The 52,635-nt window shown below is 67.0% G+C and carries 66 protein-coding genes and 1 tRNA gene (2 of these 67 only partly in view); 24 read left to right on the forward strand and 43 right to left on the reverse strand.

Annotation, left to right across the window (positions count from 1 at the left end; all coding sequences use genetic code 11):
• The 18 genes in view from EO081_RS07420 to EO081_RS07500 are tightly spaced (at most 56 nt apart) and all read right to left on the reverse strand, a layout consistent with a single transcriptional unit that may run on beyond the window.
• A protein-coding gene (locus EO081_RS07420) for a hypothetical protein (protein ID WP_129341207.1) crosses the window boundary here: on the reverse strand, positions 1 to 162 show its 5' portion. Its footprint begins 483 nt before the window's first position; only the first 162 of its 645 coding nucleotides appear in the window; it begins with the start codon at positions 160 to 162; the stop codon falls past the left edge of the window.
• Positions 159 to 761, reverse strand: a complete 603-nt coding sequence (locus EO081_RS07425; protein ID WP_129341208.1) for a hypothetical protein — start codon at positions 759 to 761, stop codon at positions 159 to 161. The genes EO081_RS07420 and EO081_RS07425 overlap by 4 nt, the downstream gene beginning before the upstream one ends.
• On the reverse strand, positions 761 to 3,988 hold the full coding sequence (locus EO081_RS07430) for a coiled-coil domain-containing protein (RefSeq protein ID WP_129341209.1): 3,228 nt from the start codon (positions 3,986 to 3,988) through the stop codon (positions 761 to 763). The genes EO081_RS07425 and EO081_RS07430 overlap by 1 nt, the downstream gene beginning before the upstream one ends.
• A gap of 9 nt (positions 3,989 to 3,997) precedes the next feature.
• Complete coding sequence (locus tag EO081_RS16800) at positions 3,998 to 4,144, reverse strand: DUF7697 family protein (RefSeq protein ID WP_165284534.1); 147 nt, start codon at positions 4,142 to 4,144, stop codon at positions 3,998 to 4,000.
• Positions 4,145 to 4,179: 35 nt separating this feature from the next.
• The gene (locus EO081_RS07435; protein WP_129341210.1) at positions 4,180 to 4,746 is read right to left on the reverse strand and encodes a hypothetical protein; all 567 of its coding nucleotides are present in this window, start codon (positions 4,744 to 4,746) and stop codon (positions 4,180 to 4,182) included.
• A complete protein-coding gene (locus EO081_RS07440) occupies positions 4,746 to 5,024 on the reverse strand; it encodes a hypothetical protein (RefSeq protein ID WP_129341211.1) in 279 nt (92 codons plus the stop codon). Before EO081_RS07440 ends, EO081_RS07435 begins: the two co-directional genes overlap by 1 nt.
• Before the next feature lie 20 nt (positions 5,025 to 5,044).
• A complete protein-coding gene (locus EO081_RS07445; RefSeq protein ID WP_129341212.1) occupies positions 5,045 to 6,001 on the reverse strand; it encodes a phage tail tube protein in 957 nt (318 codons plus the stop codon).
• A gap of 17 nt (positions 6,002 to 6,018) precedes the next feature.
• Positions 6,019 to 6,459, reverse strand: coding sequence for a hypothetical protein (locus tag EO081_RS07450; protein ID WP_206364353.1), 441 nt, complete (start codon positions 6,457 to 6,459; stop codon positions 6,019 to 6,021).
• Positions 6,456 to 7,106: a DUF6441 family protein gene (locus EO081_RS07455; RefSeq protein WP_129341214.1), complete on the reverse strand. Its 651-nt coding sequence runs from the start codon at positions 7,104 to 7,106 to the stop codon at positions 6,456 to 6,458. The genes EO081_RS07450 and EO081_RS07455 overlap by 4 nt, the downstream gene beginning before the upstream one ends.
• Positions 7,103 to 7,441, reverse strand: a complete 339-nt coding sequence (locus EO081_RS07460; RefSeq protein ID WP_129341215.1) for a head-tail joining protein — start codon at positions 7,439 to 7,441, stop codon at positions 7,103 to 7,105. Before EO081_RS07460 ends, EO081_RS07455 begins: the two co-directional genes overlap by 4 nt.
• A gap of 3 nt (positions 7,442 to 7,444) precedes the next feature.
• Positions 7,445 to 7,774, reverse strand: coding sequence for a DUF2190 family protein (locus EO081_RS07465; protein ID WP_129341216.1), 330 nt, complete (start codon positions 7,772 to 7,774; stop codon positions 7,445 to 7,447).
• A gap of 12 nt (positions 7,775 to 7,786) precedes the next feature.
• Positions 7,787 to 8,089, reverse strand: coding sequence for a hypothetical protein (locus EO081_RS07470; RefSeq protein ID WP_129341217.1), 303 nt, complete (start codon positions 8,087 to 8,089; stop codon positions 7,787 to 7,789).
• 56 nt (positions 8,090 to 8,145) lie between these two features.
• Positions 8,146 to 10,353, reverse strand: a complete 2,208-nt coding sequence (locus EO081_RS07475) for a prohead protease/major capsid protein fusion protein (RefSeq protein WP_165284536.1) — start codon at positions 10,351 to 10,353, stop codon at positions 8,146 to 8,148.
• Between the two features lie 10 nt (positions 10,354 to 10,363).
• Positions 10,364 to 11,812 (reverse strand): phage portal protein, encoded by a 1,449-nt coding sequence (locus tag EO081_RS07480; RefSeq protein ID WP_129341219.1) that lies wholly within the window; start codon positions 11,810 to 11,812, stop codon positions 10,364 to 10,366.
• Positions 11,809 to 12,015 (reverse strand): phage head-tail joining protein, encoded by a 207-nt coding sequence (locus EO081_RS07485; RefSeq protein ID WP_129341220.1) that lies wholly within the window; start codon positions 12,013 to 12,015, stop codon positions 11,809 to 11,811. The genes EO081_RS07480 and EO081_RS07485 overlap by 4 nt, the downstream gene beginning before the upstream one ends.
• Positions 12,015 to 12,197 carry a hypothetical protein gene (locus EO081_RS07490; RefSeq protein WP_129341221.1) on the reverse strand — a complete coding sequence of 61 codons (183 nt, stop codon included), beginning with the start codon at positions 12,195 to 12,197 and terminating at the stop codon, positions 12,015 to 12,017. Before EO081_RS07490 ends, EO081_RS07485 begins: the two co-directional genes overlap by 1 nt.
• Positions 12,197 to 14,179, reverse strand: a complete 1,983-nt coding sequence (locus tag EO081_RS07495) for a phage terminase large subunit family protein (protein WP_129341222.1) — start codon at positions 14,177 to 14,179, stop codon at positions 12,197 to 12,199. Before EO081_RS07495 ends, EO081_RS07490 begins: the two co-directional genes overlap by 1 nt.
• Positions 14,151 to 14,636, reverse strand: coding sequence for a terminase (locus EO081_RS07500; protein WP_129341223.1), 486 nt, complete (start codon positions 14,634 to 14,636; stop codon positions 14,151 to 14,153). Before EO081_RS07500 ends, EO081_RS07495 begins: the two co-directional genes overlap by 29 nt.
• Positions 14,637 to 14,973: 337 nt before the next feature.
• Here EO081_RS07500 and EO081_RS07505 point away from each other — a divergent pair, with 337 nt between their 5' ends.
• Complete coding sequence (locus EO081_RS07505; RefSeq protein ID WP_129341224.1) at positions 14,974 to 15,642, forward strand: DUF4145 domain-containing protein; 669 nt, start codon at positions 14,974 to 14,976, stop codon at positions 15,640 to 15,642.
• Positions 15,643 to 15,954: 312 nt separating this feature from the next.
• Here EO081_RS07505 and nusG read toward each other — a convergent pair whose 3' ends face one another.
• The 10 genes from nusG to EO081_RS07555 all read right to left on the reverse strand — a co-directional run bounded on the left by nusG (position 15,955) and on the right by EO081_RS07555 (position 22,035).
• Entirely contained in the window at positions 15,955 to 16,569 is a 615-nt protein-coding gene (gene nusG, locus EO081_RS07510) for a transcription termination/antitermination protein NusG (RefSeq protein ID WP_129341225.1), read from the reverse strand.
• Positions 16,570 to 16,580: 11 nt separating this feature from the next.
• Complete coding sequence (locus EO081_RS07515; RefSeq protein WP_129341226.1) at positions 16,581 to 17,132, reverse strand: hypothetical protein; 552 nt, start codon at positions 17,130 to 17,132, stop codon at positions 16,581 to 16,583.
• Positions 17,125 to 17,901 (reverse strand): hypothetical protein, encoded by a 777-nt coding sequence (locus EO081_RS07520; RefSeq protein ID WP_129341227.1) that lies wholly within the window; start codon positions 17,899 to 17,901, stop codon positions 17,125 to 17,127. The genes EO081_RS07515 and EO081_RS07520 overlap by 8 nt, the downstream gene beginning before the upstream one ends.
• Positions 17,898 to 18,248 (reverse strand): DUF1064 domain-containing protein, encoded by a 351-nt coding sequence (locus EO081_RS07525; RefSeq protein ID WP_240697573.1) that lies wholly within the window; start codon positions 18,246 to 18,248, stop codon positions 17,898 to 17,900. Before EO081_RS07525 ends, EO081_RS07520 begins: the two co-directional genes overlap by 4 nt.
• Before the next feature lie 175 nt (positions 18,249 to 18,423).
• Positions 18,424 to 19,383 carry a DUF2303 family protein gene (locus tag EO081_RS07530; RefSeq protein WP_129341229.1) on the reverse strand — a complete coding sequence of 320 codons (960 nt, stop codon included), beginning with the start codon at positions 19,381 to 19,383 and terminating at the stop codon, positions 18,424 to 18,426.
• A gap of 14 nt (positions 19,384 to 19,397) precedes the next feature.
• Entirely contained in the window at positions 19,398 to 19,817 is a 420-nt protein-coding gene (locus EO081_RS07535) for a hypothetical protein (protein WP_129341230.1), read from the reverse strand.
• A gap of 70 nt (positions 19,818 to 19,887) precedes the next feature.
• A complete protein-coding gene (locus tag EO081_RS07540; RefSeq protein ID WP_129341231.1) occupies positions 19,888 to 20,574 on the reverse strand; it encodes a methyltransferase in 687 nt (228 codons plus the stop codon).
• Entirely contained in the window at positions 20,571 to 21,170 is a 600-nt protein-coding gene (locus tag EO081_RS07545) for a helix-turn-helix domain-containing protein (RefSeq protein ID WP_129341232.1), read from the reverse strand. Before EO081_RS07545 ends, EO081_RS07540 begins: the two co-directional genes overlap by 4 nt.
• 39 nt (positions 21,171 to 21,209) lie before the next feature.
• Positions 21,210 to 21,683: a hypothetical protein gene (locus tag EO081_RS07550; RefSeq protein WP_129341233.1), complete on the reverse strand. Its 474-nt coding sequence runs from the start codon at positions 21,681 to 21,683 to the stop codon at positions 21,210 to 21,212.
• A gap of 136 nt (positions 21,684 to 21,819) precedes the next feature.
• Positions 21,820 to 22,035 (reverse strand): helix-turn-helix domain-containing protein, encoded by a 216-nt coding sequence (locus tag EO081_RS07555; protein WP_129341234.1) that lies wholly within the window; start codon positions 22,033 to 22,035, stop codon positions 21,820 to 21,822.
• A gap of 70 nt (positions 22,036 to 22,105) precedes the next feature.
• On the opposite strand from EO081_RS07555, the gene EO081_RS07560 reads away from it, so the two are divergent.
• The 8 genes from EO081_RS07560 (at position 22,106) to EO081_RS07585 (ending at position 24,908) form a co-directional block, all read left to right on the forward strand.
• Positions 22,106 to 22,831 (forward strand): XRE family transcriptional regulator, encoded by a 726-nt coding sequence (locus tag EO081_RS07560; RefSeq protein ID WP_165284538.1) that lies wholly within the window; start codon positions 22,106 to 22,108, stop codon positions 22,829 to 22,831.
• Positions 22,828 to 23,103 (forward strand): hypothetical protein, encoded by a 276-nt coding sequence (locus EO081_RS07565; protein ID WP_129341236.1) that lies wholly within the window; start codon positions 22,828 to 22,830, stop codon positions 23,101 to 23,103. Before EO081_RS07560 ends, EO081_RS07565 begins: the two co-directional genes overlap by 4 nt.
• Positions 23,104 to 23,206: 103 nt before the next feature.
• A complete protein-coding gene (locus tag EO081_RS07570) occupies positions 23,207 to 23,479 on the forward strand; it encodes a hypothetical protein (RefSeq protein ID WP_129341237.1) in 273 nt (90 codons plus the stop codon).
• Between the two features lies 1 nt (position 23,480).
• A complete protein-coding gene (locus EO081_RS07575) occupies positions 23,481 to 23,870 on the forward strand; it encodes an HIRAN domain-containing protein (protein ID WP_240697574.1) in 390 nt (129 codons plus the stop codon).
• A gap of 118 nt (positions 23,871 to 23,988) precedes the next feature.
• The gene (locus EO081_RS07580; RefSeq protein ID WP_129341239.1) at positions 23,989 to 24,432 is read left to right on the forward strand and encodes a hypothetical protein; all 444 of its coding nucleotides are present in this window, start codon (positions 23,989 to 23,991) and stop codon (positions 24,430 to 24,432) included.
• Complete coding sequence (locus tag EO081_RS16805) at positions 24,429 to 24,569, forward strand: hypothetical protein (RefSeq protein WP_165284540.1); 141 nt, start codon at positions 24,429 to 24,431, stop codon at positions 24,567 to 24,569. The genes EO081_RS07580 and EO081_RS16805 overlap by 4 nt, the downstream gene beginning before the upstream one ends.
• Positions 24,562 to 24,690 (forward strand): hypothetical protein, encoded by a 129-nt coding sequence (locus EO081_RS17185; RefSeq protein WP_260153725.1) that lies wholly within the window; start codon positions 24,562 to 24,564, stop codon positions 24,688 to 24,690. The genes EO081_RS16805 and EO081_RS17185 overlap by 8 nt, the downstream gene beginning before the upstream one ends.
• Positions 24,687 to 24,908, forward strand: a complete 222-nt coding sequence (locus EO081_RS07585; protein WP_129341240.1) for a hypothetical protein — start codon at positions 24,687 to 24,689, stop codon at positions 24,906 to 24,908. Before EO081_RS17185 ends, EO081_RS07585 begins: the two co-directional genes overlap by 4 nt.
• Here EO081_RS07585 and EO081_RS16810 read toward each other — a convergent pair.
• Positions 24,895 to 25,041, reverse strand: coding sequence for a hypothetical protein (locus EO081_RS16810; RefSeq protein ID WP_165284542.1), 147 nt, complete (start codon positions 25,039 to 25,041; stop codon positions 24,895 to 24,897). The genes EO081_RS07585 and EO081_RS16810 overlap by 14 nt on opposite strands.
• Positions 25,042 to 25,078: 37 nt before the next feature.
• Between EO081_RS16810 and EO081_RS07595 the strand changes: the two genes are divergently transcribed.
• The 4 genes from EO081_RS07595 to EO081_RS07605 are packed head-to-tail and all read left to right on the forward strand — an operon-like array spanning position 25,079 to position 26,227.
• Entirely contained in the window at positions 25,079 to 25,402 is a 324-nt protein-coding gene (locus EO081_RS07595) for a hypothetical protein (RefSeq protein WP_129341242.1), read from the forward strand.
• Positions 25,402 to 25,569 (forward strand): hypothetical protein, encoded by a 168-nt coding sequence (locus tag EO081_RS16815; protein WP_165284544.1) that lies wholly within the window; start codon positions 25,402 to 25,404, stop codon positions 25,567 to 25,569. Before EO081_RS07595 ends, EO081_RS16815 begins: the two co-directional genes overlap by 1 nt.
• Entirely contained in the window at positions 25,566 to 25,940 is a 375-nt protein-coding gene (locus EO081_RS07600; RefSeq protein ID WP_129341243.1) for a hypothetical protein, read from the forward strand. Before EO081_RS16815 ends, EO081_RS07600 begins: the two co-directional genes overlap by 4 nt.
• A gap of 50 nt (positions 25,941 to 25,990) precedes the next feature.
• Positions 25,991 to 26,227 carry a helix-turn-helix transcriptional regulator gene (locus tag EO081_RS07605; protein ID WP_240697575.1) on the forward strand — a complete coding sequence of 79 codons (237 nt, stop codon included), beginning with the start codon at positions 25,991 to 25,993 and terminating at the stop codon, positions 26,225 to 26,227.
• 162 nt (positions 26,228 to 26,389) lie between these two features.
• Here the strand turns inward: EO081_RS07605 and EO081_RS07610 are convergent, their stop codons facing one another.
• The 5 genes from EO081_RS07610 to EO081_RS07630 all read right to left on the reverse strand — a co-directional run bounded on the left by EO081_RS07610 (position 26,390) and on the right by EO081_RS07630 (position 32,966).
• Complete coding sequence (locus tag EO081_RS07610; protein WP_129341245.1) at positions 26,390 to 28,612, reverse strand: P-loop NTPase fold protein; 2,223 nt, start codon at positions 28,610 to 28,612, stop codon at positions 26,390 to 26,392.
• A 42-nt stretch (positions 28,613 to 28,654) separates the two neighbouring features.
• Positions 28,655 to 29,959, reverse strand: a complete 1,305-nt coding sequence (locus EO081_RS07615; protein ID WP_129341246.1) for a tyrosine-type recombinase/integrase — start codon at positions 29,957 to 29,959, stop codon at positions 28,655 to 28,657.
• Between the two features lie 177 nt (positions 29,960 to 30,136).
• A tRNA-Ile gene (locus EO081_RS07620) sits at positions 30,137 to 30,212 on the reverse strand.
• A 46-nt stretch (positions 30,213 to 30,258) separates the two neighbouring features.
• On the reverse strand, positions 30,259 to 31,260 hold the full coding sequence (locus EO081_RS07625; protein ID WP_183947847.1) for a polysaccharide deacetylase family protein: 1,002 nt from the start codon (positions 31,258 to 31,260) through the stop codon (positions 30,259 to 30,261).
• A gap of 2 nt (positions 31,261 to 31,262) precedes the next feature.
• A complete protein-coding gene (locus EO081_RS07630) occupies positions 31,263 to 32,966 on the reverse strand; it encodes a histidine kinase dimerization/phospho-acceptor domain-containing protein (RefSeq protein WP_240697576.1) in 1,704 nt (567 codons plus the stop codon).
• Positions 32,967 to 33,148: 182 nt separating this feature from the next.
• On the opposite strand from EO081_RS07630, the gene EO081_RS07635 reads away from it, so the two are divergent.
• Entirely contained in the window at positions 33,149 to 33,616 is a 468-nt protein-coding gene (locus EO081_RS07635) for an Lrp/AsnC family transcriptional regulator (RefSeq protein WP_125962310.1), read from the forward strand.
• 79 nt (positions 33,617 to 33,695) lie between these two features.
• Here EO081_RS07635 and EO081_RS07640 read toward each other — a convergent pair whose 3' ends face one another.
• Positions 33,696 to 34,955, reverse strand: a complete 1,260-nt coding sequence (locus EO081_RS07640; RefSeq protein WP_129341249.1) for a tetratricopeptide repeat protein — start codon at positions 34,953 to 34,955, stop codon at positions 33,696 to 33,698.
• A gap of 196 nt (positions 34,956 to 35,151) precedes the next feature.
• Between EO081_RS07640 and yaaA the strand changes: the two genes are divergently transcribed.
• From yaaA to EO081_RS07660, 4 genes are all read left to right on the forward strand, one after another.
• A complete protein-coding gene (gene yaaA / locus EO081_RS07645; protein WP_129341250.1) occupies positions 35,152 to 35,913 on the forward strand; it encodes a peroxide stress protein YaaA in 762 nt (253 codons plus the stop codon).
• Complete coding sequence (locus EO081_RS07650) at positions 35,910 to 36,608, forward strand: SDR family NAD(P)-dependent oxidoreductase (protein WP_129341251.1); 699 nt, start codon at positions 35,910 to 35,912, stop codon at positions 36,606 to 36,608. The genes yaaA and EO081_RS07650 overlap by 4 nt, the downstream gene beginning before the upstream one ends.
• 102 nt (positions 36,609 to 36,710) lie before the next feature.
• Positions 36,711 to 39,518: a DNA gyrase subunit A gene (gene gyrA / locus EO081_RS07655; protein ID WP_183947849.1), complete on the forward strand. Its 2,808-nt coding sequence runs from the start codon at positions 36,711 to 36,713 to the stop codon at positions 39,516 to 39,518.
• Complete coding sequence (locus EO081_RS07660) at positions 39,515 to 39,862, forward strand: DUF952 domain-containing protein (protein WP_129341252.1); 348 nt, start codon at positions 39,515 to 39,517, stop codon at positions 39,860 to 39,862. Before gyrA ends, EO081_RS07660 begins: the two co-directional genes overlap by 4 nt.
• Before the next feature lie 52 nt (positions 39,863 to 39,914).
• On the opposite strand, the gene EO081_RS07665 is transcribed toward EO081_RS07660, so the two are convergent.
• A complete protein-coding gene (locus EO081_RS07665) occupies positions 39,915 to 40,130 on the reverse strand; it encodes a hypothetical protein (RefSeq protein WP_129341253.1) in 216 nt (71 codons plus the stop codon).
• 258 nt (positions 40,131 to 40,388) lie between these two features.
• Complete coding sequence (locus tag EO081_RS07670) at positions 40,389 to 40,835, reverse strand: DUF488 domain-containing protein (protein ID WP_129341254.1); 447 nt, start codon at positions 40,833 to 40,835, stop codon at positions 40,389 to 40,391.
• 103 nt (positions 40,836 to 40,938) lie between these two features.
• On the opposite strand from EO081_RS07670, the gene trmFO reads away from it, so the two are divergent.
• Positions 40,939 to 42,255 carry a methylenetetrahydrofolate--tRNA-(uracil(54)-C(5))-methyltransferase (FADH(2)-oxidizing) TrmFO gene (gene trmFO / locus EO081_RS07675; protein WP_240697577.1) on the forward strand — a complete coding sequence of 439 codons (1,317 nt, stop codon included), beginning with the start codon at positions 40,939 to 40,941 and terminating at the stop codon, positions 42,253 to 42,255.
• On the opposite strand, the gene EO081_RS07680 is transcribed toward trmFO, so the two are convergent.
• The gene (locus EO081_RS07680; protein ID WP_129341256.1) at positions 42,252 to 42,713 is read right to left on the reverse strand and encodes an EF-hand domain-containing protein; all 462 of its coding nucleotides are present in this window, start codon (positions 42,711 to 42,713) and stop codon (positions 42,252 to 42,254) included. The genes trmFO and EO081_RS07680 overlap by 4 nt on opposite strands.
• Before the next feature lie 62 nt (positions 42,714 to 42,775).
• Positions 42,776 to 43,459 (reverse strand): squalene/phytoene synthase family protein, encoded by a 684-nt coding sequence (locus EO081_RS07685; RefSeq protein ID WP_129341257.1) that lies wholly within the window; start codon positions 43,457 to 43,459, stop codon positions 42,776 to 42,778.
• Positions 43,460 to 43,637: 178 nt separating this feature from the next.
• Here EO081_RS07685 and EO081_RS07690 point away from each other — a divergent pair, with 178 nt between their 5' ends.
• From EO081_RS07690 to EO081_RS07700, 3 genes are read left to right on the forward strand one after another with little or no spacing between them, the layout of a single operon-like run.
• The gene (locus EO081_RS07690; protein WP_260153821.1) at positions 43,638 to 45,350 is read left to right on the forward strand and encodes a pilus assembly protein TadG-related protein; all 1,713 of its coding nucleotides are present in this window, start codon (positions 43,638 to 43,640) and stop codon (positions 45,348 to 45,350) included.
• Positions 45,350 to 45,976 (forward strand): TadE/TadG family type IV pilus assembly protein, encoded by a 627-nt coding sequence (locus EO081_RS07695; protein WP_129341259.1) that lies wholly within the window; start codon positions 45,350 to 45,352, stop codon positions 45,974 to 45,976. The genes EO081_RS07690 and EO081_RS07695 overlap by 1 nt, the downstream gene beginning before the upstream one ends.
• Complete coding sequence (locus EO081_RS07700) at positions 45,973 to 46,617, forward strand: TadE/TadG family type IV pilus assembly protein (protein ID WP_129341260.1); 645 nt, start codon at positions 45,973 to 45,975, stop codon at positions 46,615 to 46,617. The genes EO081_RS07695 and EO081_RS07700 overlap by 4 nt, the downstream gene beginning before the upstream one ends.
• A 58-nt stretch (positions 46,618 to 46,675) precedes the next feature.
• On the opposite strand, the gene EO081_RS07705 is transcribed toward EO081_RS07700, so the two are convergent.
• The 3 genes from EO081_RS07705 to EO081_RS07715 all read right to left on the reverse strand — a co-directional run bounded on the left by EO081_RS07705 (position 46,676) and on the right by EO081_RS07715 (position 49,655).
• Positions 46,676 to 48,118, reverse strand: coding sequence for a pyruvate dehydrogenase complex E1 component subunit beta (locus EO081_RS07705; RefSeq protein WP_129341261.1), 1,443 nt, complete (start codon positions 48,116 to 48,118; stop codon positions 46,676 to 46,678).
• A 1-nt stretch (position 48,119) separates the two neighbouring features.
• Positions 48,120 to 49,169: a pyruvate dehydrogenase (acetyl-transferring) E1 component subunit alpha gene (gene pdhA, locus EO081_RS07710; protein WP_129341262.1), complete on the reverse strand. Its 1,050-nt coding sequence runs from the start codon at positions 49,167 to 49,169 to the stop codon at positions 48,120 to 48,122.
• 129 nt (positions 49,170 to 49,298) lie between these two features.
• Positions 49,299 to 49,655 carry an FtsB family cell division protein gene (locus tag EO081_RS07715; protein ID WP_165284546.1) on the reverse strand — a complete coding sequence of 119 codons (357 nt, stop codon included), beginning with the start codon at positions 49,653 to 49,655 and terminating at the stop codon, positions 49,299 to 49,301.
• A gap of 73 nt (positions 49,656 to 49,728) precedes the next feature.
• Here EO081_RS07715 and EO081_RS07720 point away from each other — a divergent pair, with 73 nt between their 5' ends.
• The gene (locus EO081_RS07720) at positions 49,729 to 50,100 is read left to right on the forward strand and encodes a tRNA-binding protein (RefSeq protein WP_129341263.1); all 372 of its coding nucleotides are present in this window, start codon (positions 49,729 to 49,731) and stop codon (positions 50,098 to 50,100) included.
• Between the two features lie 527 nt (positions 50,101 to 50,627).
• On the opposite strand, the gene eno is transcribed toward EO081_RS07720, so the two are convergent.
• Entirely contained in the window at positions 50,628 to 51,905 is a 1,278-nt protein-coding gene (gene eno, locus EO081_RS07725) for a phosphopyruvate hydratase (RefSeq protein ID WP_129341264.1), read from the reverse strand.
• Between the two features lie 148 nt (positions 51,906 to 52,053).
• Here eno and EO081_RS07730 point away from each other — a divergent pair, with 148 nt between their 5' ends.
• Positions 52,054 to 52,635, forward strand: the 5' portion of a protein-coding gene (locus EO081_RS07730) for a hypothetical protein (protein ID WP_221214962.1). Its footprint extends 15 nt past the window's final position; 582 of the gene's 597 nt are visible here — the first part of the coding sequence; the start codon lies at positions 52,054 to 52,056; its stop codon lies beyond the right edge, outside the window.

The raw sequence follows: 52,635 nt of genomic DNA on the forward strand, positions 1-52,635 counted from the left end.
AGGATCCTCCCCCACAAAGCGCTCGCCGTTGAACGGGACCTCCGCCGACCCGACGAGATGGCACAGCGTATAGTCCGGCAGTTGCACCCGCACGAGCGGGGCGAACGGATACTGTCCCGTGCGCAGCGCCGCCGACATCTGTGGCGTGAGGCGAAAGGTCATGCCCGCTCCTGGATGCTGAACGACAGCGGCTCGGTTTTCGCACGCACGAAGCTGGCGCCCTTGTCGAAGCCGAGGAGCTTGCCCTCGATCATCGGCGCCACGAACTCGACCGGCTCGCCGTCGACCGTCAGAAATCGCAGCATCGGCCAGATCGGCAGGGCAACCCGCCCGTCCGCTGGCACGATCATCTGGCCGGCGCAGGCGATCATGTGCACGTAGCGGCGGCCGTTGTGCACGATGCTGAAGAAGTTGCCGCGGGTAAGCGCACCGCCCGGCTGCAAACCGCGCAGGGACAAAGTCATGCCGCCTTGGTCGCCGCCGTCGACCACCGCCGTGAACCCTGCCGATCGCCGGGCGCGGTTCGGCTGGACGATCCGCATGATCGCACTGCTGTTGCTCGCCTGGAACAGCGCCGCGGTCATCATCCGCCCCTCGGCATCGTTGCGGAACTGCGTGGTCACCACGTCGACAGCAAAGCGGTCGCCCGGCCGCGGGATCGGCAGGTCCGGCCCGCCAAGCGCCCCCTCCTGCTCCCCGCTGAACAGGCGCGGGCGCAGGGCGAACGACTTGATCCGCAGGTGCGGGATCTCGACCGGCATCAGCCCCGCCACCGGCCGAGCCTGCGCGTACCTGCCGCCATGTCGTTCGCCTCCGCCATCGCTGCGCCGCCAGCTGCCGCCACCTGCGCTCCTTCAACCACCAGCGGGCCGGCCACTGAGGACACGCGGGCGTCGAAGTAGGCCGACGGGGTCAGGTCGAGCTTCAGCCTAAGCTCGCCGCCCAGCGCCCCGCCACCGCCGAGAAGCCGGCGCGTCTCACCAGCGGGGGTGACCTTCGACCCGCGCGGCAGGTTGACGATCTCAGGCCCATTCTCCGCCAGCCACGTCGCGCCGCCGGACCACCATTCCGTGCCAGCCGCGTTGTTGCCGGGCTTGCCGCCAAACAGGCTGCCCAGCTTGCCGAGCATCCCGCTCAGCGTCGGCAGGGCCTTGTCGCCGTTGATCAGGTTCTTGAGCGGGTTGAGCAGCGCGAGCTTCACGAACTCGCTTTTCAGCATGTTGAGGACGGTCTTTCCGGCATTGCCCCAGCTGGACCAGGTATCCTCCGACAGGACCGTGTCCACCAAGTCGTTGCCGAAGTCGCGCATCTCCTGGAAGCCGGCGGCCGCGAGCTTCGCCTTGGCAGCGACGCCGTCAAGGAGCTCCTGGTTCTCCAGCAGCTTCCGGCCTTCCTCGCTATCGGCAGTGATACCCTCGCGCTTCATGCGGAGGATGAATTCCAGCTTCGCCATCGCGCGATCGCGCTCGTCGTTGCCAGCCGCGGCGAGGGAGAGGTCCAGCTTCGCCATCTCCAGCGAATCCCGCTGATCAGCAGCGGTGCCCATGTAGAACTGCGCCCGGCGATATGCTTCGTTGCCGCGCGCCTCATTAACACGCGCCTCCACGAACCCGCTTCGATCGTCGCCTTTCAGCTTCTTGGCGTCCGCGTCCCGCTCCGCAGCACGCCGCGCGGCATCAAGCGCGGCAGTTAGCGGATCCTTGCCCAGGTCGCGGATGCTCTCGATCGTCTCCGCAAAGCGATCCTTGGACGCTTTGGTCTCGACGGCCGCTGCGCCCTTCGCCTCCTCCGCGTGCATCTCCGCCAGCGCCGCGCGATAGGCTTCGATCACCTTCGTCAGCTGCTCCAGCGCCTCGCCCTGCGCGACCGTCTGGAGCTTGAGCAGCGGGCGCAGCGCCGCCTCGTCCGACAGCGCCTGCGCCATCCCCTCGACCGGCAGCGTGCCGGCGAGGACCTGGGCGCGCACAGCCGCTCGGGCCTCTGTCTCCTCGCGCAGCTGGGCGACCGACTTCGCGCCGTTCGCCACCTGCTCGCCGACCATCACCTGCAGCTGGCGCTGCACCTGCGCGTCGGTGTCGATGCCCCGGCGGGTCGCGTCGGTCAGGCCCTTGCGGGCCGCCTCGGCGCGGAGTGCGGCGTCACCACCGACCAGATAGGCGCGCGCTAGATCGAGGGAAGCCTGCGCATTTACGTCCATCGCCGCGGCCTGCCGCGCGAGGGACTGGCCATGTCGGTCGGTCTTCTCCCGGGCGGCGTTCACAGCCGCCTCGAGTGGCGCCAGACGGGCGGTATACTGGTCCTGGGTGATGATGCCCTTTTCCAGTTCCTCCTTCGCCTTCTCGCGCGCGATGGTGAGCTTTTCCTGCGCCTCTTGCAGCTTGCTCAGGTTCCCTGCCTGCAAGCGCGCCTGAGCATCAAGGATGGCGGTGTTCGCAGGGTCATTCCGGCCCCCGCTGAAGTCTCCAAACGCGATCGCCGCATCGCCCGGCCGGCCGGCGCCATTCAGCAGCCTTGCCTGTGCCTGCGCGCTGACACCCGTCCGCGCCGTATCCACGATGTTCTTCAGCAGACCCTGCAGGTGCTCCACCTGCTTATAGCCGGTGGTCCCATATTTGAACTCGCGGGTCAGAGCGGCCAGTTCGGACGAGACTTGCGCTGCGCTCTTTTCGCCGCGAGCGAACTGCTGCTGCAGCTGCGCCAGACCTGGGATCGGCACGGCCGTGTTCACGAAGCTGCTGCGCGCGTCGACGTAGGCAGCGCGCGTGTCGTTCACGTCCTTGCGCGCGGCGAGAATCGCGTTCTGCAACAGCGCCTGGTTCTGTTCCTTGATCCGGCCGGTCGTCTTGTCGATGATCCCGGACAGGCTTTCCTGATGCTTTGCCAGCTCGTCGGCTGCGGTGCTCGCGTCGCCCGATCGGCTGATCAACTGCCCAACGATCATGACGGCACCCAGGAGGACAGCGCCCCACGTACCGGCCATGAAGGAGATGAAGCGGTTGGCGCCGCCCGTCATCAGGTCGAGCGCCTGCACCACCTGCCCACCCTGCTGGGCGAAGATCACCATCAACGGCGTGTTCAGCGCCCACTGCTGGGTGATGTCTCCGATCTGGTAGGCGAGCTGCTGGCCGCCGGCACGAAGCTGTCCCTGGGAAACGTTTGCGCGCATCTGCGCGGCGGTGGCGTCGTCGAGCGCGTCCTGTTCCAACCGGAGCTTGGCGACATACTGGTCCAGCGAGATCGCGCCGCGGCTGACGAGCTCCCTTGCGTTCGCCATCTCCGCGTCGAAGCGCATCTGCGCGGCTGCGGCCGGGTCGATGGCGGCGATCAGCGCGCGCGTACGCTGCTCCAGCCTCTCCTCGGCATCGAGCAGTTCGCCCATCGCCAGCGCAGAGCGCTTGGCCGAGCCCTCCCACTGCCCAAAGCCGGTCCCAGCAGCCGCCTCCACCCGCGCCTGCATGGCGGTGAGCTCAGCAGTTTCCTGCGCCGTGGTGCGCGTGGTGCCAGCCACCTTGTCGAGCACGGCCGCAGCCTGCTGCTCGGCAGCAATGAACTGGTCGAGCGTGATCCGCCCGGCATCATGCAGCGCCGCGGCCTCACGCATCTCGGCATTGTAGCGCTGCTGCGCCGCGAACGCCGGATCGATGGCGCTCACCAATGCGCGGGTGCGCGCGTCCAGCTGCTCTTCGGCGGCAATCAGCTCCTTGAAGGCTGCGGCGGATTGGCGGGCAGAGCCCTCCCACTGCCCAAAGCCGGTACCGTTCGCATCCTCGATCCGCATCTGCACGGAAGACTGCGGCGCGATGGCAGCGATCTTGGCGGCGGCGGCGGCTTGGCGCTGCAGGGCGGCTTCGACGTCCTCGCCGGCGCGCTCATAGGCCTTGCTCCAGCGCTTCGCCGATGCATCGCCAGAAGCGGCGATCTCGTCAAAGGTGCGGGTGACGTCGGCCTTGCCGGTGGTTCCCATGCGGATCGAGACGGACTTTTCCACGCGCCCTCCTCAATCCTCGCCGTCGCCGGCGAACTGCGCGACGATCGCGGCTTCCGCTGCCGGCAGCACGTCCGCCAGCATCTCCATGTCGGCATCCAGAGCGGCGCCGACCGCCATCACCGCCGCGTAATCCAAGGCGAACGGCTTGCCTGCCATGCCACCCCCGACCCGCAGCTGCCGATCGCAGGAGGTCAGGACCTCCCAGACACCTTCCGCTTCCGCGGTGTCGGGCTCTTCGATCCGGTACGGGCACGCTTTGCACCGGCCGCTTTCCCCGGCTTGGCAGGTAAGCTGGCAATAGCGTCCGCCTGCATCGCCGCCTCCCCAGTGCCATTCTGAGAGGCGGCGGAGACGTTTTTTGTCCGCTCCCGCATGACGAACGGCATGACATACGCCCGGTCAAACGCGTCGAAGATCAGCGGGTCGGAGAGCGCGTGCTCCAGGTTCTCCCGGCTGAACGGCAGCGGTTCACCGGCGCTGGTGTCCTCGCCGTCGGCCATCCGGCAAACGTCTTTCCAGTCGAGCGCTCCGGCGAGGATCAGGGCGACGCTGAGGGCATCCCCCAACTCCTCCAGCTGCTCGCTGGCCGGCGCATCGCCAGCCTCGTCCGCCTCCGCAGCATCTTCGCCGCGGAGAGCCTTCACCGCCGCACGACGCGCGGCGCGCATCATCTTGCGGTCGATGGGGGCGAACAGCACCTGCGCGCCCATAACGGGCAGCCAGGCCGGGCCCTCGGCCCGCTTGCTGACGACGAGCATCAGGCGGCGTCCCCGATCCACTCGAGGCGGACCTTGCGCTCCTCCTCGATGACCTTCAGGTCGCTGCCCTCGCGCACGAAGTTGCCGCCCTCCACGGCATAGCGGCGGACGAACCCCTTCTCCGTGTCCGCCTCCAGCACATGCGCGATGCGCTTGCCCGTTTCTGCGTCCAGGACGCGAAGCTTCGCAAACTCGGGGCTCACGCCGGCGGCGACGTGGGTCGGCAGCGGCACGGGCGTTTCCTTCGCCGCCTCCGCGGCGGTGTCTTCCTTCTTCACGGGCGTTCTCCGCTGGGGGATCAGTAGCTGGCGACGTCGTTCGTCAGCACGGCGGTCAGCGTGTGGCCGCCAGCGCCGGACGCCTGCCAGTTCGACGTCGCCTGGATGCCGCCGGGCCCGCTGATGGGTCGCTTCACGCGCGGCAGGAACACGCGCGGCACGGTGAAGATCAGGCTGGAGGTGGCGCCGCGCTTCCAGCCGAACTCGAGGTCGATCGGCGTGCCGTCGACCGAGGCGTCGTAGAGATCGAGCCGGTCGAACCGCATCGTCAGCTCGCCGGTCATCATCGCCTTGAGAGGATCCGCGCCGTCGATCCGGCCGTCCTCGCGGATCGCCTCCACCTTCTCGAAGTTGTTGGAATAGGTGAAGCCGGCGGCGGTGACGCTGCCCAGCACCTCGCCACCGCGCTTGATCGAGCCGGTCGCCTGCTGGAAGCGATCGCCGTGGAAGAGTTCGGGGGCGCCGGCGACGCTGAGCGCCTGCTTGCGGGTCTCGCCCTGCGCGATCACGCCGATCGTGGCGTTCAGCATGCCCGATCGCGCCATCGAGACGCGCAGCTGGTTGGCGAGCGCGCCGAAGTTGACCGAGTAGCTGGGGATCTCCGGGTTGCCGAGTTCGATCGAGGCGGACGGCAGCAGGTCCTTGCCGGAGGTGAAGGTGTGCGTGGTGACACCCTCCGCGGTGGCGGACACCGGATCGCCCAGCAGCAGCTTGAGCCACCAGCCGAACGCGCGGGTGTCCATCGGCACCACGACATCGCCGTCGTTGGTCGCGACGTCGTATTCCGGGTCCAGACCCTCGCGGCCGAATCCGAGCTGATCGTCCTCGATCAACGGGCGCTCTTCGCCGAGCGCATTGCTGACGAACGGCAGGCGCTTGAAGCCGGTCGTGGGCGTCTGCCCATAGGACGTCTCGAACACGGCCGCCTGCACGGCATTGATGCCGAGCGCGCGCCGACGGATAGGCTGAACGGCCATGGTGGGTTCCTTCGGGCTCAGTTGAGAGGGGAAGTGGTCGAGTAGGAGGCGACCAGGTCGAAATCGCCGCCGCGAGCCGGGGTCGCGGCCTCGGTGTAGATGTCGTCGGTGTTCGGGCCGGTGGGCTCCAGCCAGTCGCAAAGTCCGCCGAGGGTGCGGTTCGCTTCGACCGCGCCACCGATCAGACCCATCATCCGGTCGACGATCTCTTCGCCGCTTTCGGCCGTCGTCTCGTAGGCGCTGACTTCGATCGGAATGCGGTGCGTGTAGTGGTAGACGGGCGGACAGAGGTCGACCTCTGGCTCGCCAGGGTCGCCGCTTCGGACAACCACCATTCCCGTCGGGGGTACGCGCATCGGCGCCGCATCCTCGCCATCGAGGCCGATGACCTTCACGTGCGGCAGGGCGGACTGCACCAGCGCCTTCACCGCGGCGAGGACCTCAAGGCGCTTGCTCACCAGTCTTTCTCCAGCCCGCGCGTGAAGGCGTCGATGTAGGCGGCGCTCCAGCGGGCGGCCGGACCTTCAAGGTCGAGTAGCTTGGGCATGCGCGCCGCCGGCACGAGCGTGAACATCAGCACGCGCTTGAGCGCCCGACCCTGGGCCAGCCGGCGCTTCGTACCCTGGCGGATGCCACGGCCGCGCCGCGCGCCAACCGCGTTGATGAAGGCGAGGACCCGGCCGTTCTTGCCGCGCTGGTAGAACAGGTCCTGGTTGAACGTGTGCTCGACCTGCGCCGGCGTCATGCGGCGCGAGGATCCGCGCCGGCCGAGCGCCCGGGGCACATTGTCGGTCGGGATGGCGAGGAAGCGGGTGCCGTTGACCGGCACGATCGTCGCGCCTCGCACGAAACTGTCGATGATGTCCGGCGCGCGGCTGTAGATGTAGCCGGCCGGGTTCATGCCGTTGCGCGACTTCGGATAGACGTTGCCCCGCCAGGTATTCGCCATGCGCTGGCCGAGCCCGGCCGACGTGACCTGCCCGCGCAGCTCGCGCAGCGCATCACCGGTGGTGGCGCGCATCGCGACGGTCGCGGCTCGCGCGACGCCGCCCTGGGCCTCCCGCATCACCTTGGCGAAGTCGGGGATGCCGATCTCGACGTTCATGCCGGCGGCGCCGAGCAGGTCCAGTTCATGCCCTCAACATCGAGCGCCGGATCTCCGGCGATGATGCAGACGGTCTCGACCTCCGCCTGAGTGGCCGGATCGATCTCGCGGATCACGAAGCGGTCACCGGGTGCCGGCTCGGGCACCTCCGAGCGGCGCACATCGATCTCGGTCGTGTCCTGCCGGATCCGGCTGTCTCCGAACGGGGCATCGGCAGTCGGACGGGAGCGGATGATGCGGACACCCTCCTGCACGCCGCTTTCCGACACGAAATCCGCCGCCTCGGAGCCCGGCCCGTGGAACAGGGCGTCGAGCGCCGAGGCGAACGGATCCATCGCTCAGGCGGCGATCTGGCCGGTGAGCTTCACGCGTGCCGTCGCTGCCGCGCTCGCTGCCGGGTCGACGAACGCGCCGATCAGCACGCCCCCGGCGACGGTCGTGACGTTATGGGCGGCATCGTCCCAATACGCCTTCGCGCCCTGCGTCACCGCACCGGTCGCCTTCGGCAGATCGAACACCTGTTCGGTGACGCCGACCACCTGCTCGCCGGCCTTGGCCGCCGTCGATGCGACGGCAAAGATCGACCCGACCAGGAAGCCTTCGCCGCTCGCCAGGTCGCGCGGAGCCGTGAGGGTGAGGTTCACCCCCGGCTGGATATGGTTCTTCATCGATGCTGCTCCTTACTCGGCGGCGCGGTGAGCGCGGATCGCCTTGATGATGTCGTCCTTCTTGGTCGCGCCATGGAGCGGCACGCCCTCCTTGGTGACCAGGATGCCGAGGTCGGCGACGGTGAGGTCCTCAAGGCCGTCGGCCTCGTCCTCTTCGTCGAACTCCTCGTCGTCCTCTTCGCCGTCGCCTTCGTCGGCGAGGCCGCTGCTGACGAGGTGCTCGGCGAGAGCGTCATCCACGGTCACCGGGCCTTCCGACGGATGGTGGACAGGCCCGCCGATCGGCAGGGGCTGCCGCAAGCTGATGGTCTTCATGTGGGTTCTCCCGGCGGCGGGAGCCTTGCCCGCCGCCAATGCAGTGGACTGGCGGCTTAGTAGGCCGGCGACTTGTAGAAGCCGCGGTGGTCGAGCGCGGCCGCGCCGACATCGAGGCGCGCCTTGTTCTCGACGCCGTCGACGTCGAACCCGACGCGGGTGTCGGTGAACAGCTCCTCCTGGCCGAGCAGGTGATCCAGCTCGATGGTGTCGAAGGCGTTGGGATCCGCCGACAGCATCCAGCTGTTGTCCGTGATGCGCGGCTCCACGATCACCTGGAGGCGCCCTGCGAACGGGTTCACCGCGCTGTTCGTGTTGGCGGTGATCGCGGTGACGAACTGGTCGGCGGCCGTTTCCTGGGCCGGGCCCACGATCAGGTAGGTGGCGCCGATGTTGAGGAAGCCACCCTCGTTGCTCTTCTGCTGGCGCATCGCCTGGCGGCCCTTGCCGACATTCTCGACGTTGATCGGGCCGCCCGACGCCGCGAGGTTGCCATGGCTCGCATGGAACAGCGGTGCGCCGTCCGCCATCGCGGGGTTCGACAGGAGGATACCCCAGACGAGATCGCTCTCCAGGTCCGCCGCCTTGCGGCCGAACATGGTCGGGATACGGCCGAACAGGTTCTGGTCGTCGTTGACGATCGCCTGCCGCGAGATGGGGATGATGCGACCATAGGTGTACAGCCGATAGGTCATACCGGTGTCGGTGATCGCACCGCGCTTGAACTCGCCGTTCTCGGGCACGTTCAGCAGAGCCGGAGCATCGCCGAGGCCGATGATCTGCGCCGGCTTGAAGTCGGGCAGCGTGCCGGTCGAGACGATCGGGCGGAACGTCTGAGGTGCCGCATCGAATGCACCGCGAATCCGGCGGCTGGTGACGGAGCCGAGCGCGTTCGCGAAGTCGCTGGTGGTCAGCGCGCCATAGCGCATGCCCAGCGCGGCGCCGGCAACGTCCAGGCGCCCCATGCCGCGGGTGTTGATGCCGGTCCGGCCGAGATAGTCGCGTGCCAGCTCCATCAGCGTCATGCCGCGGAACTCGCGCGCGGCTTCCAGGCGCTGTGCACGGGTACGGCCCGGCTCGTCCGGCAGCTGCGTGTCGGGGTTTGCGCGGAGCATCACCGCGTCCTCGATAGCCTGGCGATAGCTCTCGCTCTCGGTACCGGTGGCTCCGGCACGCGCGTCGATCGTCGGACGATCGGCGATCAGGCGCTCGTTCACTCGGCCGAGCAGGTCCGCTTCGGTCAGCGGCGTCGTCTCGTTCGCGCGGATCAGCTCCGCGGCAAATTCGCTGCCGAGCGAGGCCGAGCGGCCGCACAGGTCGAGGATCCGCGACGCCGACACGCCGCCCGCGGTGCGGGTGTCACCGACCGGGGCCGCGCCCGAGCCCGCGCCCGTGGGAGTGTTCGGGTCCGTGCGGGTGCCACCGTTCGGTTCGGCGACAACGGTCGTGTCGGCGGCAGTCTGCGCGGGGGCAGCGGCGCCGCGGTTGGCATTCGGGTGGGCGACACCGCCGCCCGGAAGGTTCCGTCGCATATCTTCTTCCTCTTGGGTTCCGTGGGCGGGGGTCCCGGGTGCAGACCGAACCACGGCGTTCGGATCAGCGGGAACGGGCACGAGGCTGGCTTCCAGCAACTCCCAGGCGACAGCGCGCCAGGTCTCGTTGTCGTTTTCGTCGGTGGCGGTGATCTGCCAGCGGGTGACGCGGTAGCCGATGGAGATCGCGCGAAGTTCGCCGCGGGCGACGCGCGCCTCGATCTCCTGCCCGGCAGCAGTCTGGTCGAACTGCAGCGTGCCGATCAGCTGACCGCCTTCGACACGCGCCTGCGTGACGCGACCAATCTGAGCGCCGACTTGCGACTGGATGTGTGTGTCGAGGAAGGGGCAGACGCCGCCGGCTACACGGCCGAGGTCGATCGCCTCCGTCGAGATCTCCAGCTCTTCGACGAAGTAATAGCGCTGGACGGCCGCGCCGGTGGAGAGGACCGCCTCCACGGTGTGCGCCTCGGCATCGTAGCTGTCCGGAGCGAGGGCGAGGCTGCGCGTGCCCCGTCCACCTGCCTGCGGCTGGCGGCGCTCTTCCGGATCGGCACCCGGGCGTTGGCCCGGGGCGTCCCGCGTCAGCATGCCGGCAATGCCGGCGCCCGCCACCAGGGCAAGCGCGAGAACCGACGTTTTGCGGCGCGGCGGCAGCGGACCGTCGGCGGTCTCGCCAACCGCGCGCGGGGGCTCGTCGACGCCGCTGGGCGCCGGCTTCGGCTTAGTCATGGGCAGGCTCCTATGCGGCGGCTGGCGTTGCGGCGGCTGCCGCAAACTGGGTCGGGGGCGCATCGCCCGCGAACACGAGCTTTGCGGCGCCGTTCTGCTTGCGATCTTCTGCGATCTCGGCCCGCAGCTGGTCGGGGTCGTAGCCCCGCGCGACAACGAGGTTCGGGCGGCTTTCGAGACCCGCTGCCATCTCCAGGATGTCGGCCTCGGCGTCGCCCTTGCGGTCGATGCTCTCGAAGGGCGGAGGTGACCAGGTCATCTCATAGGACCGGTTCGGCATCATGCCGGCGAGGAAGGCCGCTTCCTGAAAGCGGGAGGCGACCCGATCGAGGAAGACGGGGATCAGCGTGTTGAACTGGATCCGGCCGGTCGATCGCTGGAACTCCAGGTTGCCAGCCTTGTAGCTGGAGAAGTTCACGTTCGAGAGGTCGCCGAAGTGCTCGTAGGTGATGCCGGCACCAGCCGCCGCCGACAGCAGGGCGAGACGCAGGATGTCGTTCAGCCCCCCGGACGCCTTAGGATCGCCGAACTTCACGCTCTCGCCCGGGCCCAAGCGGCTGATCATTCCGGGCGTTAGCCCCTCCGACTGCACGCCGATCGGGCTGGCCTCAGCGTCGCCCTGCAGTTCGCCGAATACGACCCCATTGTCGTCGACGCCCTGGGTGATGAACGCGGCGAAGCACGCCTCTACGTTCTTGCGCACCAGCTCCGCCTCGACGCTCTCGTCGATGTCGCCCAGCCGCTTCACGATCGTGTTGAAGACGCTCTGCCCGCGACGCTGGCCGACATATTCCTGCACGAAGAGGTGGATCACGTCCTCTGCGGGAACCCGAACGGTCCGGTATGACGCCCAGCGTTGGCTCGGCCGGCCCTCATAGAAGTGATAGGCAACGACGCGGCCGCGGGCGTCGTATTCGAGACCGTCCACTACGTCGTTGCCGCCGTGGCTGTAGATGGTGGTCGCCACCATGCCCGCGTCGAGCAGCTGCAAGCGCAGCGGGATCGTGCCGTTCGCCTCCGCCAGAGAAAGCGTCTGGAAGACGATAAAGGCCTCGCCCTCGCGAAACATCGTCCGGACCGCCAGCTCCTGCAGGCCGTAGAAGCCGAGCCGGCCGTACCAGTCGCAGACCTTCAGCCAATCGTTCCACAGCTTGCGGAACGTCGCTGGAGACTTCTTTGGAGCCCCGGTGATGCCCCACCCGACGGTGTTGTTGACGAGCGCTGACAGCGCCTTGCGAGCGAACGGATCGGAAGCGACGAGGTCGATCACGCGCTTGCGATCGACCATGCGCGCAGGTCGGGCATCGTCGGGGTTTCCCGTATTCCGGTCCCAGTCACCCGGCTTGCCGACGTACCGCTGGGTCGGCTTGTTGAGATAGCCGAGAGCGCGGCGCGCAGCGGCACGCTTGGCGCCCCAAACGGGCGAGACGGCCTGGATGGCCCGATCCATGACGTTCATCGGCGGATCACCCTGCCGACGGTCGTGCGCGGCTGGCTCAAGCGCCCGCCGGCTGCAATCTCCTCCTTCATGTCGGCACGGAGCGCCCGCATATCGGCCAGCGTCTGGTATTCGACACGGCGGCCGTCGGCATAGGTGACGCTCTTGATGCCGGCGGTGATCGCCTTGCTGAGCGCGTCCAGGTCGCTCTGGGTATAGGCCATCAGCCGTCCATCCAGTCGCGCTTCTGATCGACGCTCATGGGCTCGCCATCGGCAAAGCAGGCGTATTTCGTGGCCGTTGGCGCCATGTTCGCGATGTTCCGCCGATCCGCCTGAGACAGCTCGATCATGATGGGCGTGCCGAGCTTCACCTCGTGCCACGTGTCTGCGATCTTGATGCGCATCAGCGCCTCCTGCGGTTCATCCAGTTGCTCGGCGGCTTCGGCGGTGGCGGCTTCTTCGGGGCGACCGGTGCTAGTTTTGCGGGAGCCGCCTTCTTGCCGGCCGGTTTCGCAACCCGTTCCTCCGCCGGCTTCTCCAGCAGCAGCGCCCATTGCGCCGGCGTCCACCGATCAACACCAAGGGAGAATGCGACGGCGCGAGCGTAGACGGCGTTGTCCAGCGCCTCGTTACGGTCCCGGTTCTTGTGCCATTCACGCCGGAAACCGCCGTTGCGCTGCCGGATGATCCGCAACTCCTCGGCGACCAGCTGCTTGATCCACTCGTCGGTGGTGCCGTCGGGCAGATAGACGTAGCCGTCCGGGTATTCCTCGCCGTCGACCGGCTTTTCCTTCTCCAGGTCGCCGAACAGCTCCAGCTTGAGCATCGACGTGCCGATGTTCCAAAGCCGGACGCCGCGCTTCATCTTGCGCCCGTTCACGGTGACGTCCTGCCAGGTCGGCGAGCCGATCGGCTGGTTCGCCGTGATCATGTGCCGGCCCTTCACCGCCATCACGAAGCCGGGGTGGCGGCGGGCCCAGGCGTACACCTCCATGGTATTCTCGCCGTCGCCGGAATCGATCGCCACCCGAGCCAGCCGCATGATGCGACCGTCTTCGCTGGTCCAGGTGCGAGAGACTTCCGCGTCCAGCTTGGCCCAGGTCGCCTTGTCGGAGATCGAGCCGAAGACCTCGATGCGCTCGACGAACTCGCGCCGGCCGTTCTGGCCGAAAGCCCAGATGTCGAGATCGATGCGGCCGCCGCCACCGCGCTGAACGTCCGCGGCACCGACAAGAAGCCCAGCCTTGGCCGAAGGCGTTCCCAGCCGCATCGCCTTCTCCCGGCGATCATAGAGGCGCTGCCACTCCGGAGCCTCACCGCGCTCGGCCCATGCCTCGCCCAGCACCTGGTTCACAAAGGTGCGAAGGAGGTTGGGATCCTTGCGGACCTCCATGAACTCGCGCGCGATCTCCAGCCACGCGGCGCCGGGATGCTGGCTGTACGCCGCCCAGATGTGGAACGAGCGGTGGCGCGGGAACGCGGCGGGGTTGTGCGCTCGCCATTCGCCAGCCTCGTCCATCGCCGCCTTGTCGGCTTCGTCGATGTCGCAGCCGTTGACGCACCGGTACCAGGCGCGGGTTGGGTTCTCCTTCGGCTCCCATCGGATGCCCGCGCCGGTACCATCGCCGAACACCAACTGCTGCATCTCGCCGCAGTGGGGGCAAGGAACGTACCGGAATTCCTGGCTGCCCTGCTCGAAAAGCAGGTCGATCCGGCTGAAGCCCTTCACCTTCGGTGTCGAGCCGGCGGCACTGAACCGCCGCGGCGACGTCAGGTTGCGCTTATAGGCCAGGCGGGCGGGATCGCCCTCTTCCTTCGTAGCCCACGGATAGCCGTCGCACTCCTCGAGGAACACATCGTCCGCGGTGACGCGCCGGAACTCCTTGGGGCTATTGGCGCCCTTGATCTGGATCCAGCCGCCCTTGTAGCGCTTGGCCCGGATCTGGTTGTCCGCGTGCCTCGGCTTGAAGGTCGCGACCTCCCGGACAATGTCCCATTGCAGGACCGGCTCCAGATCGTCGCGGCTGTACTTCTCCGCGTCGTCGATCGTCGGCTGGTAGATCAGCGAGCGCGCCGGATCGTACCGGATGCGATAGGCCATGAACGACTGCAGGATGGTCGAGTAACCGATGCGGCTGCTCTTCCGGCAACTCAGCTGCGCCGTCTCCGGATCCGTGAACGCGTCCGCCATCTCCAACTGGAAGGGGAATGGCGTGATACTGGCGCCCGTGTCGTCACAGGCATGCTCCAGCATGAACTCGGACAGCTTCGGCTTTGGCCGAGGGGCAAACATCGCGAGCCATTCGCGAACGGCTGCCAGGACCGCATCGTCGCCGCGGATCTGGAGGGCCTGCGGCTCAGTCTTCTTCGGCGGCCTCTTCGGCATCTAGGCCTCCGCCTCTGGCCTTCTCGACCTTGGCGACGCTCAGCTCCTTGAGGGCGTCGTTCACCGCCTTCTCGATGCGCGCCCTGAGTTTATGATCGCCCTTGGCGACGATCATGCCGACTTGGCTCAACCGCGAGACCGCCATGGCGATCACTGCGATCACGGCACCGGACATGTCCGGCAGCGACGCCAACTCGCGACGGCGCTCGGCATTATCCATCGCCTTGGAGTCGGCCTGCTCCTTCTTCAGCCGGGCGCTTTCGGCATCGAGGTCTAGCGCGTCCTGCGCGCCGTCGAGGCCGTACTTCGCCTGCGCCCAAGCCTCGATGTTTTCGAGCAAGGAGGCGCCGTCCTCGGGCAGATCGCCTTTCGAGCGCAGCTCACCGATCCAGCGGCTGGAAACGCCGAACACCGCAGCAAGCTGGGGCCGGGTCGGCTCCTCGATGTCGATTTCCACTCACTTCCCTCCCAGAGGGGTCGTACTTCCCTACTAAAGCCGCCGAAAATGGCGGAAAACGGCCGTTTCGCGGCGCCGGAGGGAGGAAGAAGTAAGGCGATTTCCTGTGGCTAGACGGAAGTTGCGCCTTTGCCCCCCGTATTACTCTGCGGCCACGGAAGGACCCGAAGGGGGTGGGGCTAGACACCTTCAAGCTCTCCGCTAACCTCTGCCCGTTCAGATCTTCCGTGCAGGCACGGCGGCAACTTCAGGATGCGGCGACACGGAGATCGCGTGGGGCGACGCGGGACGAGACGCCCACCCGCGGTTGCGAGCGCCAACTTGAGAAAGGTGACGGATGGCAGTGTTCATTACCATGTGCCCGCACTGCGGCGCAGACCAGATGAGCTTCCAAATATTCGGCTACAAACCGCCCGCGGCATCCAAGTGGAAGACCGATCCCACACTTGCAGGAGCCTCGTGCGGTCGCTGCGACATGCCCGTCTCGGCTACCTTGAGATACACGCTTGTACAAAGCTCCTCCGACAGCACCTTCGCCAGTCGAGTGCAGGGCCTAAATAGGCCGGACACCAACCTGGAAGCGCTAGGCTTTGAACTGGCTGATTCCTGGCCAAGCCCGCCGGCCCCTGAAGCGCCCGCCAGCTTGCCCAGAACTGTAGAGCGGGCTTTCATGCAAGCAGAGCGCAACCGGCTCAGCCCAGACTGCCAGGAAGCAGCGGCCACAATGTACCGCCGCAGCCTGGACCTAGCGCTCAAGGAGGCATTCCCTCAAGAGAACGGCATGCTGGATGCCAAGCTGAAGAAGTTGGTCCGGGAGAAGCGGCTACCCGAGGCGATCGGGGACTGGGCTCATGAGGTACGCCTGATCGGAAACGACGGAGCACATGATCTTGAGGGAGTAAGCCAAGGCGACCTGCTCGACGCGAAGGCTTTCATTGATACGGTTCTCAAGTACCTTTTCACTCTTCCAGCTCAGATTGCCTCGCGCCGGCCCGTGGAGTTGTAGGTCGCTGACCGGCCGGCGCCTATACAATACGCCTCTCACTCGGCAGGCAGCAACTCGGCGCACGCGGTCGCCCGAGGGACGCTCGGTCACGTCGGCCAAGGTCCGGCGCAGCCGGTCGGCTGGGGTGAGGGACGTGCTCGACATCCGCACCTCTAGACCGCGCTGCGCAGATGAGCCGCTTAACCGGCTCGCATCTTGAATTTCAGGTAACCTGCCGGACTCCCGGCGAAGCACCAAATGGGCCCCTCACCGGTCTCTCATGTTGACGAGGGCAGTGGCGCTTACGCCGGCGCATCGCTCGTCTGGGGCTGATCAGTCAGCAGATAACGCCTCTGCTACAGCATTGCCTCGCAATGTGGAAGTCTCAATCGTCACGCGCAAAGACGTGCCGAACAGCACCAGCGTGTGGCGTCCGTCGCTCTCCTCCACGATGCCCGACAGCCCAGCGAACGCTCCCTGCTCCACCGCCACCGGTGCCCCCTGCACGTATGGCTCGGCACGCTCACGCTGCCGGCGACCCTGGCGCTCCTGCGCCGCAACGCTTTGCTCCATCCGCCGGGCGCTCTCGGCCTCACGCTGCCGCAAGGCCGCGACCTCCGCGTCAGGCACCAGCACCGAGGCGCCGCAGTGACGGAAGACCGAGAACGCCGGATGGCCGCTCTCCTCGGCCGCCTCCAAACGACGAAGTTCGCCCAGGTCTGCGGCCGGGGCGAACACATAGGTCGGCAGGTATGGCACGGGCCGGAACTCCCGCTCCTTCTCCTTGGATCGGGGGATGCGGCGCCGGATATGCTCCACGGGCGTCCATGCGCAAATGCCCGCATCGGCGAGCGAGCGGGCCAGCGGCAGCGTTCGGCCGCCATGGGTGCGCAGGATACACCAGCGGGCGCCAGCGGCGCCCTTCCCTGCCATAGGTTCGTCCGTCATACCCTCCCCCTTCACGCCGCCTCCAACGCGAGCGCTGCATCCACCTGGTCCTGAGTGATTGCGCCGATGCTCAGCCCGACGGCGCGCAGCTCGGCCGTCAGCGCCCGGATCTTCTCGGGGCTGAGCGGCGCGACAGTGTCGCCCTCGATCGCCCGCCCCGCCTGGCGCGCTTCGATCGCCTCGCGCAGTTCGCGGATCCGGTACCGGGCTCGCGACCGGCGGGCGAGAACGTCCCGCGCGGCCTCGCGGATCGCGCCATCGACGTCGCCAGCAAACCGGATCGGCTGGCGCAGCACCATCTGCGCCGCTTCACGCGCCACCTTGCCCGGCAGATCGTCCAGCGCGACCTGCATCGTCTTGATCCAGGCATCCGCCTGGTCGGCGCTCGCGGTCGGCGCGATCTTCGTCCAGATCATCGCCAGGTCGTCTCCCAGCCCTGCCGTGAGCGCCCCCGCCATCGCCGGGTTGCGCAGCGACATGCCCCCAGGCTCCGTCTCGCGCAGCGGCTTCGGCGGCTGGCGGTACAGCGCCTCCAGCGCGATCAGGTCGACGCCTTCAGCCATCGAGATAGCTTGCGGCAGGTTCCACGTCGTGCTGCTCGCGAAAGCGGCGACGGCTTTCGATCGCTCCGCTCGGTCGGTCGTAGTAAGGTCGTTGGGCATTGCGCGGTCCAGTCGAGTTGAGGATCCAGGAGGGTTCGAACGTGAGCCAGCCACGCTCGACGATCAGGTCGACCAGGCGCCCGGGCGGCCATTCGTCGCTGGCGTGCTCCGCCAGCTTGGCGACCAGCAGCTGGTAGGCTCGGGGCGTCAGCGCGTTCCGCTTCGCCTTGCGGTGGTCGATGAACCCGGCCCACTGGTCATCGGCGACGCCAGCCGGTGGGGGCATGTCCTTGGGCCAGCGGCGCTTGCTGGCGGCGGCTGCGCCCTCCGCTGCGGCCCGACAGCCGTCGATGATCACGCCCAGCACGATCCGAGCGAGCAGCCCTCGTGCGTGCACGTGATAACCCTCCGGGTGGGGGTGTGGGTGTGGGGTTTGTTGGGGGGTCTGGGGGGAAGAAAGGGGAGAGGGAGAGGGGGCGGCCGAAACCGTGACGTCACGTGACGTCACGTGATTGGGCGTGACGGAGCGTGACGCCTGCGCCTCGGCCTCCGCGCGCACGCGATCGCGCCGTGCCTGCTGCCGATCGGCGTCCCGCTGGCGGCGACGCTCCAGGCCCTCCGCCCCTGCCCGCGCCTGTGCATCCGCCTGGGCGAGCGCCATCGCCACCTCGGCGACGAGGTCGGCCGGCGTGCCAGCCGTGATCAGGCGTGCGAGCAGGTCGCCGCTCATGACTCGATCAGTTCGATGTCGGGATAGCAGGCGCGGAACAGCGCCTTGCGCAGCGGCCAGTCGCGCACGCTCATGCCCTTGGTGTCCTCGACCACCAGCCGCCCGTCGCGCTTGCGGCGGTACCGGAAGTCGGGCGTGAACACGGCGCGGCGGCCATTGTCGTGCACCAGCGCGCGGCCGTTCACCTCGAAATAGTACTTCGGCTCGTTGACCAGCTCGCTGATCTCGCCCGCGCGCAGCAGCAGGTGCAGGTCGGCGCACCGTCGCGCCTCCCGCTTCGACGGGTGCACGTGCCCGAAGCAGCAGTCCGCCTGCTTGGCGGCGTATTTATGAGTCCGGCGCTTCACGCTGCTGCCCTCACAATGGCGGCCACGCGGCGGCGGGCAAACCCATGCTCGCGCGCATCTCGTCCGCCTTGGCACGGATCAGCGCCCGGCGCTGGTCGTGTCCGATCTTGGACAGAGCAGCGCCGGGGGCGACCGGCTCAGCTGCGCGTTTGCGGTTGAGCCACCCGAACATGGGTCAGGCTCGGACCTGCTCGGGCGCGCCGGTGTAGATCGGCAAGCCGGTTTCGGCCGAGACCTTGTCGAGAGCCTCATTGAAGGCGGTCTCGAACGTCAGATCGGGACGCCACAGCTCATACCAGAACACGAGCCCTTCCCCGGTTTTCCGATACCGGAACCGCGCGATCAACCGGAAGGCATCGGCCGATCGCGCGAACACCGGGATGGTGATCGAGAACATCGTCGGCAGCGTGAGCGGCTTGCCATCGCCATCCGTGTGCTCGCTGTCGAAGGTGAACTGCGCCTCGCCGGTGGAGAGATTCTTGGCCTCCTTGATGACCGCGCGCTCGTAGACCTGAAGGCCGCGCGAGATCTCGACCAACTTGGACGGCGTGGCGAGGGTCCCGCGGTTTGCCTGAACGAAGTCCTGCGACGACTTGGCGAACTGATCGGCAGGGTCGGCCGAGATGTCGACGATGTGGTCTTCGATGAACCGGGCGAAATCGCCCATGCCCATCGGCTTCGCGTCCTTGCCGATCCACGCCTGCCATTCTTTCGACAGCGGGAAGGCATAACTAGCGCGGTGACGCATCGATTGGACGAAGGCCGCCGCGTCGACAGCCGAGTTGTCCGGGTGATAATCAAAGATTGCCGTCAGCGACGGGCTGCTGAAGTCGTCGCTGGCGAAGATCGCCGAGTGCGAGAGCTTGAACCGGTTCACCAGCGCGATGAAGGAAGGGAGCTGCGTCAGCGAGGCGGTGCCGGTGCGGTGCAGCGGGAAGTCCCGGTAGGCGTCGAACGCATCCGAACGCACCACTGTGGCCCCGTCACGCGTCAGGACGAATGGCGCTTCGCTACCGTCGCGAGGATCGGTGAGCGTCTCGACGTTGGCACGCAGATGCTCGCCCGCCACGTTGAAGGCGGTTTCCATCAGCTCTCCGGTGCGGTCGGCGACAGTGTGGGAATCGGTCTCGGTCATGGGTTCGTCCTCGATCAGCCGCGAACGACGCGCGGTTCAGTGGTGATTTCGCGGATGGTGCCGAAGAGGTTGCCCTGGTTCGGCTTGTTGGGGCTCAGGCGGCCGTCGCTGGTGAACCACGCTACGGTGGCGCCGTGCTTCTCCACCGGCAGCTTGAATGCCAGGCTGGGCGTGAGCACCGAGAACTCCCGGTCGTGGTCAAACTCGACCTCGATGGAGAGGGTGATCTTGCCCTTCGCCTTCTTCCCAGTGTCGATCCCCAGCGCTTCCAGCTTTTGCGCGAACTCCTGGAGCGGCGCGCTGCTATCGGCGTTGAACTGGCCGTCCTTGAGCATCAGGATTAGGTCGGAGAGGGTCGAAGCCGCGGGGTAGCGCTGGCCGCCGTCCGCAGCGCGCTCCTCTATGATTTCGCCCGTTTCGGGGTTATGATCCATACTGTTCACTCCGGCGCGCGTTCAGGTCTTCGGGACGGGGCGCGCGCCACTTCCCCGCTCCAAATCCCGATCAGGATGCCGGTTGTGCCGCGCTCGCGGCGCTCTCCGGTGAGGCGGTGGCGACATAATCGGCCGCTCGCTCCAGCCGCTTGCGGCACGGCGGAACCCAGCGGAAACGGGTGGCGCGATCGGCGCGCGGTGCGGCCTCGAAGCCCCACCACACCAGCCAGCTGTAGGAAGTGGCCGTGCTACCTTCTGGAGCCAGCCGTCCCTTGTGCATCACCACCCGCTCAGTGAACTGCAGCACGAAAGCTGGCGGGCGATCGGCGAACAGGCGCTCGTACCGGCCAACGCTCTCCAGGAAGGCGGAACGCACGATCATCGCGACGCCGCGGCGGCTGGATGCGGCCGCTCGATGGATGAACTGCTCCGCCAGTCGGAACGGCGGGTTCGTGATCGTCCAGTCTACTGGAACTGGGAGCAGCCCGAACAGATAGTCCTCGACCGCGAAGCCCGCGCCATAATCGTGCACGTCACCAGCCTGCACATGCCGGAAGGACTCGCGGAGCGGCCGCACCATGTGCCCGCGGTTCGCAGCGGGCTCTCGGCACGTCAGCTGGCTCAGCGGCTCGCCGAGGTGGTCATCGAGGAACTCGCACAACGCTCGGGTCGCCCATGGCGGAGTGGGAAAGTCGTCGAGGCTGTCGTGAGCTTCGACACGCCGCTGCATCACGGCCGTGGATCGGTTCTGGCTCATGCCGCTGCCTTCCGAAGGTCACGGCAGGCCCAGCAGGCGAACGTGACGTCAGGCGCAATGCGTGAGCCGCAATTGTGGCACATGGCCTGAGCGGCGATCGTCGGCGCGGCCTGCGCCGGGTTCGCCTCCGCGGCCCGCGCGGCGCGTCGCGTCGGGTTCGCCCGGTGCCATACGCTGCTCTTTGCGCGACCCAGCAGCTTGGCGATCTCGACCGGGCCTTTGCCGGCGGCGAGTTCGCGCTCCAGCACCGCATCTTCCTCTGCACTCCACGGGCCGGTGACCGTGGGCGAACTCTCCGTCACGGCGCGAGAGGCGGTGGACTTGCCGGTCGCCACCACTGTGACGACCCGCCCTGCCCCGTCCCGCTGGATCGTGATCCGGCCGAGCCGACGCAGGCGGGCGATCGCGCTCGCCCCGCCGGACTCGGTCTTCGCTCCGATCAGCTCCGTCAGCGCCTGATTCGTCGGGCACTGCTCGCCCGCTTCGGCAGCCTTCGTGATCGCGGCCAGCACCTTCGCGGACGTCGTGTCCAGGGCGCAGCCGTTCTTGCCCGCGGAAGCGGCCCTCGCCGCCCCCGCGCTGTTCTTCGCGTCCATCGTTCTACTCCTCAGCCGGTGGTGCCGGCGCTCAGGTCCTCAGCCGGTGGTGACCGCGCGCAGGCGGAGCCTGTCGCGCAGCCGGTCGATGTGCTTGGCGGCAGCCTCGAGCTCCGGGCGCATCGCCAGCAGCTCGACGTCGTCGATCTTCCCGTCGTCCTCGACAGCCTCCGCCATCTCGGCGAGCAGCGCGCAAAGGGCGCTGAAGCCCTTGCGGTCGCAGCCATCAGCTGCGTTCATCGGCGCCAGCTTCATGCCCACCAGGGCAAGCGCGGCGTTGGCGAAGCGGCCGTCCCACTCGCGGCACCCGCGCAGGAAGGAGACGACGGGCATTTCGGCCAGGCCGGTGCGGTAGCGCGCGGCCGTGTCCTCGCTCTTGCCCAGCACCGCGCCCAGGTCAGCGTCCGTGGCCCCATCCTCGTGCTTGATGGCTTCCAGGCTCTCGCCGAGCGTCTTGAGCATCAACGATGCGGGAACGGTGCGGTATGGGGTGTGGATGTGCGGTGCGGTCATCGGGCATTCCGATCGGCATGAACGGGGGTGAAAACAGCAGCGGCCGGACCGCGCTTCAGCGGGCAGCGCTCGAATGGGCAGGAGCGCGCCTCCGGGTGCTGGGCATGCGCGCCGCAGGTAGAGCAGCGGGACTGCGTCATGCCGCCACCTGCTCACCACGTTTTGCGATCCATGCTTGCATCGGGACTTCACCGTTTGTGGAGACCTCGATCTGCGCGGCGACCTCCAACGTGGGACGCGCTTCACCCCGCCGCATCCGGTTCACCAAGGAACGATCCTTGCCGATCAGCGACGCGAACTCCGCGTCAGTGATGCGCTGGCGGGCCATGTAGTCTGCAAGGGCGGTGCTCATGAACAGAGAATGTGCGTTATACGCACGTACGTCAATCCCTCATGGTGACAAATACGCACGGGACGGGCGCGTGCGCGTGGTGCACTCACCTGCCGTGGACACAGCATGGTTCAAAGCGCGAAAGCGTGAGCTAGGGATCAACGACCAAGTTCTCGCGGAGGCAATCGGACGAGACCGCACGACGGTGACGAAGGTCATCAACGGCGGGATCAGGTTTGACTTGGCCTTCTTGCAACCCTTCGCTGATGCCCTTCAGGTGTCATCCGACGAGCTTCTCCGCCGCGTCGGCATTTCGATCCCAGAGAGGGCAACCACGGAAGCACTCCCGCCGCCCCTTGCCGCACCTAGGTCCGAGCACCAGCCGATCCGGCCCGCCGCGGGCGACGACACTGTAGAGATCATTGCGCTCGATCTGTCGCTCTCGATGGGGCCAGGCACTCTAATCGAGGAGTTTGCAGAGGCTGAGCCGATCCGGATGAGCGTAGGCTTCGTGCAGGCGATCACCCGCACACCATCCGACCGCCTGCGGCTCGTGAAGGGCATCGGTGACAGCATGGAGCCCACGCTCCGCGCCGGCGATCGCGTGATGATCGACATCAACGAGAAGCAGCTGTCGCGCAGCCACGGCGTCTACTGGATCGATCATCTGGGGACGCACGGCATCAAACGCCTACGTGCTGCCGGCCGCGGCAAGATCATGGTGATGTCGGACAATCCCAATGTGCCTGACTTTGAGGTCGATGCCGCTGACCTAAGGATCGAGGGTCGCGTAATCTGGTTTGCGAGAGACTTGTGATCGATACCGAGAAGCTTGCGCGCAAGCATGGCATCCCCTTGGGGGAAACAGTCCTTCAGGTGCCGCGAGAGCTCGCTGAGAAACCGATCACCCGAGCTGAGTTCGTGGATTGCTTCCAGGCTCTGCAGCGCTTCGCGCTGTCGGCAGCAGCGGTTGTGGCGGCAGCTCAAAAAGGAGATGAGTCTACAGAAGCCGCCGCCGATCAGCTGTACGCCGCGATGGCTGCAAATCGTAAGCTACTCCTTAAATTGATCGGGCAAGCTGATGGATAACAGCGGAGCCCTCGCAGCCCTGCAGCGGCTGCTGGAGCAAGCAGGCACTGGGGGCACAGCGCCCCCTCCCGTCCCGCCCTTGAACGTGGGAGGTGGAGGTGGCATGTCTCCGGATATGGAACCGCGTATCGCCAAGCTCGAAGCGCAGGTTGCGGCTATCCACAGCGACCTTGGTAGACTTACCGGCGTGCCGGTCGACCTCGCGACCGTTAAAGAGCGGATTTCGCATGTGCCCACCCGAGTGGAGGTGAAGACCGATATCGAGGCAGCGGTCGACAAAGCCGCGGCTCGAGTTCAGCGAACTGTTGCTATCGTTGGCGGTGTCGTGAGCCTAGTTGTCGCCGCCATCAACTATGGGCCTCGCCTTCTGGGCTAGCGTGGCTCGTACACTTTCGCTCGCCATCGTTGGCGCACAACACCCGAACAAGCGCGGTCCCAGTCGCCGGTTTGAGCTCGCCCTATGCACGCCCGGCGAGCCGGTCGAGTTGGTTCCAGAGCCCGGCAATCCGGCGGACCCCCAGGCAGTCGGCGTGTTCAGCGCGCGCGGAGTGCAGATCGGCTATCTGACGGCGGAAAGGGCCCCATGGATTGGTGCCATGCTCCGGAGCGGGCGCGAGATCGAGGCCATCTTCCAAGAAGTCACCAAATTCGGGGCGGTGGCCCGCGTCGCGTTTGACGGAGAACGACCGCTCCTCCCCGAAGCTAAGCCTCCTTCAGCAGTCGAGGACGACAGCGGGTTCTGGCCCGATCCGGTGTACGACGATTGACGCAGTGTGCGAATAACGCACTTTGAGCCTTGACGGCATAGTGCGTGTGCCGCACATTGCCCTCATCACCTGAGCCGGCGCACCTCGCGCTGCGACAGACGGTGGCGAGGAATCAAACGTGTCCGACACCCCCACGATCGAGTGCCCCGACACGCGCCAGGCCATAGAGGACCTGCGCGGCGCGGTGACGGAGCTGCGCTGCCGTAGCGCCCGCCTCAGCCAGATGGATGAGCGCCAGCGGGGCTACCAGCAGGAGCGCCGCGCGATCGGCGACCTGAACGCCCGAATCCGGATGCGTGCCGAAAAGCTGGCACTCACACCGGAGACGTTGCTCCAGCTCGTGCTGGACGATCTCAACGCCAAGGCGCGCCGCGGCCGTCCGACGCCGACCCGCGTGACGCCCCTCACCCTCAAGGACGACATCGCGCGGTCCCTCCAGCGCATCGAGGACGCCCGCGCCGCGAAGCAGGCGGCGATGGCGGAGGAGAAGGCCGCGCTGGAGCATCACGTGACGATGATCCAGCGGGCGAAGGCCTACGGCCTGCAGGGGCTCGCGGCATGAACGCGCCGGAAGTCGATCGCCGGTCCGACCAGCCGCGCAGTCAAGTCGTCGTGCGCGCTCTGGCGGGCTCCGCCGGACTGGGCCTGCTGATCCTCGCGATCGCCTGCAACGCGCTGTGGGAGAGCCTGCATGGCTGAGCCGACCCACCCCGTCGACGCCGATCGCGACCGGTGGCTGATCGAGAGGGTGATGCCGTTCGGCGTCGCCGTCGTGGCGATCTTCGCCGCGGCCTCCCTCTTGCTGGGGGCGCCGCTATGAGCCGCCGCCCCTACCCGAGCAATCCGGCATGGCTGCCGGTGGTACTGGCCTGCATGATCTTCGGATCCGCCGGTGCCGCGGGCGCCAGCGACTGGCGAGCGTTCGCCGTGTTCACCCTTGGCGTTCTGGTCTTCGGCTGGCCCTACGCGGCCCGAATGCTCGCCGCGCGCACCAGCCGTCGCGGGCAGGGCCAGCCGGGAGGCGTTAGCCATGGCTGACGCCGCCGACGACGCGCAGCTGCTTCTCGAGGCCCACCTCGCGCGCAGCATCGCGGCCGCCCGCGCCCCGATACCAGCCGGTGTGGCCGGCGAATGCGGCGAGTGCGGCGAGGACATGCCGCGGCTGGTCCACGGTCGCTGCGGCTTCTGCCGGGATGGGAGGAAGCGCCGTGCACTTACATAAGGAGGCGATCCAGGCGATCGATGCGTTCCCGCGTATCCCACTCGGGCGCCTGCTTCCTCAGGTCCGCAAGCAGCCGGCGGATGGTTCCCGCCAATTCTTCATGCGCGCCGGGGCTGAACCGATGAAGCGACGCCGCGATAGCGACCACTCCGTCGACGGCAAACCGCAGCTGCGCGCGCTCGAACGCTTCATTGTCCGACACGAGTCATCTCCTTGCTTGGCCCTTCGAGACCGGTTGCAGCCAGGGCGTCGCATCCGCAATCCAGGGATCGGGTCGATGGACCGCCTGCACGACGGGGCGCCCAACTGATGCCGTCCGAATACCGCGAGATCCAGGTGGCGCCCGGCAACCGCGTCACCGTCCGCCGCTCGCGCAAGGCCGCGCAGCGTCCGGGCTTCGTTATGGTCGAGAAGTCGCACCGCCCGCCCTTCGAGGTACGCGAGCAGTGCTGGCAGGAAGGAAGGGTGCAGCAGTGAGCGAGCAAACGTTTCAGGATCGGGTCCAGCCGTGGCTGCTCGAGTGCTTCGGCGAGACGATCGCGGGCGATCGCGAGGAGCGGAACCACCGCTTCCTTGAAGAGGCGCTGGAACTCGTCCAGGCGACCGGCTGCACCGCGAGCGAGGCACACCAGTTGGTCGACTATGTCTTCGGCCGCGACGTCGGAGATCCGCCGCAGGAGGTGGGCGGCGTCATGGTCACGCTCGCCGCGCTGTGCCTCGCGAACGGCATGGACATGCACGAGGCCGCCGAGGTGGAGCTCGCTCGCATTTGGACGAACGTCGAAGCTATCCGGGCAAAGCACGCGGCCAAGCCGAAGCACTCGCCCTTGCCGGGGCCTAGCGTATGAAGTCCGCCCTTTGTCCTTGGAACGGGCTAATGCAAGGTGGAGAACAGAACGTGACCAACGGCAGCGAACAAGCGGACCGCCGCCGGGATCGCCTGCTCCGGATCGCCGAGGTGCGGGATCGGACCGGACTGTCCACGGCAACCATCTACCGACGTGAGGCAAAAGGCACCTTCCCGCCCCGCCGCCCGCTGGGCGGGAACTGCGTCGGCTGGTACGAAAGCGACGTGGGCAACTTCGTGGCTGATCCTGCTGGATATCGTGCGCCGGTCTCTGCGGAGGCGGCGTAGGGACTGCTAGACGATTGATCAACGACAGCGTCTGCGGTTTGCTACCATTGGCCCCTCGCGCCGCACTGCCCGGCAGCAGCTCCAAGCATCGGTTCCGGTACTGCTTAGCAGATGGGCTTCGGCTCAGCGGCAGGCATTACTCAAACGTCGCACAGCCTCTGATTAAAACTCACGCGCGGCCTTAGCGGCCTCGATCAGACTACCCGCGCGGCGGGCTAGCTCCGGTCGGTTGATGTCGACAGCAAGCTCACGCAAGCGCGCCAGAGCTGTATCGGCGTCAAGAAACGGTGCGAGGTTCTCCACCTTCAACGTCTTGAATTGTCCATCGCTGGTCGTGACGGCAGACCGCAGCGCGTCGAGTAAACGTAAAAACTGGGAGTCGTCGACGGTTTCAGCGGCGATAAATGCCCTGGTATGCTCGACCTCTTCCGCGTCCGCGCCTTGTATCCATGCATACAGGATGTCGATCGGCGAAACGGCTTCCAGTATCGCATCTAACGACAAGGCGCGGTAGCGTGCGCGCATAGTTGCGGTGATCCGATCCAATTCACTCGCGCTGAAGTAGTGCTCGCTTGGGGGCTTAGGGCGATCGCCGAAGCGGCCATGCGCGAAGGTCTCGTGACGAAAGAGATTGGTAAGCCAGGATAGTGCCGCACCCTTGAACATCGCATCAACAGTGGCAGCCCGTAGGCCATCATCAAGCCGCTCAACTAATGGGACGACTAGCCGCTCAGCGCGATCCCAAGGTCCAGTGACCCAAAAACGCTCGAACGGCCGCGCCCAATACACCAAGTCCAGGCCATCGGCGAAACCGAGCAGGATGTTGGCGGCTTGCGACGGGTCGATCACAGTCAAATCGCTCCCGCGAATACGTTCAAGCAACATGTCGATTTGACTGAGCGACCGCCCCGATGGACGGACCTGCATTGCTATGAGCAGTTGCGACACCGCCGCCGCTCCTTCGCGCGACGCTGCCCAGAAGGCATCAAAGTCCGCGAGCTTCAATGCGTGCGTTGGCGCTGCCAGCGCGAAATAGAGCCGATAATGATCGGGGCTCGCCAATCGTCTGCCGGCGAGCGCCCGATCTCGTTCGCGCTCGGCGACCGTCCCGTGCAGCCTGAAACGTGCTCCCTCTTTGTCATAGTTGAGTTCGAGCCCTGGCAATTGCTCGGCGAAGTGATGGGCATAATGGAGCGAACCGAACCAGTCCTTGCCGGCCCGCGCAACCAGCAGGTCGAGTGAGGCCGCTCGCTCTTCCTCACCGACACGCCCGGTGCCCAGCGAAAGCTCGGCGGCAGCGGCGCAGTATTCCTCAATCCAACGATACAGCGCAGGATTTCCCTCCTTGATGAGCTGCAGCCATACCAAGTCGGCGAGATCAGCGCCGGCCTTCTCGAGGGTCGGCCACAGGAACCGCAACGCATCTAGCACCCGGACCACCGCGCGCGGTGTGGTCAAGCGGCGCCCACCTTCTAAATCGATCACCGTCCGAAGACGGCTCGCACCATCTTCGTCGCGCGGCGCGGCAAAGCTGGCGAGCGTGACCTCGAACCAGTGGCGTAGCTGGAACGCCTCTGGCAGCGGCACTGGGACGGTGAGCTGGACGATCTTCTCGAGGTAGGCTTGACCGTCCTCGACCTGCGCCGCTTGGCTCACGCCATGTGCTAAGATCGCGCTATCATAGCACAGCAGATAGAGGATGTTGGGCAAGTCGCCGACAGAACGGACAAGTCGAAGCAGCTCGAGCATTTCGGCGGGCTCGAGACGGTCGATATCGTCAATCGTGACTATGATGCGGTGATCGAGCGCCTTCAGCGCGGCCTCTAGCCGGGCGCGCAACGTCTCAAGCGATTTTGCCGCAGGCTCACGCCCGAGCCACTCGCCGAACCAAGCAACTCCCTTGCCGGCCCATTTCAACGGTGCGAACGCGGCTGCATCACCGGCGAGTTCAACGGCGCTGCCGGCCCGCTTCACACCGGCAGCGAAACCGCGTAGCGCCTTGCCGACTTGTTTAGCCTGCACAAGCGTCTGTCGCGTGGTATCGCCACGTGCCGCCTCAATCCCGGCTACGGCGTCCTCGAGATGGGCGAACAGTTGCTCAAGCAGCGCATCCCTGTTCCCGACCAGCCATGGTCGGAAATGCACTAAGCTGTGCGGGCGCGCTGCCGGCGCCCCAACAAGCGCGCGTTCGACCTCCGCAAGAAGGCTTGACTTGCCCGATCCCCAGCGACCTTCAATGCCGATTACCAAGCTGGCGTCCGTGCGCAGGTTCGCCAACGCCGTGGCGATGCTCGCTGCGACCTCGCGCAGACCGACCGCATCGGGTGCATCCGCCTGAAGCGGCGCGTCGCCAAGCAGTTGGCCGGGATCTAGCTGATATACCATCCATCCCCTACTCTGCCCATTCTGGACAGCTTGTTCATTTGTCTACGATCCAGAAGGACGCCGCCCTTCGACAAGCGTGAAGGCAGACGGCAGATCGGCGGTGATCATAGTTGCCCAAACCTCCGCCAACTCGCGCCGCCGACGGGTGAACTTCGCCCGATTGTACGCGAACTCCGATCCCGACATGCCGTTTGGCCGGTGCGCGAGCATAAGATCAATCACCAGCCGGTCACCCTCGCGGCCGTGTTCATGCGCCCACTCGTTCATCAGCGTGGAATATGCCGCGCGCCAGCCGTGCGGGACGTGGCGCCCTTGATAGCCCTTGCGCTTGTAGAGCGAGCTGACGGCGCTGTCGCTCATGGGTGTGCGCGAGGAGTGCCCGCCCGGAAACAACAGCCGGCAGCGGCCAGTGATCACGCGCAGCGCGCGGAGGTTATCGACGGCGGCGGCCGGCAGCGGCACATCGTGATCGAACGCCTCGTCGCCCTTGTCCTCAAGGTCGAGCTTCATTCGCTCCGCGGAGATTCGCCAGGTCGCGTCAGGCGCGGGTGCGTCGGGCTGATCCCAGTCGATGCCGTGGAACTCGTCCCACGTCGCGGTTCGCAGCACGCCGATGCGCACCGCAGTCAGCGCGACCAGCCGCGACGCGATCTTCGTCACGGCGCTTGAGGTTGAGCGATCAACCACCTGCTGTAGCTTGATAAGTTCCGCGAGGTCGGTGATCGCCGGCTGCTTCGAGCCCTTGGGCGTGGGCTTGAGAGCCTTTCCGACTTTGGCAGCCGGGTTCACCTCGATCAGGTGCTCGCCGATCGCGCGCTCGAACACGCCCGACATGTAGCCGAGCACGCGCTTGGCGGTCTCGATCGCGCCGCGCTTCTCGATCTTGCGCAGCGTCTTCAAAACCTCGGGCGGCGTGATTTCGCTGACCGGCCGCTTGCCGAGCTCCGGCAGCACGTCGCGCTTCAGCGCGCGCATCACCAGCAGCGCCTGCGCAGGCGACCACCGGGCCTTCTCGTCCTCGTGCCAGGCGAGCGCTGCGGCCTGGAAGGTAGCGCCAGCCGCCGCGATCGCCTCCTGGCGCTGGCGCTCCGCCTCGGCCACCGGATCCTTGTTCTCGCGCAGCATGCGCCGCGCCGCCTCGCGCCGCTCTCGTGCGTCGGCCAGCGACACCTCCGGATAAAGCCCGAAGGTCGCGACCTTCTCCTTCCCCCCAAACCTGTATTTCAGGCGCCAGGAACGCGCGCCCTTGCGGGTCACGAACAGGTAGAGCCCGCCCCCATCTGTCAGCTTGTAGTCGCGCGTGGGATCGGGCTTCGCGTTGCGGACCTCGACGGCCGTCAGCGGCATGGAACGCCCTCTCTGGGGGTATCCGATACCCCCTCCCGGCTGGATACCCCCATCGATACCCCCAAACTCACCGCCGAGGGGTGAGAAGGCATGAGAACGAATGAGAAACGCCCGCCGTCTTCCATGTCCCACCTCTATCGTGAGGTGAGAACATATGGAAGACATGATAAGGGACGCTGGTGGGCCCGGCAGGACTCGAACCCGCAACCTAGCCGTTATGAGCGGCCAGCTCTAACCATTGAGCTACAGGCCCACAGCACGGCTGCGATAGCGGAGGGCTGGGCCTTCCTGCAAGCGGGCTATGCCGCCTGCAGCACCTCGTCGACGGTGGCCGGGCGAACGTTCAGGCGATCGAGCAGGTCGAGGACGCCTTCCCACCACGCCCAGAAGCGCCGCAGATCGGCCGCGTCCCGGACATAGGGGGTGTGTCCGGGCACCAGCGACGGCGAGTGGAAGGCAAAGTTCAGCAGCCGCAGCCCCTCTCCAACCGAAACGCGGATGGCCTCCAGCGCCTCCGATCGGGATACACCCTCGGGCGTCAACGGAACCCGGTTCAACAGGCCCAGCCTGGCAGCGATGGCTGTGCCGCGGGGTAGCCGCGCGAGCCGCTTGTGCAAGACGCCACCCCGTCGCCTCAGGCGGCCCGTGAAGATGGTGGTGAACGGCAGTTCCAGAAGCGTCTGGTGCGGGCCAGTGCGGAACGCCGCGTTGCCGATACCGCTGTAGTCGGGGCCGCCTTCCCGGGAATAATCGAACGTCGCGCGCATCGACGTGTCCACGCGGTAGCCGCGGGCGGCGAGGAGACGGAGCGTATGCGGTCCCAGACCATAGCGCCCGGCGCGATAAGCCCGAGGGGGGCGGCCGAACGCGCGGTCGATCGCATGGCCCAGCCGGTCGAGCTTTGCAGCTTCCACCGCTTCGGTAAGATTACCTGCGAAGCTGTTGGAAACGCTCACCCTCTCCTCGAACGGAGGTGTCACCCAGGGGTGGAGCTGCGCGCCGACCTCGGACCGGCCGTCGGCCAGCGGCTCTTGCAGGAACGCGACTGCCGCTGGATCGCGCGCGATGGGGTAGTCGACTAGGTAGACGAGACCGATGCCGCGCTCGGAAAAGCGCCGGTGCGCTTCGGGCACCGCGGCCATGGCGCTGGTGGTGAAGCCGTCCCGGCGAAATCCGGCGGACCAGTCGAACTCCTCCTCGGTATCGACGAAGAGCGTGAAGCGCGTCCCGAAGGCATCCGGCCACCGGACCAACGCCTCGGGAGCGGGCGCCGGCGGATGGAAGACCGTCGGCACCGCCACGATCAGCCGCCGTGCGCCTGCCCCAGGGGGACGTTCTCCGCAGAGGGCAGCCGCAGGATCAGTCGCTCGCGTTCGAACAGCAGCGCACCGCCGAGTTCCTTGGCGAGATTGCGCGCCAGGCGCATCGCGAAACCGGTGCCCAGCAGCGCCGTATCCTCGCCCTCGTCGTCGATCGCGAGCAGCGCATCCCCCGGATAGGCATCCAAGGAAGCGGGTCGGGCGAAAGCGAGCAACGGTGCCTCGCGTGCTTCGGCAAGCGCCTCCACGCGCACCGTCTCACCGGCTTGGGCGGCCGAGACCAAGGTCGCCAGCAAGCGGGAAAGCAGCCGCTCCACCGCGCGGCGGTCCCCGCGCACCACGGCGTAGACACCCTCCACAGACACAGAGGCGCCGCGCAGGTCCGCGAGCGGCGCCAGCTCGCCGGCGATTTCCGCGAGCAGCGGCGCAAGCGGCACCGTGCCCGGGCGCAGATCGAGCGCGTCCTCCTCGATGCGAGCGGCGAGATCGAGATCGTCGATGACGCCTAGGAGATCCCGCGCCTGCTGCCGGATCACGCCGGCCTGCCCGCGATAGACCGACGGGACCGGGCCGAGCATCTGTGCCTCGATCATCTCGGCAAAGCTGGAGATCGCTCCGGCCGGGGTGCGCAGTTCGTGCACCAGCTGCCGGAGCGAATCGGCGGTTGAAGGCGCAGCCGCGGGTGCAGGCTCCGCCCGTTCGTCGGCACGAGGGCGCCGTGCCGAGCCCCGGTAGCCGATGAATCGCCCCGATGCAGGATCGAAGCTCGGCACGCCCGAAATGCGCCAGTCGCCCGCGGCATCGCTGCTGCCGCCAATTTGCAGTCGCGCGTTCGAAAAGGCTGCACGACGGCGAAGGGCACCGCCGGGCACCCCGTCGATCTGCGCCAATCCGGTTTCGCCGGCGCGGGCGAGCGAGAGGCCGAGCAGCGGCCCCCGCTCGACGCCATCGACACGGGAGAGCACGCCGCGGCTGTCGGTTTCGAACCGGAAGCTGGTGACAACCCCAGGAGTTGCGGCCGGACGGCGGGGCTTGCTATCGGCCTGGCGCTGGTAGGCGTTGATCCGCGCCACCACGTCGGCGATGCGGAACGGTCCTTCCGGTACTGCCGCCGGGGCCTCGGCCTCTGCCTCTGGCACGGGAGCCAAAACGGCTTCAACCGGCTCGGCATTCCGCGCGGGCGTCAGCGCCGCCTCCGCAAGCTGTGCCGGCGCTTCGGGTGCGGCCGTTGCCTGCGCGGTGCTGACCTCCACGGCGCTCTGGTCGGTCAACACCATGTCGGCTGGTCCGAAGCTTGCCAGCGCCCGCTCCACTTCGGCGGGCAGGTCGCGGCGGTTGCGGAGCACCGAGCGGGTGGAAGGGGTAAGATCGGGAAGCAGCGCCACCCATTCCGCAGCCTCCAGACGGGCGCTCGCGAGCACGGGAGCGGCGACGGTGAGCGTATCTTCGGCGAGCAGCCGGACCAGCGTCGCCGGCGGGTTCGCGAAGACGAGGGCCCGTGCGCTCGCCGCGCGCACCGCCTGCGGCACCGCGTCGCGAATGTCGGCAAGCAATGCGATCGCTCGCGGATCGGCGGAGGCGCGGCGTCGGCCGATCAGGTCGACGAGCTGCCGCCACGCCGACTGACGGGCCTGCGGATGGCTGAGGTCCGTGGTGAGCACCGTTTGAAGAGTATCGTCGAACCGCACGCGCCACCTGATCCCCGGCGCCGTTCGCGCCTGCCGCATCTCCTTACGCCGGGAAAAGCCGTTCGGGTACAGACATTTTGCGTCCGTAACATTGTGGGACAATTGCTTTGGCGTGTAATTATCTTATAGGAGGCGCACCGAATCCTTTTTCCTTGTATCAGATTCCCGGAGTTGCCCCTTCCATGGTTCTCGACCGTATCGACCGTCAAATCCTGTCGCTGCTTCAGGAGGACGGCCGGATGACCAACGTCGAACTCGCAGAACGTGTCGGCCTGACGGCACCGCCCTGCCTGCGCCGCGTCCGCGCCTTGGAAGAGTCGGGAACGATCGGCGGCTATCACGCGGCGCTGAACCCGGCACAGCTGGGCTACACCATCACGGTGTTCGCACTGGTAAGCCTGCGCAGCCAGGCCGAGAGTGACCTGGCGGCGTTCGAGGCACATGTCGCCGGCATCCCCGAGGTGCGCGAATGCCACATGCTCAACGGCGAGATCGACTTCATCCTGAAGATCGTCGCGACCGACCTCAAGGCGTTCCAGGACATCCTCACCACGCGGCTGACGACCGCCCACAATGTCAGCAGCGTCAAGACGTCGCTGACGATCCGCACGTCCAAGCAGCTGCCCGGGATCCCGGTGCCAACGGAATAGGGCCGCGCGACACAGTCGCACGGCCCTTCTTCCATTCCGGACAAAACGGGCGGCAGGATAACCTGCCGCCCGTGTTCGTTCAGCCCGCGGTCTTGGGCGAGTCCAGCCACAGCGTCCAGAAGGCCGCGAGCTCGTTGCGCGGCGCGCCGGTCACCTTGGCGAAGGCCGCCTTGGCTTCGTCGCGACGACCGCTCTTGGCGAGCGCGATGCCGAGACGGGTGTTGACCTCGTCCTGGTCGACGCCGCCCTTCTGCAGGGCGAGCTGGAAGAACTCCGCCGCCTTGGCCGCATCGCCGTTGGCGAGGTATGCGTTGGCGGTGCCGGCGGCGAGCTTGCCGTTGGCAGCCGAGCGCGACTTGGCGTCGAGCGACGACAGCGAGCCCTCGGCACGGATGCCGGCCTGCGCCTCCGTCTTCAGCGCGTTGTACTGGGTGGCCGATGCCGGGATCTTGCCGGCGGCGCGGCCCTGGTCGATCACCGCCACGGTCTCGTACGGCAGACCGAGGTCCTGGGCGAGCTGCGCATATTCGCCGAACTCGGCCTGGTCGGTCAGCGCACCGGCCTCCCGCATCAGGCGGAAGGTGTCGAGGCGTGCCGAACCACCGAGCGCGCGGCCCTGGTCCGCACGGTCGCGGAACAGGATCAGCGCCTTGCGCCAGTTGGTCGCGGTCGGATAATCCTTGAGCTGACGGCGCATCCAGGCCGCGGTCTCTGCCGGCTTGTTCGCCTTGTAGAGCTGCGAGATCGCCAGGTTGTACCAGTCGTTCGGCACCGGCTGCCCGGCTGCCACCTTCGCCTGAACGGCCTTGTCGAGCGCGGCGATACCCTGGTCGACACTGCCGCCGTCGAGCTCGAGGCTCGCCATGCGCAAGTCATATTCGGGGTCGTTGTAGCCGAGCTGCTTGGCGCGCTGGAAATACTGGCGCGCCGCCGCCTTGTCCTTCGCGTTCAGCGCCAGGATGCCGCGGTTGTAGTTCAGCGTCGCCTGCTGCTCGGCCGGCGTGTTCGGGTTTGCGATCATCTGATCGATCGCGGTCGCGAGCAGCGCATTGTCCTTGGCCGCCTGGGCCACCTGCAGGCGCAGGTTGGCTGCATAGAATTTCTCGATGTCGGAGGTTGCGGCTGCATCCGCCTCGGCCAGGCGCGCCTTTGCGGTCGCAATGTCGCCTGCCTTCGCCGCCGTCTCGCCCGCGACGGCTGCGGTGCGGAACGCCTCGTTGATCTGGACCTTCGCAGCCTCTTCCTTCTTCTTCTTTTGGGCCTCGGCAGGGGCCGCCGTCAGCGCTGCCGCTCCCAGAGCAAGAACCGCGGCAAGCGCCGACTTCGAAACGAAACCCATTCGGAACTCTCCTGATGCTGTGCGCACGCGCCTCGGACCGTCTGTAAGTTGCGCAGATACGCCAGACAAGTCGCAGCGGCCATCCGGACGGATGCCCTTCCGCGGGTGAACGCGGATTGAACGGAGGCGATCCCGGGGCCTGCGCTCTGCCGAGATTTTTTGACCCGCTTGCGGATGGCGGCTAGGCAGCCGGCCAATGATCGCCGTTATTTCTCCCGCAAAATCGCTCGACTACGACAGCCCCGTTCCCGCGAGCAGCGCGCCCAGCGTGCCCCGTCTGGCAAGGGAGGCGCAGACGCTTGCGAAGGGGGCCAGGTCGCTTGGCGCCGAACGGCTCGGCGCCCTGATGCACATCTCGCCCAAGCTCGCGGAGTTGAATGCTGCACGCTTCCGCGACTTTGCGGAAGCGCCGGAGCGGCCGGCGATCCATGCCTTTGCCGGCGATGTCTACACCGGCTTCGAAGTGACGACACTGGATGCGGCCGCGATCGACTTCGCGCAGGATCACCTGCGGATCCTGTCGGGCCTCTACGGCCTGCTGCGCCCGCTCGACGCCATGCGGCCCTATCGGCTCGAGATGGGCACGCGCTGGGCCCCGGGCTCGGCCAAGACGCTGTACGACTGGTGGAAGGATCGGATCGCCGATCTGCTCGCAGAAGATGTTGCGGCAGAGGGATCGGACGTGATCCTGAACCTCGCCAGCCAGGAATATTGGAAAGCGGTGGCGGGCAAGCTGCCGGAGACGATCCGCGTGATCGACGTCGATTTCCGCGAGCCGGGACCGGACGGCCCCCGCTTCCTGAGCTTCCACGCGAAGCGGGCGCGGGGCATGGTGGCGCGCTGGATGTGCGAGCACCGGATCACCGAAGTGGACGCGATGCGCGGCTTCGACAGCGACGGCTACCGCTTCGACGCGGCCGAAAGCACCGACACCCGCTGGCGGTTTACCCGCGCATGAGCGGCGCGGCAGTCGTGATCGGTGCCTCCGGCGCAATCGGCGGCGCGCTGGAGCGTGCGCTGGTCGAGGAAGCGGCGTACGACAAGGTGTGGGGCTTCGGCCGCTCGCGTCCCGGCGCCGATCATCTCGACGTCCTGGACGAGGCGAGCATCGCGGCGGCGGCCGCACGGGTCGCCGCCGGCCCTGCCCCCACGCTGATCCTGATCGCCACCGGCCTGCTGCACGAGGGCGACCGCATGCCCGAGCGCGGCTTCAAGGAACTCGACGCCGAATGGCTGGCGCGCAGCTTTGCGATCAACGCGATCGGGCCGGCGCTGGTGCTTAAGCATTTCCTCCCGCTGCTCCCGAAAACCGGCGAGCCTGTGGTCGCTGCGCTCTCCGCGCGCGTCGGCTCGATCGGAGACAATGGCCTGGGCGGTTGGCACGGGTATCGCGCGGCCAAGGCGGCGCTCAACATGCTCCTGCGCAACGCCGCGATCGAGGCGAAGCGGCAGAGCCCGCGCGCGATCGTCGTCGGGCTCCACCCCGGCACGGTGGACAGTGCGCTGTCGAAGCCGTTCCAAGGCAATGTCGCACGCGGCAGCCTGTTCGCACCCGATCGCGCCGCGCTGCAGCTGCTCGACGTCATCGAAGAGCTGAAGCCGAAGGACAACGGCAAATTCTTCGCGTGGGACGGCGCCGAAATTCCGTTCTGATCTTCGCCCTCGCGTACGCGCACGCGTGCGCGCGGCTTGGCATAGGAGCCTCTGCCCGCTAGTCAGGGCACCGGATTTCAATCTTCCCGAAAGCAGGACGCCTTGACCGACGAGATTCGCCTCGCGGACCCTTCCGACATTTCCCCCGTCTCCATCGTCGACGAGATGCGGTCGAGCTATCTCGACTATGCGATGAGCGTGATCGTCTCTCGCGCGCTTCCCGACGTGCGCGACGGCCTGAAGCCGGTGCACCGGCGCATCCTGTTTTCGGCCAACGAGAGCGGCTTCCACTACAACCGCCCCTATCGCAAATCGGCGCGCATCGTCGGTGATGTGATCGGTAAATACCACCCGCACGGCGACACGGCGATTTACGACGCCTTGGCGCGCATGACCCAGGATTGGTCGATGCGGGTGCCGCTGATCGACGGTCAGGGCAACTTCGGCTCGATGGACCCGGATCCGCCCGCGGCGATGCGCTACACCGAGGCGCGCCTCCACCGCGCCGCCGCCTTCCTGCTCGACGACCTCGACAAGGACACGGTCGACTTCGTCCCCAACTATGACGGGTCGGAGCGCGAGCCGTCGGTGCTGCCGGCGCGCTTCCCCAACCTGCTGGTCAACGGCGCGGGCGGTATCGCCGTCGGCATGGCGACCAACATTCCGCCGCACAATCTTGGCGAGGTGATCGACGCCTGCCTGCTCACCATCGACCGCGCAGTCGAGGGCGGCGAGCCGGTGACGGTCGAGGAGCTGTCCGAGATCGTGCCGGGCCCGGACTTCCCGACCGGTGCGCTGATGCTGGGCCGCGCCGGTGCCCGTGCCGCCTATGCCGGGGGCCGTGGCTCGATCATCCTGCGCTCGCGCTACACGACCGAAGCGCGCGGCGAACGCCGCTCGATCGTGCTCACCGAGATTCCGTTCCAGGTCGGCAAGAGCGGGCTGGTCGAGAAGATCGCCGAGGCGGCCAAGGACAAGCGGATCGAGGGCGTCAGCGACATTCGCGACGAATCGAACCGCGAGGGCGTCCGCATCGTCATCGACCTGAAGCGCGACGCGACCCCCGACGTGGTGCTCAACCAGCTGTGGCGGCACACGCCTGCGCAGTCGAGCTTCGCCGCCAACATGCTGGCGATCCGCGGCGGCCGCCCGGAACTGCTCAACCTCAAGGACATCATCGACGCGTTCATCTCCTTCCGCGAGGAGGTGATCACCCGCCGGTCGAAGTATGAACTTGCAAAGGCGCGCGACCGTGCTCACCTGTTGCTGGGCCTGGTGATCGCGGTCACCAACCTCGACGAGGTGGTGCGCATCATCCGCGGCGCCGCCAACCCGGCCGCCGCGCGCGCCTCGCTGCTGGCGCGCGAATGGCCGATCGCCGAGATCGCGCCCTATATCCGCCTGGTCGAGGCGGTGGAGGCAGAGGTCACCGGCGACACCTATCGCCTGTCGGACGCACAGGTTCGCGCGATCCTCGACCTGCGCCTCCATCGCCTGACTGCGCTCGGCCGCGACGAGATTGGCGACGAACTGTCGAAGCTGGCGGACTCGATCGCCGAGCTGCTCGAGATCCTGGGCAACCGCGCCAAGCTCTATGCGGTGATGCGCGGCGAGCTGGTGCAGGTGCGTGCCGAGTTCGCCACGCCGCGCCGGACCGAGATCGCCAACGCCGTCGACGGCATCGACGACGAGGACCTGATCGAGCGCGAGGACATGGTCGTCACCGTGACCATGCAGGGCTATATCAAGCGCACGCCGCTCGATACCTTCCGCGCGCAGAAGCGCGGCGGCAAGGGCCGCGCCGGCATGGCGACCAAGGACGAGGATGCGGTCACCTCGCTGTTCGTCACCTCCACCCACACGCCGGTGCTGTTCTTCTCGACCGCCGGCAAGGTCTATCGGATGAAGGTGTGGCGCCTGCCGGAGGGCGGCCCCGCCACCCGCGGCCGGCCGATGATCAACCTGCTGCCGCTGGCGGCGGGCGAGACCATCTCCACCGTGCTGCCGCTGCCGGAGGACGAGGACAGCTGGTCCGACCTGCACGTCATGTTCGCGACCGCCAACGGCACGGTGCGCCGCAACTCGATGGACGCGTTCACCAACGTGCCCACCGCCGGCAAGATCGCGATGCGCTTCGACGAGGAAAGCAACGACCGTCTGATCGGCGTGGCGCTGCTCACCGAGACCGACGACGTGCTGCTGGCGACCAAGTGCGGCAAGGCGATCCGCTTCGCCGCCACCGACGTGCGCGAATTCCAGAGCCGCACCTCCACCGGCGTGCGCGGCGTCAGCCTGGCCAAGGACGACGAGGTGATCTCGCTGTCGATCCTGGGCGGCTTCCACGCCACCACCGAGGAGCGCGACGCCTATCTCAAGGCGGCACCGTGGAAGGAAGGCGATCGCGAGGTCACCCTCTCTCCCGAGCGCATGGCCGAGTTCGAGGCGGCGGAGCAGTTCATCCTGACCGTCACCGCCAACGGCTATGGCAAGCGCACCTCGGCGTACGAATATCGCCGCACCAACCGCGGCGGCCAGGGCATCACCAACATCGTCACCTCCGATCGCAACGGTCCTGTCGTCGCGAGCTTCCCGGCGAGCTCGGGCGAGCAGCTGATGCTGGTGACCGATCAGGCCAAGCTGATCCGCATGTCGGTGGGCGATACCCGCGTGACCGGCCGCGCCAGCCAGGGCGTCCGCCTGTTCCATGTCGCAGCGCAGGAGCATGTCGTCTCCGCCGCCCGCATCGACGAGGAGGAAGAGCCGGAGAACGAGGCCGAGGCGATCGTGGCCGAGGAGCGTGCGACCGTGCCGACGGGTTCGCCCGAAGAGGCGATCCAGCTCGACGATGGCACCGGTCCGGACACCCTGCCCGAGCGGATCGAGGAAGACGACGGGAGCGGCGAGGAATGACGAGACCCACGGCAGCGTTCAAGGTGCTGACGGCCGAGCAGATGGCGACGCTGGAGGCGGGCAGCTTTGCCGGCGCTCCCATCGATCAGCTGGACGGCTATATCCACCTGTCCACCGCAGCGCAGCTGACGGAGACGGTGGACAAGCACTTCGCCGGGCAGACCGGGCTGTGGGTCGCCGAGGTGGATCTCGAGGCGTTGGGCGACTCGGTCCGCTGGGAGCCGTCGCGCGGTGGCGAGGATTTCCCGCACCTCTATGGCAAGCTGACGCTCGACACGGTGGTTGCCTACTCACCGCTCGAACGCGAGCAGGACGGCAGCGTGCGGCTGCCTGTTACCGGCTGAGCGTTCCCCGGCGGGTGCCACCGCCGGGACCTACCCGGCCGCATAGCGGCGCCTATGGAGCCTCGGGGGTGGCCAGCGGCTCTCCCGACGGAGGCAGCGGCACCGCTGGCGTGTGCTGGGCGTCGCCGGGGCCGTACACGCGGTCCAGATAATAGCCGGCCAGCAGGTAGTGCGCCTTCACCACGGCGGGATGCTCGGCATTCTGCGCCAGCTTCAGTTCCGCTTCGGCGCGTTCGTAGAAATACTCGTTGTCTTCGACGTCGTTCATCGTGCCCTTCGGGAGCACCTTTCGGTGCCCCGATCCTATCCTTCGAAGCCGGTTCGAGCCGGTTCGTTTCTATCTCGCTTGCCTGGTACTCTCGGGACGCGGATCGTCAAAATGGAATAGGACGCCATCGCTGCCGGTCTCCGCATGCGGCGAACCCTCCGCCTGCGCACTTCCTGCGCGGCGTTCGTTCCTGCCAAAAAGGGCGAGACACTTCCCCCACGAGCCGAGCAACGGCCAATCCGCCGCTTGGTTCCGGCATCACGGAACCAAATCGACGACCCGTGCGTCGCCGGCCTCCGCTCGAAGCAGGAGGGTACGGTGACAGTGGCCGGGATCGCGCTCGTAGCAGAGCAGCGCCGATGGAAGCTCCGCCGTCAGCGCCAGCATCATCGCCGCCTGCGCCTGCGCCTCCGGCAGCTCCAGCTGATGGTGGTACACCTCCCGCAGGGTGGCGACGTCGCCCTTCTTCGCGGCGTCGCGCCCGCGCTTGGGCGTGCCGAGTGCCTTCAGGTGGCGATAGTCGATGCCGACTTCCGCCAGATGGGGGGCGAGCGAAGACTTGGAAAAGCCGGGGCGCCTGGAGAGCGGCAGCGCGCGCACGTCGATCACCCGGCGGACGCCTGCGGCCTGCAGTGCGGCCAGGAACTCGGCCATGGTCGTTCCCTCATAGCCGATGGTGTAGATCGTCTGCGCTGCGTCTGGCATGCCGGTCCCTCGTTGCGGCTGTCCAGCTGCGCGCGGATCGGCTAGGCAGCCGCCAATCGCGGCGCCGGCCGCCTCCCCTTTCCTAGCAGCTTTCGAGACGTTCGTGACCCAATCGCATCAGATCCACATCATCGGCGGCGGTCTGGCCGGATCCGAGGCCGCCTGGCAGCTGGCACAGGCCGGCTTCCGGGTGCGCCTTTCGGAGATGCGCGGCAGTGGTGACTGCACGCCCGCGCACCAGAGCGACGGGCTGGCCGAGCTGGTCTGCTCGAACAGCTTCCGCTCCGACGATGCGGAGAGCAACGCGGTGGGACTGCTGCACGCGGAAATGCGGGCGCTGGGATCACTCATCATGGGCAAGGGCGACGAACACCGCGTGCCCGCCGGCTCCGCGCTCGCAGTGGACCGGGACGGCTTCTCCGCCGGCGTGACGGCTGCGCTGGAAGCACACCCCAACATCACGATCGTGCGCGAGCGGATCGACACGCTGCCCGCAGACGGGCCGACGATCGTCGCCACCGGTCCGCTGACCGCGCCGGGCCTGGCCGAGAGCATCGGCGGCGCCACCGGCAGCGAGGCCCTCGCCTTCTTCGACGCGATCGCGCCGATCGTCCACTTCGACAGCGTCGACATGGACGTCGCCTGGATGGCCGCGCGCTGGGACAAGGGCGGCAAGGACTATATCAACTGCCCGATGGACAAGGACCAGTATCTGGCCTTCCATGCGGCACTGCTCGCCGGCGAGAAGACCGAGTACCGCGAGTGGGAGAACGTCCCTTATTTCGAAGGGTGCATGCCGATCGAGGTGATGGCCGAACGCGGCGTCGACACGCTGCGCTATGGGCCGATGAAGCCGGTCGGGCTGGACAATCCGCGCACCGGTCGCTGGCCCTATGCGGTCGTGCAGCTGCGCCAGGACAATGCCCAGGGCACGCTGTGGAACATCGTCGGCTTCCAGACCAAGCTCAAGCACGCGGAGCAGGTACGCCTGTTTCGCACCATTCCCGGTCTGGAGAACGCCGAGTTCGCGCGGTTGGGCGGGCTGCACCGCAACACCTTCATCCGCTCGCCCGAGTTGCTCGATCCGACGCTGCGGCTGAAGGCCCATCCCCACCTGCGCTTCGCCGGGCAGATCACGGGCTGCGAGGGCTATGTCGAGAGCGCCGCGATCGGCCTGATGGCGGGGCGCTTCGCGGCGGCCGAGCTGGCCGGCAAAGATCTTCCCCCGCCCCCGCCCGAGACGGCGCTGGGCGCGCTGCTCGGCCACATCACCGGCGGCGCCGAGGCAGAGACCTATCAGCCGATGAACGTCAATTTCGGCCTGTTCCCGCCGATCGAAGGCCGGACCAAGAAGGCCGATCGCAAGAAGATGTACACCACGCGTGCGCGTGCTGCGCTTGCGGAATGGATGCCGGCCTAATCCTCTGCTTCCGCTCGCGGCGCGGGACAGGCGCAGCGGGCGGCGGGTTTGCGCGGGATTGCGGTGGTCGCGAACTCGGCCGCGTCGAGCGTCGCCGAGCGATCGGCATCCGCCTTGGCGAACTTGGTGGTGGTGGCGACCGCCCATTCGTCGAACGAGAGCTGCCCGTCCCGGTTCACGTCGAGCTTGGCAAAGGCCTTGCGGCGGCTGGCGAGATATTCCTCGCGGGTGACGCGACCGTCGCGGTCCTTGTCATACCGGTCGAACCGCTTCTCCTCGCGGGTACGTGCCGTGGCGCTGGGGACTGCCACAGGCGCGGGGGGCAGCGGTGCCATGCCGGCAGGCGCCGGCTTCGGCTGCGGCAACGGCGCCTCCGTCTGGGCGGCGCCGCGGAACAGCACCACGCCTCCCGCAGCCAGCAGCAACGCCGACAAGACCCCTGCCCCGTACCGCCACATACCAGCCCCCGCCCTGACGTCTCGGCGGGGAGGCTATCGTACGAGGAAGGCCGCGAACAGCCCTAACGACCGGTTAACCGATGCCACAGGACGCGCGCGAGCCGCTTAGGCGAGCCGGCCGGCACCTGTTCGATGTCCAGCCGGGCGAAGTGGGCGAGCATCCCAAGGGGCCGGAGAGCGCGTGGCCATCGCTGCTCCAGCGCCCCCCGCAACTGTTCCAGCGCGAGAGCCCGTGCCGCCTCTGCCTCTTGGGGACTCGACAATCCGCCTGCGAGGTCTGCCAGCGCCCACCCGCTGCCTGCGGCACGCACCGCCTCGAGAGGTGCCGCGGGGTCAAGGGCCCGGGCAGCGAGCCCAAAGAGCGTACCGCCACGACCGGCCCCGAAGCGCTGCAGCGTAGCGCGATCGAGTTCAGGTTCCTCGATCAGCACGTCCCAGCCGTCGATCATCGCAGCGGCATCGCTGCCGCGCGCGCCGGAGGGCAGCAGGTCGCGTGCGATGGCCTGAAGCACCGGCTGGGCCGGTGGCGGAGCGGTGTCGAGCTTGACCAGCGCATCATGCCACCAGACCAGGCGCATCTGTCCGATAGCCGGCTCGCTGGTGGTGCGCACGATGTCCGCCAGCGCATCGTCGAGTGCGAACAGCGCGACGATGGCCGGTCGATGACGCGCCGGCACATAGGTGAGCGCCAGGTGGCGTTCCGCCTGTCCCTCTTGCTGCTGCCCCGCCGGCTGCGCGCTTTCCATTCCCGTATCCTGGTTAACCATGATGCTTCAGCCCGTCTTTATCGCTTCCAGGCCATTCGAAGCGCTGGATTTTCTCGTGTAACCTAAGGCACCGACTTTGATGGGGCGCCCAGCAATGAGGCCGGCGGGCCTGCTCTCGCGTCTGCTTGGCGACGTTCGCGCAAACACCCTCGCAATCATGGCCGCGGCGATGATTCCGCTGATCGGCATGATCGGCGGCGGCATCGACCTGTCGCGCATGTACATCGTCAAGACGCGGCTGCAACATGCGTGTGACGCCGGCGCGCTCGCGGGCCGCAAGGCGATGGGCGGCGGCACCTGGGCACAATCCAGCTATTACCCGCGCACGGCCGCCGAGAAGTTCTTCGACGCCAACATCTCGTCTTCGGCCTATGGCGCGACGACGATCAACCGCACCTTTTCCGAAAATGCCGGCAAGGTCACGGGGAGGGCATCCGCGACCCTGGCGATGACCCTCATGCGGGTGTTCGGCTTCAGGACGCAGACGATTGCAGTCAGCTGCGATGCCGAAATGCGGCTGCCCAACACGGACGTGATGTTCGTGCTCGATACCACCGGGTCGATGGCGCAGACCGCGGGTAGCGACAACGTTTCGAAAATCGATGCGCTGAAGGTAGCGGTGAAGTGCTTCTACGAAATCGTCGCGCGGCTCGACACGGATGCGAACTGCACCACCGGCAATCCAAGCGGTGGCACCGGCGATCAGGTTCAGATCCGGTTCGGGTTCGTACCCTATGCCGTGAACGTCAATGTCGGGCGGCTGCTGAAACCGGAATGGATGGCCGACCGATGGACCTACCAGAGCCGGAGGGTCTATTCGGGCGGAACCTACGGTCCATGGAGCGCATACTCTGATTATGGATTGATCCTCTGCAGTTCCGTTCCCGCCGACACGGAAACCCAGCAGTATCAGGTGACAGGCAGCTTCCTGATTTTCTGCAGGGTCCAGCAGCGGACACGCAGCATGACCCCGGTCACCTGGGAATATGCTCCGATCGAACAGGACGTAAGCGGACTGAAGAACGGCACCGGCTGGAATGCGAGCTTCATCCGGCCGATCGGCGATGGCGCCTCGGCAAAGACGATCAACTGGCCCGGGTGCATCGAGGAGCGGAAGACGGTCCCCACGAGTACGTTCACGTCGATCACCAGCGACATGAACGACCTGAACATCGACATGGTGCCGACCAGCAACGCGGACACGCAATGGAAACCGTGGCTGCCGGACCTGATCTACACGCGCCAGAGCACGAGCAACAGCGGCACCGCAGGGTGGAACCGCGCGGTTGTCAGGGACATGAAGACCTACACCAATTCGTCCTATGCGGCGTGTCCGACCCCCGCCGAGAAACTGCGGACCTGGAACAATGCGGCGGCGTTCAGTAGCTATGTCGACAGCCTCACGCCGGAAGGGAATACCTATCACGACATCGGGATCCTTTGGGGTGCGCGGTTGCTCTCGCCCACCGGCATCTTTTCGTCCGAGAACGCCTACACACCCAAAGGCGGCGAGATCGAACGGCACCTGATCTTCATGACGGACGGCGACACACAGGCGGCAGTGAGCGACTATAACGCTTACGGCATTCCGTGGTTCGACCGCCGTCAGACGCCCGACACCGTCACTCCCACGGACACGATGCTGGAGGCGCAGATCAATGCGCGCTTCGCGGCACTCTGCACCGCGGTCAAGAACAAGAACATCACGCTTTGGGTGATCTCCTTCGGTTCGATCACGACGGACACGCGGAACCGCCTTCAGACCTGCGCGACGTCGGGCCGCTACTTCAGCGCGAACGATGCGGCAGCCTTGCAGGCGACGTTCAAGTCGATCGCCGACCAGATCTCGCAGCTGCGGCTTACCAAGTGATGGCGGGCGATCCGACCTGTCGCACCCTAGCGAGGCGGCTGGCGCACGATCGCCAGGGTGCGACGATCGTCGAATTCGCCCTGGTCGCCCCCGTGCTGGCGGTGCTCCTGATGGGCGCGTTCGACATCGGCCACGGCCTCTATGTCAACGCAGCCCTTCAGGGGATCGTCCAGAAGACCGCGCGCGACTCGGCGCTGGAGGGCGGCACCAGCACCGCGACGGCGGCCGCGCTCGACAAGCAGGTAGCCGATCAGGTGCGGGTGCTCGCCAGGAATGCGCAGGTCTCCATTTCCCGGCGCTTCTACCGCAACTATGCCGCAGCGGCGGCAAAGAAGGCCGAAAACTTCACCGACACGAACAAGAACGGCACCTGCGACAAGGGGGAGCCATATGAGGACGCGAACCTCAATGGCACCTGGGACCCCGACGGCGGCAACGCGGGCCAAGGGGGTGCCAAGGACGCGACCGTTTATACCGCCACCGTCAGCTACACCCGGCTGTTCCCGTTCTGGCCCCTCGTGGGCGGAAGCCCGAGGGCACGGGTGAGCGCGACGACCGTGCTGCGCAACCAGCCCTATGGCGACCAGGGCAGCTATGGCGCCGCGGTGGTCCGGAACTGCGCATGATGGTTCCCGGGTTCCCGCTCCTCCGCCGGCTCGCCCGTGAGCGCCGGGCGCTGGCGCTGACCGAGTTCGCCATCGGGCTTCCGGTGTTCCTGTTGCTCACCCTGACGGGCGCGGAACTGACGAACTTCATCATCACGCGGATGCGGATCAGCCAGGTCGCCCTGCAGCTTGCCGACAATGCCGCGCGCATGGGCAGCGGCAGCCTTCTTTCCGCCAAGACCATCAGCGAGACGGACATCAACGACCTGCTGACCGGCGCCGGGCTGCAAGCCGGCGGGCTCGACCTCTACGCGAACGGGCGGGTCATCGTTTCGGATCTCGAGCCGGTCGCAAACCCGAACACCACGTCCCGATACAAGATCGTCTGGCAGCGATGCCGTGGCAGCGGCCCGGGAAGCTCGTCGTACGGGAAAGCCGGCGACACGGGCCTGAGCGGCATGGGGCCCGCGGGGCGCCAGGCCTTTGCGCCGGACGGCGGTGCGACGATGTTCGTGCAAGTCATCTACACGTACCGACCGCTGGTGCGGTTGTCGTTGGCGCCCTCCTCGACGATCACCGAAGTCGCGTCGATGATGGTGCGCGACCGGCGGGACCTGAGCATCATCTACAACGTCGAGAAGGCCGCCATCTCGAACTGCTGACGCAAAAAGGGCCGGCGGTTTCCCGCCGGCCCTCGAGCCGCTTCGAGGATCCCCTCGATCAGCCCTTGTAGGTCACCTTCTTCACCGTCTCGACCACGCGGTCGGCGGTGACGAGGGCGAGCTTCTCCAGGTTTGCCGCATAGGGGAGCGGCACGTCCTCGTTGGTGACGCGCAGCACCGGTGCGTCGAGGTCGTCGAAGCCCTGCTCCATCACGACGGCCGCGATCTCGCTCGCGATCGAGCAGACCGGCCAGCCTTCCTCGACCACCACCAGGCGGTTGGTCTTCTTCAGGCTTGCGAGCACCGTCTTGGTGTCGAGGGGACGCAGCGTGCGAAGGTCGACGACCTCCGCCTCGATGCCCTCGCCTGCAAGCTTTTCCGCCGCCTCCAGCGCCACGCCCACGCCGATCGAGTAGGACACGATCGTGACATCCTTGCCCGGGCGCATGATGCGCGCCTTGCCGATCGGCAGGACATAGTCGTCGAGCTTGGGCACCTCGAAGGTGCGGCCGTACATCAGCTCGTTCTCGAGGAACACGACCGGGTCTTCCGAGCGGATCGCGGCCTTGAGCAGGCCCTTGGCATCCGCCGCGTCATAGGGCGCGATGACGACAAGGCCGGGGACGCTGGCGTACCACGGGCCATAGTTCTGCGAGTGCTGCGCGCCCACGCGGCTCGCGGCGCCGTTGGGACCGCGGAACACGATCGGGCAGCGCATCTGACCGCCGGACATGTAGTTGGTCTTGGCAGCCGAGTTGATGATGTGGTCGATCGCCTGCATGGCGAAGTTGAACGTCATGAACTCGACGATCGGCTTCAGGCCGCCCATCGCAGCGCCGGTGCCGACGCCGGCGAAGCCGTATTCGGTGATCGGCGTGTCGATCACGCGCTTGGGGCCGAATTCCTCGAGCAGGCCCTGGGTCACCTTGTAGGCGCCCTGGTACTCGGCGACTTCCTCACCCATCACGAACACGCGGCCGTCGGCGCGCATCTCCTCGGCCATCGCGTCGCGCAGCGCTTCGCGGACGGTGACCTTCACCATCTCGGTGCCTTCCGGCACTTCGGGGTCGGTCGAGGTGTTCTCGACAGCATGGACGAGCTGGGTGGTGCCCGTCTCCTGATCCTTGGGCGCGTCCGAAACGGCTTCGGTGCGCTGGTCGGAAGGGGTCTGCACGCCACCCTCGCCGTCGGCCGGCTTGGAGCCTGCGGCTGCGCCGGTCGAGGTCTGCGACGCGTTGGCGGCTTCCGCCACGTCCTCGCCCTCACCCGCGATCAGCGCGATCACGGTGCCGACCTTCACATTGTCGGTGCCCTCGGTCACCAGGATCTTGGCGATCGTGCCTTCGTCGACGGCCTCGAACTCCATGGTCGCCTTGTCGGTCTCGATCTCGGCCATGATGTCGCCGGACTTGACGACATCCCCTTCCTTGACCAGCCACTTCGCCAGCGTGCCCTCTTCCATCGTGGGCGACAGCGCCGGCATCTTCAGTTCGATCGCCATCTCAGTAGTTCTCCACCAGCACGTCCGTATAGAGCTCGGCCGGATCGGGCTCCGGCGTGCTCTCGGCGAAGTCGGCGGCCTCGTTCACCACCTTGCGGATTTCCTGCTCGATCGACTTCAGATCGGCCTCGCCGACGCCCAGCTTCTCCAGCTCGCGCTTGGCGGCTTCGATCGGGTCGGAATTGTCGCGCATCGCCTGCACTTCCTCGCGCGAGCGGTACTTGGCCGGATCCGACATCGAGTGGCCGCGATAGCGATAGGTCTTCATCTCGAGGATGATCGGTCCCTTGCCCGCACGCACCCACGCCAGCGCCTCTTCGGCGGCACCGCGGCAGGCGAGCACGTCCATGCCATCGACCTGGATGCCCGGGATGCGGAAGCTCTCGCCGCGCTTGTAGAGCTGGTCTTCCGCCGACGAGCGGTTGACGCTGGTGCCCATGGCGTACTGGTTGTTCTCGATCACGTAGATGATCGGGAGCTTCCAGAGCTCGGCCATGTTGAAGCTCTCGTACACCTGGCCCTGGTTGGCCGCGCCATCGCCGAAATAGGCCATCGCGACGCCGCCATCCTCGTTGTACTTGTGCCCGAACGCCAGGCCGGTGCCGAGCGACACCTGCGCGCCGACAATGCCGTGCCCGCCGTAGAACTTCTTCTCGGTCGAGAACATGTGCATCGAGCCGCCCTTGCCGCGGCTGATGCCTGCGGCACGTCCGGTCAGCTCGGCCATGATGACCTTGGGATCGATGCCATAGGCCAGCATGTGGCCATGGTCGCGATAGCCGGTGATTACCGAGTCCTTCTCGCCGTCCAGCGCGGACTGCAGGCCGACTGCGACCGCCTCCTGGCCGATATAGAGATGGCAGAAGCCGCCGATGAAGCCGAGGCCGTAGAGCTGGCCCGCCTTCTCCTCGAAGCGGCGGATCAGCAGCATCTGCTTGTAGAAGTCGAGCAGTTCCTCCTTCGAGGCCTCGTAGCGCGTCGGTTCGTTGGGACGCTCACGGTTCGGAACGGCAGGTTCGCTCTTGGCGCTCTGCGCCGGTGCCTTTGCCACGATGTAGGTACCCTCATGCCTGGGAAAGGGGAAAGGAGCCGAGCCTATAGGCCGGTTTCTCTCCCAACTGCAATCACCCGGCCGGAGCGGCTGGGCGACCGCGCTGGCCACCTGCTAGCGCAACTCGGCCTAGCCGTCGACCGTCCCTGCGCAGCGATCCGCGTTGCCGGTACCGGTGCCGAGCGGCATGATGAACTCGTCCGGGTGCGCGACGTTCAGCTGCTTGCGCACCAGTTCGTCGACCATGTCGGGATCGGCGTGGCGGGGATCGAGCAGCGCGACGCGGTTGCGCAGCTCCGACCGCGCCTTGTCCAGGCACGCGTAATAGGCCTGGCGCTGGGCCAGCTTGCGGGAATAATCGCGGTAGGCGAGAATGCCGTTGGGCCCGAGCACCGCATAATAGCCGAAGAACCCCATGAACAGGATCGCGAACGCGGGAAATCCTGCACGACGGAGTATCGGGTGAAGCGGCGAGGAGCGCGGCATGCCCCGATATTTGCGCAAGCCGCGGGCGTGCGCAAGGTCGCCTGAGTCGAAAACATCAAGAGATTCGAAGCTGATGCATCTACGCCACGACCCCGCCAGCCCCGCTGCCGAGCCGATCGACTTCGATGCATTTCTCGCGGTCGACGTCCGCGTCGGAACGATCGTCGCTGCCGAAGAGTTCCCAGAGGCGCGCAAACCGGCGATCAAGCTGCGGATCGACTTCGGCCCGACAATCGGGATCCGCCGGTCGAGCGCGCAGATTACCGAGCATTACACGCCCGAGGCGCTGATCGGGCGACAGGTGGCGGCGGTGGTGAACTTCCCGCCACGCCAGATCGGCAAGTTCCTGTCCGAAGTGCTGACGCTCGGCTTTCCGGACGCAAACGGCGCCGTCGTGCTGTTCGCGCCGGATCGGAAGGTGCCGGATGGCGGGCGGTTGTTTTAAGGGGCTCTGACTACCTAAGCCTCCCTGCTTCAGGTGGTGCTTAGCTGTCGCCTGCCAGTGCCAGGGCTGCATATCCTAAGGCAATGGCCAGGCCCGCCAAAGGTAGCCATCCTACGAAGACCTGCGCCGCCCACAACGGCCAGAACTTGCCAGGTGCCTTCGCACGTGAGATCGGAGGCTTGCCCACAGATGCCATCCACTCGCTGTATGGCTCAAGGTAGCCCGTTCGCAGGCTCCGCCAGGCGCCGACAGCAAGGACAATCTGACCTACGAAAACAAGTAGGCCGAACAACGCTGCTAACATAGTGCGACACCTGCGAATGTTCCCGGACCGAAGGTATTCTTGTAACGTCCGCAACCGCGTTTAGCGCCCCCCCCTACGTCACCCCAGGCGAAGACGGCACATGCCACCGCTTGCGCGTGCGGTCCGGTTGATCCCAGCCCTCGCCGGGATGACGGATGCGTTTGCGCTCTAGGTTCATGGGACATCGGGGGAAGCGGGTCGCCCGCGCCTCCCCCTGCCCCGCTCAGACGCGCAGGATCGAGCGGCCCGCGTAGCGTGCGGCGTCGCCCAGCTCTTCCTCGATGCGGATCAGCTGGTTGTACTTGGCGAGCCGGTCCGAGCGCGCGAGGCTGCCGGTCTTGATCTGGCCGCAGTTGGTGGCGACCGCGAGATCCGCGATGGTCGCGTCCTCGGTCTCGCCCGAGCGGTGGGACATGACGGCGGTGTAGGACGAGCGCTGGGCCAGGCTCACCGCCTCCAGCGTCTCGGTCAGCGTGCCGATCTGGTTGACCTTCACCAAGAGCGAGTTGGCGAGGCCCTTGCCGATGCCCATCGCCAGGCGCTCCGGGTTGGTCACGAACAGGTCGTCGCCGACCAGCTGGACCTTGTCGCCGATCTTGTCGGTGAGCGCCTTCCAGCCCTCGAAGTCGTCCTCGCCCATGCCGTCCTCGATCGAGAAGATCGGGTAGCGGGCGGCGAGGTCTGCCAGATAGTCGGCCATCTCGACCGGGGTGAGCGACTTGCCCTCGCCGACCATCTCGTACTTGCCGTTCTTGAAGAACTCGGTCGCGGCGCAGTCGAGCGCCAGCATCACGTCGTCGCCGGGCGTGTAGCCGGCCTTCTCGATGCTGGTCATGATGAAGTCGAGCGCGTCGGTGGTGGACGACAGGTTCGGCGCGAACCCGCCCTCGTCGCCGACCGAGGTCGCCAGGCCCTTGTCGTGCAGGCCCTTCTTCAGCGTGTGGAAGATTTCCGAGCCGCACCGCACCGCCTCGGCCAGGCTCGGCGCGCCGACGGGCATCACCATGAATTCCTGGAAGTCGATCGGGTTGTCGGCATGCTCGCCACCGTTGATGATGTTCATCATCGGCACCGGCAACAGGTGCGCCGAAACGCCGCCGACATAGCGATACAGCGGCAGGCCGCGCGCATCCGCCGCCGCCTTGGCGACCGCAAGGCTCACGCCCAGGATGGCGTTGGCGCCGAGCCGGCCCTTGTTGGGCGTGCCGTCGAGCTCGATCATCGCCCGGTCGACGTCGGCCTGATCCTCGGCATCGAGGCCCAGCACCGCCTCGGCGATGTCGGCGTTGACCGCGTCGACCGCGGCCTGGACCCCCTTGCCCATCCAGCGGGACTTGTCGCCGTCGCGCTTTTCGACGGCTTCGTGCGCACCGGTCGAGGCGCCCGAGGGCACGGCCGCGCGGCCCGTGCTGCCGTCTTCCAGCATCACGTCGACCTCGACGGTGGGGTTCCCACGGCTGTCCAGGATCTGGCGTGCGTGGATGTCGATGATTGCGGTCACGTAACGATCTCCCTACCTTCGCGGCCGGACGCTGCCGGCGATCGCGCGCAGCCCTATCCGCTCGGCCCTCGCGGGGCAATTCGTGCCGGATCGGGAACCGCTGTCGCCGGCTTTGGTTCTCCAGGCGAACCACGAAGGGAAACGCACGATGAGCGACACCAACCGGACCGACCCGCTTTCGAGCACGGGCCCTAGCGACACCAACGTCGAGTTCACGCCCTCTTCCAGCACCGCCGGTGGCGCGGACGTCAGCTTCGAGCCAGCCGGCAGCGACAAGTCCGTATTCGAGACCGCAGGCGTGGCCGGCGAGGGCGGGAGCACCACCGACACCGCGACCGACAAGGCCAAGGGTGCGGCACAGACGTTGAAGGACGAGGCCAACAAGCTCGGTCGCCAAGCGACGGACAAGGCACGCGGCCTTGCCGACGAGGGCAAGCTGCGCGCGACCGGCGCACTCGACGAATTTTCGAAGATGATGGAAGATGCCGCCGGCACGGTCGACGACAAGCTGGGCGAGCAGTACGGCCAATACGCCCGCTCCGCCGCGCAGGCGCTGTCGGGCTTCTCCGACTCGCTGCGCGACAAGGATGTCGATGAGCTGATCGAGGACGTGCGCGGGTTCGTGCGTAAGAGCCCGGCAGTCGCGATCGGCACCGCGGCCGCCCTGGGCTTCGTCCTGGCGCGCGTGGTGAAGGCGGGCGTGGACGGCGCCGCGGACGCCACCGACACG

It is taken from the genome of Sphingomonas desiccabilis (assembly GCF_004135605.1).
GTDB classification, from domain to species: Bacteria; Pseudomonadota; Alphaproteobacteria; order Sphingomonadales; family Sphingomonadaceae; genus Sphingomonas; species Sphingomonas desiccabilis.

Bases quoted from the DNA above. Each gene is read 5' to 3' on its own strand.
- EO081_RS07460 (WP_129341215.1), bottom strand. From the start codon at position 7,441: ATGGATCCGTTCGCCTCGGCGCTCGACGCCCTGTTCCACGGGCCGGGC.
- EO081_RS07670 (WP_129341254.1), bottom strand. From the start codon at position 40,835: ATGCCAGACGCAGCGCAGACGATCTACACCATCGGCTATGAGGGAACG.
- yaaA (WP_129341250.1), top strand. From the start codon at position 35,152: ATGATCGCCGTTATTTCTCCCGCAAAATCGCTCGACTACGACAGCCCC.
- EO081_RS07535 (WP_129341230.1), bottom strand. From the start codon at position 19,817: ATGGATCATAACCCCGAAACGGGCGAAATCATAGAGGAGCGCGCTGCG.
- EO081_RS07685 (WP_129341257.1), bottom strand. From the start codon at position 43,459: ATGGAAAGCGCGCAGCCGGCGGGGCAGCAGCAAGAGGGACAGGCGGAA.
- EO081_RS07650 (WP_129341251.1), top strand. From the start codon at position 35,910: ATGAGCGGCGCGGCAGTCGTGATCGGTGCCTCCGGCGCAATCGGCGGC.
- EO081_RS07455 (WP_129341214.1), bottom strand. From the start codon at position 7,106: ATGAACGTCGAGATCGGCATCCCCGACTTCGCCAAGGTGATGCGGGAG.
- EO081_RS07475 (WP_165284536.1), bottom strand. From the start codon at position 10,353: ATGACTAAGCCGAAGCCGGCGCCCAGCGGCGTCGACGAGCCCCCGCGC.
- EO081_RS07665 (WP_129341253.1), bottom strand. From the start codon at position 40,130: ATGAACGACGTCGAAGACAACGAGTATTTCTACGAACGCGCCGAAGCG.
- EO081_RS07540 (WP_129341231.1), bottom strand. From the start codon at position 20,574: ATGAGCCAGAACCGATCCACGGCCGTGATGCAGCGGCGTGTCGAAGCT.
- EO081_RS07465 (WP_129341216.1), bottom strand. From the start codon at position 7,774: ATGAAGAACCATATCCAGCCGGGGGTGAACCTCACCCTCACGGCTCCG.
- EO081_RS07585 (WP_129341240.1), top strand. From the start codon at position 24,687: ATGAGCCGCCGCCCCTACCCGAGCAATCCGGCATGGCTGCCGGTGGTA.
- EO081_RS07715 (WP_165284546.1), bottom strand. From the start codon at position 49,655: ATGCCGCGCTCCTCGCCGCTTCACCCGATACTCCGTCGTGCAGGATTT.
- EO081_RS07700 (WP_129341260.1), top strand. From the start codon at position 45,973: ATGATGGTTCCCGGGTTCCCGCTCCTCCGCCGGCTCGCCCGTGAGCGC.
- EO081_RS07720 (WP_129341263.1), top strand. From the start codon at position 49,729: ATGCATCTACGCCACGACCCCGCCAGCCCCGCTGCCGAGCCGATCGAC.
- EO081_RS07545 (WP_129341232.1), bottom strand. From the start codon at position 21,170: ATGGACGCGAAGAACAGCGCGGGGGCGGCGAGGGCCGCTTCCGCGGGC.
- EO081_RS07610 (WP_129341245.1), bottom strand. From the start codon at position 28,612: ATGGTATATCAGCTAGATCCCGGCCAACTGCTTGGCGACGCGCCGCTT.
- EO081_RS07530 (WP_129341229.1), bottom strand. From the start codon at position 19,383: ATGACCGAGACCGATTCCCACACTGTCGCCGACCGCACCGGAGAGCTG.
- EO081_RS16815 (WP_165284544.1), top strand. From the start codon at position 25,402: ATGCCGTCCGAATACCGCGAGATCCAGGTGGCGCCCGGCAACCGCGTC.
- EO081_RS07480 (WP_129341219.1), bottom strand. From the start codon at position 11,812: ATGAACGTCATGGATCGGGCCATCCAGGCCGTCTCGCCCGTTTGGGGC.
- EO081_RS16805 (WP_165284540.1), top strand. From the start codon at position 24,429: ATGAACGCGCCGGAAGTCGATCGCCGGTCCGACCAGCCGCGCAGTCAA.
- EO081_RS07695 (WP_129341259.1), top strand. From the start codon at position 45,350: ATGGCGGGCGATCCGACCTGTCGCACCCTAGCGAGGCGGCTGGCGCAC.
- EO081_RS07435 (WP_129341210.1), bottom strand. From the start codon at position 4,746: ATGCTCGTCGTCAGCAAGCGGGCCGAGGGCCCGGCCTGGCTGCCCGTT.
- EO081_RS07490 (WP_129341221.1), bottom strand. From the start codon at position 12,197: ATGCGCATCAAGATCGCAGACACGTGGCACGAGGTGAAGCTCGGCACG.
- EO081_RS07470 (WP_129341217.1), bottom strand. From the start codon at position 8,089: ATGAAGACCATCAGCTTGCGGCAGCCCCTGCCGATCGGCGGGCCTGTC.
- EO081_RS07640 (WP_129341249.1), bottom strand. From the start codon at position 34,955: ATGGGTTTCGTTTCGAAGTCGGCGCTTGCCGCGGTTCTTGCTCTGGGA.
- EO081_RS07635 (WP_125962310.1), top strand. From the start codon at position 33,149: ATGGTTCTCGACCGTATCGACCGTCAAATCCTGTCGCTGCTTCAGGAG.
- EO081_RS07550 (WP_129341233.1), bottom strand. From the start codon at position 21,683: ATGACCGCACCGCACATCCACACCCCATACCGCACCGTTCCCGCATCG.
- EO081_RS17185 (WP_260153725.1), top strand. From the start codon at position 24,562: ATGGCTGAGCCGACCCACCCCGTCGACGCCGATCGCGACCGGTGGCTG.
- EO081_RS07485 (WP_129341220.1), bottom strand. From the start codon at position 12,015: ATGGCCTATACCCAGAGCGACCTGGACGCGCTCAGCAAGGCGATCACC.
- EO081_RS07425 (WP_129341208.1), bottom strand. From the start codon at position 761: ATGCCGGTCGAGATCCCGCACCTGCGGATCAAGTCGTTCGCCCTGCGC.
- EO081_RS07705 (WP_129341261.1), bottom strand. From the start codon at position 48,118: ATGGCGATCGAACTGAAGATGCCGGCGCTGTCGCCCACGATGGAAGAG.
- EO081_RS07555 (WP_129341234.1), bottom strand. From the start codon at position 22,035: ATGAGCACCGCCCTTGCAGACTACATGGCCCGCCAGCGCATCACTGAC.
- EO081_RS07520 (WP_129341227.1), bottom strand. From the start codon at position 17,901: ATGAGCGGCGACCTGCTCGCACGCCTGATCACGGCTGGCACGCCGGCC.
- EO081_RS07445 (WP_129341212.1), bottom strand. From the start codon at position 6,001: ATGGCCGTTCAGCCTATCCGTCGGCGCGCGCTCGGCATCAATGCCGTG.
- EO081_RS07570 (WP_129341237.1), top strand. From the start codon at position 23,207: ATGTCTCCGGATATGGAACCGCGTATCGCCAAGCTCGAAGCGCAGGTT.
- nusG (WP_129341225.1), bottom strand. From the start codon at position 16,569: ATGACGGACGAACCTATGGCAGGGAAGGGCGCCGCTGGCGCCCGCTGG.
- EO081_RS07615 (WP_129341246.1), bottom strand. From the start codon at position 29,959: ATGCCGCTGACGGCCGTCGAGGTCCGCAACGCGAAGCCCGATCCCACG.
- EO081_RS07680 (WP_129341256.1), bottom strand. From the start codon at position 42,713: ATGTGGCGGTACGGGGCAGGGGTCTTGTCGGCGTTGCTGCTGGCTGCG.
- EO081_RS07495 (WP_129341222.1), bottom strand. From the start codon at position 14,179: ATGCCGAAGAGGCCGCCGAAGAAGACTGAGCCGCAGGCCCTCCAGATC.
- EO081_RS16800 (WP_165284534.1), bottom strand. From the start codon at position 4,144: ATGGCAGGCAAGCCGTTCGCCTTGGATTACGCGGCGGTGATGGCGGTC.
- EO081_RS07515 (WP_129341226.1), bottom strand. From the start codon at position 17,132: ATGGCTGAAGGCGTCGACCTGATCGCGCTGGAGGCGCTGTACCGCCAG.
- EO081_RS07660 (WP_129341252.1), top strand. From the start codon at position 39,515: ATGACGAGACCCACGGCAGCGTTCAAGGTGCTGACGGCCGAGCAGATG.
- EO081_RS07505 (WP_129341224.1), top strand. From the start codon at position 14,974: ATGGCAGTGTTCATTACCATGTGCCCGCACTGCGGCGCAGACCAGATG.
- EO081_RS07690 (WP_260153821.1), top strand. From the start codon at position 43,638: ATGGCCGCGGCGATGATTCCGCTGATCGGCATGATCGGCGGCGGCATC.